Below are 57379 nucleotides of genomic sequence, written 5' to 3'. Positions count from 1 at the left end.
GTTACAATGCCTTGCATTCGGCCCGACTTCTTCATTTCATTTACTTTCACCAAAACGGTATCGCCATGCAATGCATTGTTAAAATCGTTTGGGCGAACCATAATATCGGTTGCTTGATTTTCAACAATTACATAACCGATTCCCGAACGAGTAATATCGAGCACTCCCTTAAAGGACGATGCTCCCGGAATTGATTTGCGACCTTTGGATTTTCCTTTATGTTTTTTTCTAGACATTGTTTATTTCTTTTCTTAAATGCTTTTGAATGTATTCATGAATACTATTCATTAAATTTTCTTCCTGATTGAACAATACCTCCATGGTTATGGGAAGAACATAAATGGGGGCTTCTTTTAATTCTTCTGCAAACTTTATCAAGCGAACTGCATCTTTCTCAGTAGTGATGATCAATTTCTTCTCCGATTGAATAAAATCGAAACGTTTGAGAATTTCTCTCCAATCGTCGATAGTAAAAATATGATGATCACTGTATAACATTTCATAGTAGGTTTTGGTATGCTCGTGCAAATAGGCCTTCAGCGGAAGTGGATTGGCTATTCCACTTACCAATAACACTTCTGTTTCGGCATCCAATTCCTTTATGTGGTGTAGGTTAATATGGTAAGGCTGGCCATACTTCAATGTTGAAAAATACACCGATTGACCGGGAGCGGGTCTTAGTTCCTTTCGAATGGCAGTTGCTTGATCATGTGAAAGTTGCGACGGGCACTTTGTAACGATAATCGACTGTGCTCTTGAAGCGCTTGACTTTTCATCGCGCAAATCACCTGTTGGTAAGAACCAGTCTCTAGAATACAAATTACTATAGTCTGTTAAAATAATATTGAATCCGGCTTGAACGGTTCGATGTTGAAAGGCATCATCTAGTACTACCAATTCTGTTTCAGGTTTATCATGTAACAATTGCGGAATCGCTTCAATTCGCGCTTCTCCAACAGCAATCGCAACTTCGGGAAACTTTAGATGAAATTGCATGGGTTCATCACCAATTTCCAGTGCGGTGGTTTTACTGTTTGCGAGGGCATATCCTTTCGTCTTTCTTTTGTATCCTCTACTCAATATGGCTGCTCGGTAAGAAGTGTGAAGGCGTTGAATAAGAAATTCTACCATCGTTGATTTTCCGGTACCTCCAACTGATAGATTTCCTACACAAATCATTGGCAAATTGAAGGTAGTACTCCCCAGAATATTGCGATCAAATGCACGGTTTCGCACCCATATGATTGCACCATACACTAATGAAATCGGAAACAGTAATATGCGGATTGGTCTAAGTAGCGGCGCATTAAAATTCATAAATACGAGATGGTGTAATACAATAGGATAAAGGTACATCAAATTGGTCGATGTCCTCAATTGCATCCACCGGATCAAAAAAGGAAAATCCAAGTTTTATTACATCCGGCTTGCAGCGTACCAAGAAACGGTCATAATAGCCCTTTCCATACCCTACGCGAAAGCCTTTGGTAGTGAAACAAAGCAATGGAATCAAAACAAGGTCAATGGTTTCCGGATCCATCCAGATACCATTTATAGGTTCAAGAATATTGTATTTGTTCTTCGAGTAAAGCCCATCAGGACTTACTGTAAAGCCTTCCATGGTGTTTTTGTCAGCGTCAATTCGAGGCCAACCAATTTGAACTAAAGGATTTTTTCGAACAAGAATCTCGGTACAATGGCTAACATCAAACTCATTCCGAGAAAGTATGGGATAATAAGAAAGCACTTTTTTTACATTCTGAAGCTGAAGCGACTCAAAATGATTCACTATCACCGAAGTTGCTTCGGCAAAAGCTTGTGGGTTTAGTTCCAGTCTTTTCTTTAAATAAGTGTCCCTTAGTGCTTTTTTCAGCATAGTGTCTCTTTTATTGACTCGCTCAACGAATCAGCTAAAGCCTTAACAAAGAGATTACCAGGATCGTCTACATCGGGTACTGAAGCTAACTTGGGGTAACCGGTCCAACGAACCAAATCATTTTCGTAAGTTGAATCATACCCTACGAAAACCCAACCAGCTACAGAGATTTGTCTGTTTTTGCAAAAGTCCGCAGTTAACAATGAATGATTTAAACTTCCAAGATAATTACGGCTCACTAAAATTACTTTTGCGTGAAGTACAGCAATGAGATCAGTGATAAAAATATCTTCATTTATCGGTACCTGTATACCTCCTGCACCTTCAACTATTAAGGTACGAGAAATTTGTGGAACCTGTGCAACAATTTTTTCAAGGGCAATATCAACTTTTTCAATCCTAGCGGCTTGATGTGGAGATGCTGGGGTTTCAAGTTCATAAACAGAGGGATGGATAACTGAATTCTTGTTTGAAATCAATTTTTTTACCGTAGCAGCGTCGGTATCGGGGTCTCTTCCCGCTTGAATGGGCTTCCAATAATCGGCTTTCAAGGCTTCCACTAAAATTGCTGATACAATTGTCTTTCCTACTCCGGTTCCAATTCCGGTTACAAAAAACACATTTTCCTGTGTCATAAACACCTTTACTTTACTCGGTTCAGAAAAATTGAGAAAATAGTAGTGCCGTAGTTGCGAGCTGTGGCAAATTGTTCTAAATGTTCGTAGTTATTTCGTGGAGTATGCTCCAATACAAACCATCCTCCGGGTTTCAGTAAATTTTTCTCAAAAATTTTTAGTGGCAACTCATCAATTGTGGTAAGCGCATACGGAGGTCCGGCAAATATAAAATCGAATTGCCCATTGCATTGCTCAATGAATTTGAATACTTCCATTCGCACTACCTTGAGTTGCGCTAATTTCAATGCGGCGGCAGTTTTGCAAATAAACTCGTACATCTCCGGATCTTTTTCTACAATGGTGAGCTCCTTTGCCCCTCTTGATGCCAGTTCATAGCTAATGCTCCCCGTTCCGCCAAACAAGTCTAAAGTTTGAATTCCTTCAATTTCAATATTGCTTTGAATGATATTGAAAAGCCCTTCTTTTGCTATATCGGTTGTTGGTCGGGTGTGCGGCATTTTAGCCGGCGGATTAATTCTACGCCCACCTAAAGATCCACTTATGATACGCATGTACTCATCGATAAAATGGGTGAAAAATAATGCGAGGGATAATCTTGAGACCCGTCTTCCGAATCAAAGTATTGGCCGGTTTCTGTATAAAGTTCGATCCTAAAGTACTTATTGAGTTCTGAATACAAAACAGAATCTTGTTGAATCATTCCGGATACTTTTATCGACACTTGATCCAACGAAACTTGATGAAAATGACACACACTCAGCAAGTACCAACTAATGTCTTCCGGTTGTTGATATTCATACATTTGAATAATCATTGGTTGCCCGTTATTATACAACCGAATTAGGACCCTGCCATGATAAAAAACCAGATACAGCTGCTTCCCCTGATTCATATGCAACAAATCTGATTGCATAAACAAACTTTGAATATGCCAATACTTTCCGGGCTTTACCAAAGTTTGAAAGAAGCTGTGTATTTCGCGAGGAATTTTATATAGTACTGAGGTTTGAAATGAGTCGTTCTTATCCACTAGTACGAGCCCACGATTGGCCGATCCTAATAAAGCGTCGGTTACTGCTTTATTCCCGTCTCCCTGCAACAGATGATCCGGTAACAGGTGAACATCCATAAAATTATAGGCAATTATTACGTCCAATCTTGTGTGGTCTAAATCCGACTGTTCTTTCCAGAACTGCTTCAACTGATCGGCAACAGTAATTCCTTCAAGCGTATCAATTTCGCAATGCAACCAGCGCTGCACTTTCTGATTACCCGTATTTAACCATACGGCCGTAAAATGATGCTCTCCCAATTCCGTCCACAATCGGTCGGAATCCATCACTTCGCCAATTTTAATATCGATAACCGGTTTAATCATACAGATTCGCAATGATACTATAAATTACTGGATACTACTGTACCCTAACAGATTTTTTACCTTTCGGCTTTGCAAAAATACGCTTAGGTTTGCAAACGGATATGAGTGAGCCAATAATTGATTCTTCTTTACAAGTGACCACCAGTAGGTCACAAATCATTAAAATTGCGCTGCCGATCAGTTTCGCGATTCTGATTCCCCAATTGAACTTTATTACCAACAATGTTTTCTTGGGGCATTACAGTGATCAAGCGTTGGCTGTAGCAGGCGTTACGGGTGTTTTTTACCTAATTTTTGCAGCTATTGGATTTGGATTGAACAATGGAATGCAAGCACTCATTTCCCGTAGGGCTGGAGAAAACAGGCCCGAAGAAATTGGTAAAATTTTCAATCAAGGTGTCTTTATTTCATTGGTGATAGCCCTCATGGGGATTATTCTCACCTATACTTTGGTACCACACGTTTTCAAACTCTTTATTTCGGATTCAACCAGATACAACAAAGCAGTTCACTTTCTTTACATTCGAATTTGGGGCCTCCCCTTCTTGTATATTTATCAGATGCGCAATGCATTGTTGGTAGGAACCAACCAAAGCAAATATTTGGTTGCCGGAACCATTGCAGAAGCACTGAGCAATGTGTTACTCGATTACCTATTAATTTTTGGAAAATATGGCTTCCCCCAGTTGGGCTTCAATGGTGCCGCTTACGCCTCCATATTTGCAGAAATGATTGGTCTTTTTGTGGTGTATTGGGTGATTCATGCCAAGGGTATTGGAAAACGTTTCAAACTGTTCAGTGATTGGTCGTGGGATACTGAAAATATGAAGCGTATCTTGAAAATGTCCGCTCCACTGATATTTCAACACGCCATCAGCATCATGAGTTGGGAGTACTTTTTCCTTTTGATAGATGGTCATGGTGCGCAAGCATTGGCAATTTCAAATACCATGCGGAATGTATTCGGTTTCTTTGGATCCGTTACCTGGGCTTTTGCCGCTACCAGCAATACCATGGTAAGTAATTTGATCGGACAAAAAAAACAAGAAGAAGTATGGACTTTGCTTTATAGAATTATTCAATTAAGTACAGGCTTCTCAATATTGATGGCTATTTTATTGAATTTGTTTCCGGAAACCTTCCTTTCAATTTATGGTCAGGATGCAAGCTTTGTAAATGCAGCCATTCCCGTAATAAGAGTTGTTTCAAGTGCCATGATTCTTATGTCGTTCTCAACAGTTTTAATGAATGCTGTTACAGGAAGTGGCAATACTAAAATAACGCTGCTTATTGAAGCATACACCATTGTTCTCTATTGCACTTATGTGTACTTGGTATTGGATTATTACTTTTTGCCGATTGAAATAGGCTGGATGAGTGAATGGATCTATTGGATTGGAATCTGTATTCCATCGTGGTGGTATATGAGGGGAGAAAAATGGAAAAATAAAGAGATCTAATCTTGAAGTTCCTTCAATAGTTTACTTCCTTCTTGTTTAACCCACTGTTCCTCTGTATTATTTGCAGGCATTTTTTGAAGCAATTGCAAGAAAGTAAGGGCTTTCGTTTCTTCTTCTTTTTTTTGAAAGCATCGGGCTAAATCCAAATAATTTTGAAGTAGTTGAGGGTTCAGTTGTTTGCTTTTTTCATAGTATTTGATTGCATCATCCAAACTGGCTGCAGGCAAAGCTCCAAAAGTTACTTTTACCAACCACTTTTCAAAACTCGACAAACTACTCACTTCTAAATGCCAGCGGGCCAGAACGTGGTATGCTCGGGCATTTCCGGGATCTAATTGAATGGCCTTTTCGGCATAACGCTTGATGTCTTTTACTGCATTAATTTTAGCCTGACCCGATTCCGATAATGCAGCTCTCCCCATAGCCACCGACATCACAAAATTGGCATCGCTACTATTAGGATTCATTCTCAATGCTTGTTCAGCATACTGCTTAGCTGCTTTGTTGTAGGCCTTCTCTTGTTCTTTTGATTTCTGACGCTTTCCGAGAACACTGTATAGCTCGCTTATTTTACAAATTGTAGTAATTTGACCCGGCTGGGCTTTTGATGCTTCGAGGTATTTGTTCAACGCTGCTTGATCATTGAACTGTCGTTCCAATTGCTGCGCTTCCTTTACAAATGGATGTATTTCTTGAGATAAAGTATCAACAGTGAAAAAAGCAAAAAGTGTTATCCAAAATAGTCTCATACATTTAGTTTGAATAAGTCTTGTGCAAACGAATGCCCAATTTTCCTTCAAACTGACGAACCGGCGGATTTAACTTGTAGATGCTCACAACCGATTCTAAGATTTGCGGATAGGTTTCTTTTAATTTAATTGAGATCCTAAGAGCCACTTGCTCTAATAAAGGCGATGGAATATCCATTTGAGCTTTCACAATTTCAAAAACGGCGGCGTAGTCGATGGTTTCGCTCAATTGAAAAAACACGGATTCAGGATCTTCTTGGTAGTTCAGGATCACAGAAACTTCAAAGGGGGCGGCTAATACCGGTTCCCCTTCGAAAATTCCATGTTTGCTATACAGCAATAAATCTTTTAATTCAATTGTAACCATCCTTTTAAATGTTTAAACGAGGCCTTTAGCAGAAAGGTAACGTTCTGCATCAAGCGCCGCCATACACCCGCTACCGGCTGCTGTTACTGCCTGACGATAGATTTTATCTTGTACATCTCCTGCAGCGAATACGCCTTCAACATTGGTTTTTGATGACCCTGGAATGGTTTTGATATAACCCGCCTCATCCATATCTATATATTCACTAAAAATATCTGAATTGGGCTTGTGGCCAATGGCTACGAAGAAACCTTGAACAGGGATGGTTTCTGTGGCACCAGATTTCACATTTTTGATACGAACCGCCTCAACTTTGTTTTCTCCAATAATTTCATCTGTTTCGCTATTCCAATACACTTTGATGTTTGGCGCATTCAGCACTCGGTCTTGCATAACCTTCGAAGCACGCATTGCTTCTTTACGTACCAACATATGAACAGTTGTACAAAGCTTTGACAAGTACAAGGCTTCTTCAGCTGCTGTATCGCCTGCACCAACAATAGCTACTTCTTTGCCACGGAAAAAGAAACCGTCACAAACGGCACATGCACTTACTCCAAAACCATTCAATCGCTCTTCGCTCGGCAACCCAAGCCATTTTGCAGAAGCACCTGTTGCAATGATGACTGCATCGGCTTCAATTAATTTTTCTTCATCAATCCACACTTTAAAAGGCTGAGCCGAAAAATCAACTTTGGTTGCCAATCCATATCTGATATCAGCACCCATTCTAACAGCTTGTTTTTCGAAATCAATCATCATTTCCGGACCTTGGATACCTTCCGGATATCCGGGATAGTTTTCAACCTCAGTAGTAATGGTCAACTGACCTCCGGGTTGAATTCCTTGGTACAAAACAGGTTTCATGTTGGCACGGGCTGCATAAATTGCCGCAGTATAACCTGCTGGTCCTGAGCCTATTATTAAACAATGTACTTTTTCACTACTCATAGTATCTTTTCTTTAATTGGGAGCAAATTTAGGATATAATGAATTGCATATTTGTGCGTAAGCGCACATGTGAATAACCTCTATTTAGGTATAACAATGGTTTTTACCATAACGGCATAACCGCCAAAATAACCCAGAGCGCCGTTACTGATATTCCCTAATACTTTGGTGGGAGACGAAAATGGATTACCGATGGAAGCATAACTATATTCGATGGTGCGCCAAAAGTCGTAGGTTGCTTTGTCAATATTGCAATGCTTAAAACTAGCGGTATCTCCACGTTTAAAGTAAGAAGCATTTTTATCTTCTGTAGTATCGTTTCTGTTGATTCCACGGTCGATCTGCACATTATAGGTTTGCCCATCTACAATTTGATCATCAAAAACCGAGTTCCGGCCCGGGTAAAAAGGTTCACTGTTTTTTTTGGTAAAATAGCGGATGTAATTTCCAAAGCCGGGTGGGTCAGTAATACGAGCCATTAATTTTACATAAGGGGTATCAACGGAAGGTGGAGCCGGTTCCCACCATAAAGAATCCACCGTTTTTGTTAATGCCGGAATGGTTGTTGAAGAGGTATACACAATACCGTCGACCTCAATCTTTAAGTCGTATTTGGTATTAAAAGTACCAATAAAGGCAGTTTGTAGCTGTGAAGAATCAATGGAATAATAATACAAGGTGTATCCATTCACATTGGGTATCGCATACTCTTTCAAAGTATGAGTTAAAGCGCCATTCGACATCGTCACTTTGGCATTTCTCACAAAACTTCCTGCTAAAATATCGGGGCTAATTTTAGAAAAGTAATTGACAGACTTTGATAGAATAACAGTTGGTGCTTGACCACTTTCAATGCTCGCCTCCACCACTAGCAGTGGATCGCTATTTTCGGGAGTAAAACTGATCGACTTTTCACAAGAAGAGAACAATACAGTTGCTAAACACATTCCTAGGATTTGGTTCCATTTCATATCAGGGGCAAAGTTACCATTCTAAACTAAACATCAAAAGGATGATAATTGTTAAAATAGAGGCAAAAAAAATCCCGTCGGAAACTCCGACGGGACGGTACTATAACCCATTAAAATTTAACCCAAATAAGCTTTCAGAGCATTGCTATAGCGTGCTTTTTGCAGACGCTTAATAGCTCTTTCTTTGATCTGACGAATACGTTCTTTGGTAAGATCGTATTTCTGACCAATTTGCTCAATTGTAACGCCATTTTCGCCATCCAAACCAAAATAAGCATTTACAATTTCAGCTTCACGTGGACTTAAAGATTTCAACACACGGCGAATTTCGTTTCGGAGTGAATCTTTCATCACATCGTCATCGGTATCGTCGGCGCCTTCTAATAAATCACCCATGGCTACGTCTTCTGCTTCGTGAACAGGAGCATCCAAACTGGTGTGACGTGTATTACTTTGGAAAATATTATTGATTTCTGTTTCACTCATTTCCAACAATTCAGCTAACTCTTCAGTAGATGGCTCGCGTTCGTGTTCTTGTTCGAAAGCCATATAAGCTTTGTTTGCTTTATTGTAAGTTCCGATCTTGTTTTGTGGAAGACGAACCAGACGTCCTTGCTCGGCCAAAGCCTGAAGAATCGACTGACGAATCCACCAAACAGCGTAAGAGATGAATTTGAAACCTTTTGTTTCATCAAAACGTTGTGCCGCTTTAATCAAACCTAAATTTCCTTCATTAATCAAATCGCTCAATGATAAACCTTGGTGTTGATACTGTTTTGCTACAGATACAACGAAACGAAGGTTCGCCTGTACTAACTTGTCTAATGCTCTCTGATCTCCCATTTTAATGCGCTGGGCAAGTACTGTCTCCTCTTCGGGAGTGATCATCGAAATCTTAGAGATTTCCTGAAGATACTTTTCTACTGCCTGCGAGTCGCGATTGGTGATCTGGGTAGCAATTTTGAGCTGTCTCATATTCGTAATAAAAGTTATGACTGTGACCGAATGGTGGGTACAGGATCAACAATCTAAAGACTAAGTATGTTCAAGGTAGGTTGCAAAGCCCTTGCTAACAGGCTGTTAAAAGCGTCCAATCCATTAAACCGTATGGACAAATGTAAACATCAAATTTGAGAATTCATAGCCTTTCAACTCCTTTAACTCCCCACTTACCCCAGTTTTTCCTTTAAACCGGTAGTGTTAATACCTATTCAAATCGAATGTAACCCAATACGGGCGTCATTTTCAGTTTTTTTAACATTATTGTGCGAAAACTGATTTTTTTTTAAAAAAAGTTGCGGAAATTTTTTCACTGTTGTGAATAGTCGTCTTATCAATTCTCGTCAATCTTTATAAAAGATTGATTATCAATAGAGATATTCAATTGTTCCAGAAGGGCTATGAAGTTCCAATTTTTTGTTTTCTGAAGCTTCTACCCTTCCTACTATTTGCGCCTCAATACCAAGTGATTGCGCCATTTGAATCATTCCAACAGCGGCTTTTTCGGTGGTGAATACTTCCAAGCGATGTCCCATATTGAATACTTGATACATTTCCCGATCATCACTTCCCGATGCATCCTGAAGCATGGGAAATATAACCGGTGCTTTCATTAAATTGTCTTTTACGATTCTGAAGTTACCGGGTAGGTATTTCATACACTTGGTTTGTCCCCCACCGGAGCAATGTATCATGCCCTTCACATCGGAAAACATTTCGGAGAGCAGTCCCTTTACCAAAGGTGCGAAGGTTCTTGTAGGACTAAGAAGTAAGTCTCCAACGGTCAAATCTTTTACAAGTTCTTTTTCGGTGGCTGTAGCCTGCTCGATGTAGTTTGTGGGAATTTTATCCGTGAATCGATAAGGGCCGATATATACAACGTTTTGGTCTAATCCATTATCAAAAGATTCCGGAAATTCGGATGCATACCATTTAGACAAAGCGTCGTGACGAGCGCTTGTTAACCCATTGCTAGCAATTCCACTGTTATAAGCAGACTCATACTTTGTTTTACCGGAGCTAGCAAATCCTACGATAACTTGTCCAGGAGCAATATCATTGTTTGTTACCAATTTTTCTTTGGGCCATCTGGCGGTCATTGTGCCATTCACAGCTATCGTACGAACAACGTCGCCCACATCAGCTGTTTCGCCTCCCAAATAATGAATATTTACTCCATAAGTTTTGAGTTCGTCGAATAATTCTTGCGTACCATTGATGATTTCTTCCAGCACTTCACCGGGTATTAGTCGTTTGTTGCGATCGATGGTGGAACTGAAGAGTAAATTATCGTTAATTCCTACACAAAGAAGGTCGTCAAGATTCATCACCACTGCGTCTTGTGCAATTCCTTTCCAAACCGATTTATCGCCCGTTTCTTTCCAATACAAATAAGCTAAGATGCTTTTGGTGCCGGCCCCGTCGGCATGCATTAAATTCACCCAATTGGCATCACCGGTGAGAAAATCGGGGTAAATCTTGCAAAATGCGTGTGCAAATAGCCCCTGGTCTAGTTTTTCAACCGCCTTATGTACCTCTTCTTTTTGGGCTGAAACCCCTCTTTTGGAATACAAGCTCATATTGGTGAATTAGGTGGCAAATGTCCGCCATTTTTCCTTGTCTCCGAAAATAAATTCAAGTCAGTTTTTCACTATTCTTTCACGTTAATGCAGGTTTAAGTAATTTTGCAACCCCAATATGCAAGTTCATTACGGAATAAACGATTTACCACAGTTTCAAAAGGCAGTAATTACCATTGGAACCTTCGATGGCGTTCATCTGGGTCATGAATACATTTTAAATCAACTGAAAAAAGAGGCCGCCGCTATCGGAGGCACTTCAGTTTTAATAAGTTTTCACCCTCATCCGAGGCATATTGTTTCTCATTCCGGCCAACCGCTCAGTTTATTAACCACTTTAGAAGAACGTATTCTTTTATTGAGAAAAGCAGGTATTGATCATTTGGTAATCATCCCCTTCACTGAAACGTTTGCCAAAATGGACGCTACCTCCTATGTTCGTGATTTTTTAGTGCGGTATTTTTCTCCCCAAGCAATTATAATAGGTTACGACCACCGATTTGGTGCAAACAGATCCGGCAACTTTGCCTTGCTTGAACAACTTCAATCGATCTATCGATATCAATTGAAAGAAATTCCTGCCCAAGTTCTGGAAGCAAATGCCATTAGCTCAACCCGTATTAGAGAAGCCTTGGGCAAAGGTTTGGTACGTGAAGCCAGAACCCTTCTCGGGTATCCTTATTTTTTTGAAGGATTAGTGGTAAAAGGAAACCAACTTGGACGAACCATTGGATTTCCAACTGCCAACTTAAACATTGTTTCTCCCGATAAACTCATTCCAAGTAACGGCGTATACGCAGTGAAAGCAACTGTTCAAACTAAAGCGTATACCACACAAGAAAATCCCGTAAAATTGAAAGGAATGATGAATATTGGAATACGCCCAACTGTAGGAGGAATGAACAAAGTGATAGAAGTTAATCTCTTTCAATTCAATCAAGATATTTACGATCAATTTATTAGAGTAGAATTGATCGATTTTATTCGAAATGAGCAAAAATTTGCCGGTTTAGATGCCTTAAAAGCACAACTAAATCAGGATCAATCAACTGCAGAATCTATCTTGATTTAAAAAACAACACTCGCTCTAACTAGTTGATTTACAATCAATTTACGATAAGTCAAAAATAATTGTAAAATACCCGAAGAAAGTCTTGGGGAATCAGATTTTGAACTAAATTTGACTTCCATCAGTTACTACTACTCCCCATTAATTCTTACAACTTACTAACCCACTCTGTGCTGTATTTCTATTTAACCATTTAAACTGGAGTGTGTATGTATTCGTATTCATTATTGGAGCCCCGTTGCTTTTACTTAATACAAGAAAAGCCGGATTCAGCTGTTACCGTTATTGAAGTAACAGTTGAAACAGATCATTGTGTATATATCAAAAAATATGGTCAGGTACTGGAATACGACTGGAAAAAAAAGTCGGATAACATGCACGATATCATAGAATGTATGACCGATGAAAAAGTGAAGGAATTCATGACGGTATTTTATGAAGGATGGGATGCATACGAAGAAGAGGATGAATAGGTCTCCCCTTCTTAGTCCCAACTAAATTTTCCTAAGTATTATTCCTTAGTATGTCAATTTTAAGTTCAAGTTCACATCGAAGCATTTAACTTAGTACGTATCTGATGAAAAGTGAAAACAATGTCTGTAATAAATTATAGCAATAGTATTGTTGAGATTGTAAACAATCCTTTTTCAGCTTTGTGTAAGCTGAAAATAAAACCCGTTCAAGTAGAATTGGGGTGGTTGTTTTTATACAACATACATGGTGAAATGGTGTTGGAGCAGCAAATACAACTGAACAAAGACGAACAAGAATTCATTCTTCCTACATCGTACCTTAAAAATGGTGCGTACTCTTTACATTTCAAAACGCAACACTCTAAATTATTCATTGTGCTGCCACTTCAGAAAACATCTTTCTCTTAGATGTATTTTCTTTCTTTATGTTTCATGTATGCAAAGGAGGCAATTATTATTGCTATCAGAGAGGATATATAGTAGATCAGAAAATTATCAATATCTGTTCCGGCAACTTTTATTACGTAGTCGAAAATATAGATCACGATAAAGGTTCCATATGCGAATAACAAGGCGATGTAAATATAAATCATCGCATTTTCCGATGCTGAGTGTTCTAACTTCATCATGTATTGGGCGATTTCAGCCAACACAACAAAAAGTACGATCAAAAGCCCAATGGCCAGAGTATATTTAGCGGCCTCATACTGCCATCCTTGTACAATGAAAAACAACAACTGCATAGCCAACAAACCCGGAGCCGCGAATTTTGTAATGGTTTTTATGAAACTATACTGTGTAGCAATCCCTAGTATGAATAAAATGATGGGAATATCGAACATATTGTATACAAGTGTCACCATCTGTAGTGTTTCGCGGGGAATACCCGGAACTCGATCCATGATGTTGATTATTCCGGTAAGGAGCCAGTAACAGGAAAAAAGCAAGAGTGGAGTTTGCTTCCACATTTTTTTGATAGCCAGTAATAGAATAGGAATGAAATATGCAATGCTAGCGGCAATTGAAACGATATTGTAGATTTCGGCTTTCACAGTTCGGATATTTTATCTAACCTTTAATCGTATACGAAAGCTCTTATATTGTAATGATATTTTATATTCAGTATTAGTACTTTTTTAACCTTTTGCATAAAATACGATGTTTGCTAAGAAACTACGGTAACCCCCGCTGTTAGTAAAAACTACATTCCTCATGAAAAGCCAGACAGGTATTGAGTTACCGACTTTCTTTCATTTCTGAATTTTCTTCCATTCGGCAGTAACTAGGGAGATTGGGTAAAATAATAGGCTTAAAAAAACGCTTCCCCATTCCATAAATGGGAAACGTTCCGAAAAAACCTGTATAGGGGTATGTTTGCTTAGAATAAAAATGAAGAAAACTCTTAGGAATCGGTCAAATCACGTATTTATACGAACTAATACAACGTAGTATTTCGAGCAAAATTCGTGAAGAATACGAAATGGGAGGTAGAAATCTGAAGCCTGAAAAAGGAGCAGATTTGCTCTATGCGGGTAAGAAACTGTACACTACTTTTGTATCAGTTACAACGGTCCAAAACATCCTAAGAAATCCGATCCAAAATCCAAGTCCGAATCCAATATCAAGTTTAAAACCGGACAAGTCCAAGATCCAAGAAAAACGAAGATCCAATAGCTATCGAGAAATCGAAACCGTCCTAAAATCCTTGAAACCAAACGTCCAAGATCCAAAGAAATCCGAATCCACCAATCTTATGAACCAAACCCGGTCATCATCCTTGAAACCAAAATGGAATTGAATCTAATGCCGACGAAGACTTAATGGTAGATCGACTGAAAAAATTGTCCCGCCTCCAAAGAGGCGGGATTTTTGTTTTATATACATGCTACTTCGTAATTTTAGTTCATGAAACTGATTTCGTTCCTACTATTAACCATCGTAATGGTTTCGTGCGCATCTGCACAAGACCAGGTTCCCCCAACCGATTTTAATTCCGGTATTCAGCAAAAGAATATTCAGATTTTAGATGTTCGAACAGCTGAAGAGTTCAAATCGGGTCACATCAAAGGTGCATTGCAAGCCGATTGGAACAATAAAGCACAATTCAACGATCGCACGCAGTATTTGAATAAAGAGCAGAAAGTATACGTCTATTGTTTATCGGGTGGTAGAAGCGCTGCTGCTGCCGGCATGTTGCGAGGAAAAGGCTATTCAGTTGTTGAATTGAAAGGAGGAATGATGGCTTGGAAAGCCGCGGGAATGCCGGTAGAAGGAGCTAACACCGGTCCTCAAATGACTTCTACCGACTATCAAAAAGCAATAAACAGTAATTCGGTGGTATTGGTGGATTTTGGCGCGGAATGGTGTCCCCCTTGCAAAAAAATGGAGCCTGTTCTCGCTGATTTGATCAAAACCAACGGCAACCAATTCAAATTGGTGAAAGTTGATGGCGGCAAAGACAATGACATTATGAAACAAGAAAAAGTAGAAGCCCTTCCGGTATTTATAGTATATAAGAATGGAAAAGAGGTATGGCGCCATCAAGGAATTGTTTCGAAGGAAGACTTACTAAAAGCGATACAATAGTACCATGATTAAGTTAAGATTATTGGGGGCAGCGCTTTTACTCAGTAGCTGCCTTTTTTCACAAAAAATCACTGAGTTATCTTCAGGAACAACAGCCTCGTTTAGGGGGTTACATGCTGTTTCTAAATCCATTATTTGGGCAAGCGGTAGCGCCGGAACTATTGGTAAATCACTGGATGGAGGTGTTAGTTGGCAATGGCAGCAAATCAAAGGCTTTGAAAAAAGAGAATTCAGAGACATACATGCTTTTGATGAGAACAATGCATTGGTCATTGCCATTGCAGAACCCGCTCAAATTCTGAGAACCAACGATGGAGGCAAAAACTGGCAAATTGTTTTTACCGACTCTACCAAAGGAATGTTTTTGGATGCCGTTGACTTTTTTGACGCCAAAAACGGATTGGTGGTGGGTGACCCTATTAATGGTAAGGTTTATTTTGCGTCGACTACGGATGCCGGAAATACTTGGAAAAAGTTGGTGCAAGAAAATTCAATTCAAGTAACAGAAGGGGAAGCATTTTTTGCTTCGAGTGGCACTAATATTCGCATGACTTCACCCAAATCATTCTTATTGGTTTCGGGAGGGAAGGCGTCTAATTTCTATATCAATACAAGCAAAACAGTGCTGCCTTTAAAACAAGGAGCGGAAAGCACAGGGGCGAACTCCATTGATCAACACAAATCAACCTTGATTGTTGTTGGAGGCGATTTTTCTAATGATAAAGACACTGCAGCAGCTTGCGCTGTTAGTTTTGATAAAGGAAGTCATTGGAACTTGTTTTCGTTGGCCAGTGGATACAAAAGTTGTGTAAAGTATGTATTTGGGAAAACATGGATCAGTAGTGGAACTTCCGGGGTCGATATTTCAAACGACAATGGCAAAACTTGGAAGAATTTCAGCAAGTTGTCTTTTCATGTAATCAGTGTTGTTCCCAGAGCAAAGAAAGTGATTTTGGCCGGAGGCCGCGGAAAGTTTGCTACTATTGAATGGTGATCTTACTTTTTAAACATAAAAAATACGGCTCCTAAAATAAAGGCAAAGCTCACAAGGTATTTCCAGTGAAACGGTTCTTTTAGAGCCACTACAGCAAACACCGCAAAAACAATCAGCGTAATAACTTCTTGACTAATTTTCAGTTGGTATGCTGTCATTCCATTTGCATAGCCCATTCTATTTGCAGGCACCATCAAACAATACTCAAAAAAAGCAATAGCCCAGCTAATTAGAATTGCTTTCCAGATAGGAATTTCCTTTTCAGTAAGATGGCCATACCAAGCAAAAGTCATGAAGATATTGGAAGCTAAGAGAAGTAAAAAGGTCTTGATCATATCCAGAATTGAGCCTCAAAATTAGGCATCAAAAGCTAAATAACTCTAAATGGAAACCCTATTGTGAAAATTACGATTGTTAATTATTGAAAGAAGTAGTGCCCAATAAAAAAAATTCCGGTCAATAAAAATTGACCGGCTCAGACAATTGATGTAGCAACCTCGTAATCAGGCCTAAAGGTACACCCTTAGGTATTTGCCAACAATAGTAAATACACTAGTAAAGCAATGAATATTTACGTAGAAAAAAGCCGGAACATATGTTCCGGCTTTGATATATATCAATACTAATTGAGGGATCGAAAATCGACCGGAACAAGTTTGCTGACGCCCGGCTCTTGCATGGTTACACCATAAATTACATCCACTGAACTCATGGTTTGCTTATTGTGCGTAACAATGATAAACTGGCTTTCTTCACTGAACTTGCGAATCATATTGGTGAATTTTCCAACGTTGGCATCATCTAGAGGAGCATCAACCTCATCCAAAATACAGAATGGTGCCGGTTTAATGAGATAGATCGCGAACAGCAATGCTGTTGCAGTTAAGGTCTTCTCTCCCCCACTTAATTGGGTGATTGAAGATGGGCGTTTACCTTTTGGCTTTGCTACAATATCAATACTGGTTTCGGCTAAGTTCTCCGGATTTTCCAACACCATGTCGGCTGTATCATCTTCCGTAAATAAAGCTTTGAACACTTTTTGGAAGTTCTCTCGAACTTTATTGAAAGTCTCCAAGAACTGTTGGTTGGCCGTAGCCTCTACCTCTTGGATGGTTTGCAACAAACTGTCTTTAGCTGTTACCAAGTCATTCTTTTGTTCCAAGATAAACTCGTAACGTTTCTTCATCTCTTGGAAGGCTTCGATGGCAGTAGGGTTCACTTCACCCAAATTTTCCAATCGCTTTTTCATGCGATCGCTTTTTTCTTGAAGCTCTTCCACCGGCGTTTCGGAGGTTCTTGGTTGATCCAAGATATCGTCGAGATTGATCCTGAACTCTACATGCAAACGCTCCTTCATACCGGCAAGCTGCAATTTCAGTTCATTCAGCTTATCCTTAATAGAAGCGAGAAGATGTTCGAGTTGGTCCTTCTCTTTTACTTTATGGCGAAGCTCACTTTCCTTCTCACCTAGCGCATTTCTTACATTATAATAAGCCTGATCCGCTTCATTCAACACTTTCTCGTCCTCTTCTTTTTTTCTGAGTAAATTTACCAGACCTTCTTCAGCCTGTTGAAGCGTTACTTCACTTTCAGATATCTGTTCGGTTGTTTGTTTTAACTGAGAGGCATTGCTTTCTATTTGACCCTTCAATTCAACCAATTGATTGCTTTTGAACTCGCGTTCTTGCTCTAAAGCGTTGATTTTACTGTGCTGACGGGCTACCAATAAATTGAATTCATTGTAGCTGGCTTGTGCCTGCCCATAGGCTTCTTCAATCGATTTATAATCGGCTTCCGTTGCCTGAAGTTTTTCCTTCAAGTCGTTCAACTGAGCTACCCACTGTGTCCATTCATTTCTAGTACCTTCAACTGCCGCAATGGTTTCTTCTAATACAATTTGAGTTTCAGACAAACGGTGTTCTGCCACATGTTGAGAACCATGAAGGTTTTCAATTTTATTCTGAAGAGAGAATACCAGATTGGTGAGACGGTTAATGTCTTCTTGAGCTTGGCGAATGGCTTGTTCTTTCAGTTGTTCGTTGAAACTAATAACTTCGTTGTGTTTTTCTTGAATCGACTGTTTCAGTGAATTTACAACGGCTTCTTGAGCATGAATATCTTCTGCTAATTTCTCAAGGTTTTTAGCACGTCCGATCTTTTTACCTTCAAATAATCCAACGCTTCCCCCTGTTAACGAGTACTTTCCTTTCACATATTTTCCGGTTTTCTCGATAACAATGGAGCCATTGCTATTTTCAAGTGCCGACTCTTGCTCCGCAATAAATACATTACCAAGAAGGTGGTTGGCCAATGAGCGGTATTGTGCATCAACTTCGATCACTTCCAAGGCAGGAATGGTATTCTCAGGGCGATGGCCTGTTGCCGATTGATCAGCCAGTTTATCGAGTAAGAAAAAGTTGGCTTTCCCTTTCTTATTGTTATCGAGTAAGTGAACTGCTTGCATCCCTTCACTCAAATTGTTCACTACATAGTAGTTCAAATAGGGTTCGAGTACATTTTCTAAAGCAGCACGGTATTCTTCTTTTACATATATTATATCCGATAAAATTGGAGCAGTGTGGTTCCAATTCGGATTCTTGTGCAAGAATTTAACGCTCTCCGGATACCCTTCCATCGAATCAATCAAACTCTTTAAAAGATCGAATTCGTTCTTCTTAGCGTCCAGTTTACGGCTTTCATCAGCTAGTTCCTGACGAAGACGCTCTAATTCACTTTGCGTTTGAAGAATTGACTCACGCGTTCTCTCATTGTGCTCTTGTAGCTGAACCAAATCGGTTTTACGACGCTCCAGTTCTTCTTCCTTTACAGAACGTTCTTCCTCCAATTGCTTCAGCTGGCTGTTTCGAGCTGCTTGCTCTTCTTCCAATTGGTGAATGGTACGTTGAAGATTTTGGATGGAAGTGTCTGCTACGGCTACTTTCTTCTCTGCTTCAAATTGATTGCGTTGGATATGAAGGTTTTCACTTCTTAAGGTGTCAACATGAGATCTTTTCTCATCAAAAACTCGTCTTTTCTCATCAACAGTTTGACGAACGTCTTCCAATTGACTTTCTAAAGACTCTAATTTGGCTTTTTCTTCGTCTATCTGAAGTTTGGTAAACTCAATGCTTTCTTCTAATCCGGTAAGTTGTCCTTCACTTTTAGTCAAAAAGTCTTGAAGGTTTGTTGCCCTCTCATTAAGGAAATTCAATCGTTGGCTTGCAAGGTTCTTTTCATTTTCACGGGTTCTGAGGGTTTGAAGCAATTCATTGAACTCCGTTTGCATGCTTTGTAGGGCTCTCTCCTTTTCAATGAAACCGGTTTTTTCCGATTCCAGCGCTGCCTCTTCCAATGCGATCACTGCTTCCAATTGAATCTTTCGGTCTGTTTCTGCTTCGGTTTGTTGATTCAACTCACGATAAGTTAAGTTGAAGCCTTCCAGTGCAGCTTTAGCCAGTTCAATACTCAGCTCTCTGTACTCTTTTTTAATCTCGTAGTATTTCTCGGCCTTTTTCGCTTGGTTTTCCAAGCTTTTCAGTTGGTTGTTGATTTCAAACAACAGATCCTCAATACGTGCAAGATCTTGTTCTGTGGCATCGAGCTTGTTCTTCGCTTCTTTCTTTCTCGTTTTGTAGATCGAAATTCCTGCCGCTTGCTCCAGCATGCGTCGGCGGCTGTTTTCTTTATCCTTGATGATTTCGTCCACCATTCCCAATTCAATAATCGCGTAGCTATCGGTACTAACACCCGTATCGAGGAAGAGGTTTTGGATGTCTTTTAAACGACATTGAACATCATTCAATCGATATTCGCTCTCACCGCTTTTATAGAATTTACGAGTAACAGTAACCGTATTGAATTCAGTAGGAAGGAGGTTCTTTGTATTTTCAAAAGTCAGGCTTACTTCGGCCAAACCGGAAGCAGAACGTGTTTTGGAACCATTGAAAACCAAGCTTTCCAAATTTTCACTTCTAAGGTGGCTAATCTTCTGTTCTCCAATAACCCAACGGATGCTATCTACGATATTACTTTTACCGCATCCATTAGGACCAATTACACCAGTAACTCCTTCGTCAAAGTTTAATACTGTTTTATCAGCAAAACTTTTAAACCCTTTGATTTCTAAACTCTTTAATCGCACAATTGATAATTTTTAGCAGGTCGCAAATATAAACTAAGGAACATGTAAAATACCACCCTCAAGGCATCCTGCTTTCATATCTTATTCACGACTTATACACACAGAAATACCCATTCTTTGCCCATGGCGGGTTTGTGGACAAAAAGCGTTGATTTGCAGCAATAATGACCTTGAATATTAAACTTAGCCTTCGTAAATAACACCCGAAGTAGGGGTTTCATGGAGTTCGATTCGGATCATTTTGGGAAGGGAAGGTTTCAATTGATTCCAGATCCAAACAGCAATCAGTTCACAAGTTGGATTGTCAAGTCCGGGAACATCGTTCATACATTTGTGGTCTAGTTGAGCAACCACCGGTTTCACGATAGCTTTTAGCACCGCGAAGTCCATTACCCAGCCTAAAACGGGGTCGGGTTGGTCTTCAATCCACACTCGCAAACGATAGGTATGCCCATGCATATTTTTGCATTTATGCCCTTCAGGAACATTGGGAAGAAAATGCGCAGAATCAAAAGTAAACTCTTTAAAAATCAGCATACCGAATAATTGAGGCGCGAAGTTACGATTGTTTTCGAATCTTTAAACAGAAGAGCTCATTTTTGAAACCTATGATAATCAAACACTTAGCAACTAGTTTAGCTAAATTGTTAATTATCAATTAATAATTAGCAAATCCGGTTTTCCTTCGTATCTTCGTATCGTTAATTTGAGTGTTATCGCATTTGTTAAGTGAATGATTTTCTGCTAGTTTTTTTCCGCTAATAGGTTAGTCTTCTTTACAAGCTTTCTCTCAAGTATTTATTTATTTATTATTTGATTCAAGAATGAACATTTATGTTTCAAACTTAAGCTTCAACGTACAAGATGAAGACTTAAGAAGTTATTTCGCTGATTATGGCGATGTTACATCTGCTAAAGTGATTACAGACAAATTCACAAGACGCAGTAAAGGTTTCGGATTCGTAGAAATGAGCGATGATGAAGCTGGTCAAAAAGCAATCCAGGAGTTGGATGGTGCAGTTGTAGACGGAAGAACCATTAAAGTAATGGTTGCTCGTCCAAAAGAAGAAAGACCTTCTAATGGTAACAACAACAACAACCGCCGCTCATTCAGCAATAGCAATAGCCGCTGGTAAGAATTAAAAAATCCCGCTCAAATTGAGCGGGATTTTTCTTTTAGCATCGCACCGAACTCAAGTCCTCGCGACAAAGCCGATACAGCCATTGCAATTCTTTTCACACGGGTGGCATCCGTTTTCGCAGCCTGCACCCATTTACTATAATAATTTTGTGTTCCTTTTGTAAATTTTGAGAACATCTCAAAAGCAGCAGGATCGTCTTTGATACAATCAACCAACTCAGTATCAAGTTTATAATCCTCTTTATCTTCACTTAAAGTAACGGTTACCATTGCGCCTTCTTTCTTCCGAATTTGCTTTCGCATATCTCCGTTCAAGGGCATAATAAAGGAACCATTCCCCATAGGTAGTAAACTGACTTGCTTGATCTTATATTGATCTATCTTTCCTTTTACTTTAAATGAAACTTTTGTTTTGGGCTTAATTTGCGCTGCAATATCTGCCGGAACTTCAATATAGGTCCACCCTGATTTCTCTCCTTTCTTATCGAACTTATAAATATTGGTTGTATAAGTAACCATAACAATTATTGATTCAAATAAACAATAAGAGCTGTTACTTGATCTTCATTCTTTAATTTGTATTTCTTCTCCGCCATAAACGCGTCAATAGCGGCAGCTTTTTCGGGCAGCGCTTCTTTTAAACTTGAGGCCGATAGTCGGATACGTATGATTTTATTGGTAGCCGGTAAATATAAAAAGTAGTTCTCTCCTTCTTTATAAACCATTCTTTTAGCTTCCCCTATCGCATTCTTTTCAAACATCGTTTTGTATTTGTGCTTCAACAAATGAACTTGTTGGCCTTCCGCAAGAATTTCATAGAATGTTTCTGCGTTCTTTTTTTCAATGGCGGGATAGCCGCTTTTATAATGTCCGGTGGCAGTATTTTCAGCATCCACATTGAACGATATTACGAACTCGCTAACAGTATCGGTAAAAAGGAATACATTGTTATTCTTTCGAAAATAGAGCTGGTTTTCGTATAAATTAAACTGCAGATCAATTGATTTGATCCAATAACCGTTTCTAAGACGTACCAATCCTTTTCCCCAGTTCTCATTTAAAAAGGGGTGGCCTTCTGCATTTTGGGGGATACTTGTTAAAGGCTTTCCACTAACATCATAAGCTTCCAGTTGAAGACTATTATGATTATTCACAGTTTGAGCATTGCTGAATTGTATGCTCAATATGAATCCAATTAGGATACTCCATTTTTTCATAGCTATACTTTTAATTTGCTTTTGATTTGACTTAATATTATTGAAGACTGATTTTATTTTCAAATAACCAATCTTTTAACCGATCGGGCCAAGCCTTTATCGAACGTAAACTTGTTCTTTTTCCCATATTAAAAGCGTGGTCTCCCTGCTGGTACAAATGCATTTCCACCGGCAACTTAGCTTCTCTGTATTTATTGAGAAGCGCTACAATGGTTGCTGAACAGCACTCGTCATTATCGGCTGCTACTAAAAAGGCCGGAATTGGGTTCAGTCTGGGAGAAGCCTCAGCAATCCCCAGGGGACCCGGGTATACCAAAATTTGAAAAGCAGGCAACGAACTAACTTTGTTAAGAGCTTCGTTCGTTTTGATCGATTGATAAGCAACCCAATTCACCATTTCACCTCCTGCAGAAAAGCCCATCACTCCTACTTTTGCGGAGTCCAAATCCCAAGCTTTGCACATCCTTTTTACAAGCTTTATAGCTTGAGCCGCATCTTGTTTGGCATCAGCGTCTGTGAATAGGTCGGGATGTTCTCGAAACAAGCGATATTTCACGACTACTGCTGTGAGGCCCTGTTCGTTCAAGAAAACTGCGGCGTCTCGCCCTTCAGAATTGTAGACCAGTATTCGATGGCCTCCTCCCGGAAATATGACAACAACCGCCTTCGATCTGTTGCCTCCTTTGGGAAAATAAACATCAATTGAAGGGTGATGTATATTGGTCAGCAGACCGTTTTCATATTTCGGAACTTGATCCAATTTAATTTGTGGGCGATCACTCCATAAATAAATGCTTGTATCGGGCATTTGCGCAAACAAATTGGCGCTAATGAAAACACATACAATTAGCGAGATAAGTGGCTTCATGATTACTGATGAAAACTTTGACCAATAAATTGAAGTGCGTCAACAATCCCTGTTCTCCAATAGGTCCATGTATGGGCACCTTCTCTTACTCTAAATTCGTGCGGCACCCGTTTTTCAGTGAGGGCGATGTGGAGCAAGCAGTTTCCTTTTGTCAAGAAATCGTCGTCACCACAATCGATCCAATAGCGAACTTTACTGAGATCGCCGGCCGATTTTTGTTCTACAATTTTCAGCACCGAATTGTCATACCAAGCTTTAGTGAGCCTGTCTTTGCCCTTAAGATTTCTTCCGTATAATGGACCAAAAGGGAAATTCCAAGACTCATCTCCCAAAGTTTCGATGGCATTATCATCGAGTACCGCAGCGCTTAATGGCGCAGCTGCTGCAAACAGTTCCGGATACTTTAAAGAATAAATCATAGTACCGTAGCCACCCATTGAAAGGCCGGCTATTCCGCGGAAACGTTTTTCTTTTTTGATACGGAATGTCTTTTCAACGGTTGGAATAAACTCTTTGATAAAGAAATCTTCGTACTTATCTTTTCCGTCATACGAATTGATATACCATGTTGAATCCGCATCTGGCATTACTATGATCATTGGAGGAATGGTGCCTTCCGCAATTGCTTTATCGGCGTATCGATTTACTTCTCCGAATTGCAGCCAACCGGTATTATCATCGGTATACCCATGCAGCAGATAAACAACCGGGTAGGTACGTTCAGAGCTTGCATAATCGGCGGGCAGATAAATGGTATAGCGAACTGAATGATTTAGGATCGTACTCTTTACAGAAAGTTCTTCAATTACTTTACCGGTAGTTTGAGAAATAGTTGGAGCGGCTATTAGGAAAAGGCCGAGTAGAAACACAAGTTTTCGCATCGTTATAATTTTCCAGAAAGTTACATAAAAAAAAAGACCCGGTATTTACCGGGCCTGTAATTATGCTCGTTGCTTTGACGCAGGTTTCTTTTTTGTTTTTTTCAACGCTTCATCAATAGCTTTTGAGAGGTTCTCGTAAGTAGGTTTACCTGAAAAAGGTACATCGTTGATGAAGAACGCCGGAACTTCCTTTACACCTCTATTGATTCCCTCTTTAAGATCTCCTTGCACTTGCCAACCGAATGTTGCATTCACCAAGTCATCCAAAAACTTCTTACTGGTCACTCCTGCTTCTTTCGAATGCAGTTTAAGTGAGGTAGTTCCCAAGTTTCTACGATTTGCAAACAATACATTGTGCATTTCCCAGAATTTGCCTTCCTGGGCTGCTGCAACCGCTGCCTCAGATGCTTTTAAGCTTTTTTGATGCACTTTGGTCATAGGAAAATGTCGGAAATTCAACCGAATTTTACCTTCGTAATTATCTAGTAATTGTTGTACAACTTGGTTCACTTTCGCACAACCTTCATCTTCATAATCACCGAATTCCATTAAGGTTACAGGCGCGTCTTTACTTCCTACAAATATGTCTTTCGGTTCAATTATATCTAGCTCTTCTTTCTTAAATGCCATAACTTTTGAGTTTATTGTTTAACAAAACCCTGTACTCTATAACATCAGTTCCACAGTTTTGTTGACGGGTAACGGATCAAATTTGAGGGCGAAAGGTAGGGGAATTTGATTCCCGTGGCAATATCTCTGGGTAAAAAAACCGTTAAATCATGTAAGTAATTAATAATTAATATTTAATAATTATATATTTAAATATATATATTGTTAATTACTCAATTTTAGCTGTTCGGGGCTTTCGTTTCTAAAAACGACGGTTCCATCGAAAACATCGACTAAAACAGGCTTCTGTTTATCGACACTGCCACTCAGTATCTTTTTACTCAGTTCATTCACAATCAGTTTTTGAATCAATCGCTTTAAAGGTCGTGCTCCGAACTGAGGATCGTAACCTTGCTCTGCCAAATACGCTAAAGCATATTCACTGAAATCGAGTTGAATTCCATTCTCGGCTACCAACTTCTTCAAGTGGTTCAATTGAATATTTACAATGCCGGCAATCTGTTTTTTTAGTAGCGGATGAAACAGAATGATCTCATCCACACGATTCAAGAACTCAGGTCGGATGGTATCTTTGAGAAGGTTCATCACTTCTACTTTTGCTTTTTCCGTTGCTACATCCACGTTCTTCTCATTAACATTTTCAAATGCCTCCATAATGAGATGACTGCCGAGATTGCTAGTCATAATGATGATTGTATTTTTGAAATTCACCACACGTCCTTTGTTATCCGTCAATCGGCCGTCATCAAGAACTTGCAGGAGTACATTCCAAACATCGGGGTGAGCTTTTTCAATTTCGTCGAGCAATACTACACTATATGGTTTTCTTCTTACTGCTTCAGTTAGCTGTCCGCCTTCATCATATCCAACATAACCCGGAGGTGCACCAACCAAACGCGATACCGTATGCTTTTCTTGATATTCACTCATATCAATTCGTGTCATCATCGATTCATCGTCGAATAGAAACTCTGCCAGCGCTTTTGCCAATTCAGTTTTACCAACGCCTGTTGTTCCAAGAAATATAAAGGAACCGATAGGTTTTTTGGGATCTTGCAAACCGGCACGGCTTCTACGAATGGCATCCGCAACGGCTTCAATTGCTTCCTCTTGACCTACCACTCGCTTTTGCAAATGCTCTTCCAAATGAAGTAATTTTTCACGATCGCTTTGCATCATTTTAGAAACAGGTATACCTGTAGCTTTTGCAATACTTTCGGCGATATCTTCTGCATCAACTTCTTCTTTCAATAGTCTTTTTTCGGTAGACTGTGCCAATTGCTGATTCAGGTTTTCAATAATGGCTTCTTGTTCTTTTATTTTGCCATAGCGGATTTCAGCCACCTTTCCATATTCCCCGTTTCTTTCTGCTTGCTCAGCCGCGGTTTTAAATTGTTCAATAGAAGCTTTGGCCTGTTGTATTTTTTCAACCAATTCCTTCTCCCCTTTCCATTTTGCTTTCAATGTATCACGTAATACAGAAAGGTTGGCGATTTCGGTATTCAGTTCTTTTAGCTTAGCCTCATCGTTTTCACGTTTAATTGCTTCGCGTTCAATTTCGAGTTGACGAATTTGACGCTCTAAAGAATCCAGTTCTTCCGGCATACTATTCATTTCTAAGCGTAGCTTAGCCGCACTTTCATCAATTAGATCAATGGCCTTGTCAGGCAAAAAACGATCGGTAATATATCGTTGCGACAATTCAACCGCTGCAATAATGGCCTCGTCTTTAATACGTACATGGTGATGAGTTTCATAGCGATCTTTTAAACCACGCAAAATTGAAATAGCGTCTTCTACAGTTGGTTCATCGATCATTACTTTTTGAAAACGACGTTCCAAGGCCTTGTCTTTTTCAAAATATTTTTGGTATTCATTCAAAGTAGTAGCACCTACCGCACGGAGTTCACCTCTCGCCAACGCCGGCTTCAAGATGTTTGCAGCGTCCATGGCTCCTTCACCGCCTCCTGCACCTACGAGCGTATGAATTTCATCAATAAATAAGATGATACTACCATCGCTATTACTAACTTCTTTCACTACCGCTTTCAATCGCTCTTCAAATTCTCCTTTGTATTTGGCACCGGCAATTAATTGCCCCATGTCAAGCGCATAAATGGTCTTATTTTTTAATGTATCGGGCACGTCGCCATTAACAATTCGATGTGCAATGCCTTCTGCGATGGCAGTTTTACCAACGCCGGGCTCACCCACTAAAATTGGGTTGTTTTTTGAACGACGAGAAAGGATATGTAAAGTCCTTCTGATTTCTTCATCGCGACCAATTACCGGATCCAATTTTCCTTGCCTTGCCAAATCATTCAGGTTTTTAGCGTACTTGTTCAAAGCATTGAATTCTTGTGACTGCGTTTGAGAAGTTACATTTTCACCTTTTCTTAAATCTTTGATAGCGGCAATCAATCCTTTTTCAGTGAGTCCGGCATCTTTTAAAAGTTTACTGGAGGCATCAGAGCCCTGAAGTACTGCCAAAAGCAAGAGCTCAGGTGTTACAAACTCGTCGCCGAACGACTTAAGCGCCGCACCTGCCCTGAGCACCACGCTGTTTCCTTCTCTTGAAATTTGCTGCGCAGGTTCTGCTGATGTAGTGGGAAGCTTCTTGATGGCTTCTTCTAACCTACTCTCTAATAAGTTTATCGTTACATTATTCTTCTTCAACAGGTAGCTTACCGGTGATTCTTCTTGTTCCAGAAGGGCTTGCAATATGTGTTCCACTTCAATGGTTGGATTTTTGCCATTGAAAGCCAGTTGCTGGGCTTGTTGAATTGCCTCTGCTGCTTTGATGGTAAAGTTTCCTAGATTCATATAAATAAGATTTTAATTGTTGTTTGAGACCCTGAGCCAACTGTAATTAGTAAAATTTCATCTTTTTTTAAGAGGTACTACTTACGTTCTTGCTCTTTTGATCGTATGTTTATAGAAAGCAACAAATTGCAATCCAAGCTAAAAATCAAGAATTTATGTCACTAAAATCGAGAAAACACTGCATTTCCGTCATACTAATTGGGTTTTTCCTGCTGATATTACAGAAATCGGAGGCGCAGCAAGATTTCAGTTCATTGGATGCATTTTTTAAAAAATACCAGAAAGATCTTGGTGGCGATGCGGTGAGTATTATCATGAAAAATGGGAAAGTGCTGTATCAAAAAGAAGTTGGGGAGTTTAATGTAAAAACACAGGCACCCATTGCCAGTTGCAGCAAATGGTTGACAGCAGCAATGGTGATGACGTTAGTAGATGAAGGGAAAATACACCTTGATGACCCCGTGGCGAACTATATTCCCATCTTTAACAAGTATATGAAAAGCTATGTCACCATCCGACATTGCCTTACACACACAACCGGAATTGAAAGGGAAAGCAAATTAATTAAGAAGATCGTAGAGCGATCGAATTATCAAAATTTGGAAGAAGAGGTAAACGCAATAGCAGCAAAAGAAATTTCGAACAACCCGGGAGTAGAATTTTTTTATGGCGGCGTTGGATTGAATATTGCAGCGCGTGTTTGTGAAATAGTTACAAAGAAATCATTTGATCGGTTGGTTCAGGAAAAAATATTGAGACCGCTGAAAATGCGTTCAACGAATTTCACCAATGACAATGGTGGTGCTCCCAACCCAAGTGGAGGGGCTAAATCTACTGCACTTGATTATATGAATTTCTTACAAATGCTGTTGAATAAAGGAACATTTGAAGGGAAGAAAGTATTGAGTCCGGAGTCTGTTGAAATGATGCTGAAAGTACAGACGGCCGGTTTCCCCGTAAAATATGCGCCACCCGCAGCAGGAAACGCCCTTTATGGGTTTGGTGCTTGGATTCTCGATCAGGATGAAAATGGCAACGGTATTGTAGTTGCTTGTCCCGGTTTATTTGGAACTTGGCCTTATATCGATAGAAAAAGAAATTACGCCGCAATTGTTTTTGTAAAAAATCTTCAAGCCAGCCAAAGACGACAAATAATGGATGACTTTCAATCGAGGGTTGAAGGCATTTTGGACAGTCAATAAACAAAAAAGGGCCTAAGCACAGCTTTGGCCCTTTTTTATTGTAGTTTGTTCTTATTGATTAGAATAAAGCGTTTTACCCCCCACAATTGTTTTGATCACTTTGGTTGATTTGATTGCTTCTTCATCACAGGTCAATAGGTTTTTATCTAATATAACTATGTCGGCATACTTTCCAACTGAGAGACTGCCTTTCTCTTTATCTTGAAAAGAAGAATAGGCATTGGCCATGGTGTATGAATACAACGCTTCTTCTCTCGTCATTTTTTGTTCAGGATAAAAAGCTTCTCCATTTTTCTGTTTTCTTGTAACTGCGGCATAGATACAAGCGAATGGGTCAATTTTTTCAACCGGCACATCGGTTCCATTGGTTACCACTACGCCTGCATTCAGGAAGGCCTTCCACATATATGCACCATTGGCAGCACGTTCTTTTCCGAGTCTTTTTTCAACGAAGGGTGCATCACTGGTGCAATGGATGCTTTGCATTGAAGCGATCACATTCCATTGTTTGAATCTAGGAATTTCAGATGGGTTTACGTGCTGCGCATGTTCAACTCTCCAGCGATGATCAGAAGAGGGTTGCTTTTGAATTTGCTCTGCAAAAATATTAATGGTTTCACGGTTGGCTTTGTCACCAATTGCATGAACGCATAATTGAAGTTTATTTTCCCAGCAGAAAGCGGCAATTGCCTTTAATGAATCGATATTGAAGGTATTCAAGCCTACCCAGCCTTTTCTATCAGAATAAGGTTCTAACAACCAAGCACCATAAGAACCGAGGGCACCATCTAGAGACACTTTCACTGCTTGTACCGTTAGTTTGCCATTTCCGGCATCTTTGATTTTAAAAGCCTCTTTGTTTGTTTTTAAATTGGTATACCCTTCGCGAACCATCACCCAATGTCTTACTTTCAATTTACCAGAATCGGCCAATGCTTTCATCCAAGCAACTTGCTGAAAATTAGATCCGGCATCGTGAAAACTCGTGATCCCGTTTTTCAAACATTCACCCTCGGCCAAATCGAACATCTTGGCCCAAGAAGCATTTCTTTCTGCTTCAGAGCGTTGGTTTTCCCAAGTTTCGTAAGCTTGGTAAATGAGTCGTTGTGCTGTTTCTTCCAACACACCCACAATCTTCTTTTTACCATCTTTTACAATATCGCCACCGGAAGGATTGGCGGTAGCATCAGTAATACCTGAAAGTTCTAGTGCTTTAGCATTCACATAGCAACTGTGGCCACTAGCATGACTCAAAAAAACCGGATTATTGGGCGAAACAGCATCCAAGCTTTCATGATAGGGATAGCCCATATGGTTAGGTTGTGGCGCCGTATTCCATTTTTCTTGGTGCCAACCGCGTCCAATGATCCAGTCACCCGGCTTTGCCTTTTTTGCAGCTTCGGCCACCATTGCTACAATTTCGTCCCAAGATTTTGCTTCCATTAAATTGAGAGAAACCAAAGAACTGCCAAGTCCATGGATATGACCATGTCCTTCTATAATTCCCGGCATAACGAAATTACCTTTGGCATCTATTTTCTCGGTTTTTTCTGTTGCCATCTTTTGGATGTCTTCAGTTGAGCCTAGGGCCACAATTTTGCCATCTTTGATGGCTACAGCTGTAACATTTTTCTGAATTGAATCAGCGGTATAGAATGCTCCGTTGAAAATGATGGTATCAACGGATTCAGTTGTTTGAGGCTCTTTGCAAGCCTGAGTAGTTAGAAGTGTAAGTATTGACAGGGTCAATAGAATCTTTCTCATGCGCAATAGTTTGTTCGAAGATACGATGGATGGGCAAACAAAAAGGCCCGGATAAATAATTTATCCCAGGCCTTTTTTAAATTCAAATCAATTTCTAAATATATTGATTGATGATGTTTTCCAACCATTCTTGTTTACCGCTGCGCGCTTTGGGTTCTCCCAAATCAATGGCGAGTTTGCGGAGGTCTTCAAGTTTTAATTTTCCTTCTTCGAAATCCTTTCCGGCGCCTGAATCAAATGAAGCATATCGCTCCGTTCTGAACTTTTTGTAAGGCGAATGATTCAAGATATTTTCTGCAATGATAGCTGCACGGGCAAATGCATCCATTCCTCCAATGTGAGCGAGGAAAATGTCTTCGAGATCAGTTGAGTTTCTTCTGGTTTTAGCGTCAAAGTTTACACCGCCTCCGGCGAAACCACCTGCTTCGAGAATAATCAACATGGTTTCAGTTAACTCGTTCAAGTTCATGGGGAATTGATCGGTATCCCATCCATTTTGAGCATCGCCGCGATTGGCATCGATACTTCCCAACATACCCGCGTCTGCAGCCACTTGAAGTTCGTGTTGGAAGGTATGCCCTGCAAGCGTAGCGTGGTTTACTTCGATGTTTAACTTGAAGTCTTTATCTAACCCATATTGACGCAAAAATCCTACTACGGTAGCTGCATCGTAATCGTACTGATGTTTGGTAGGTTCGCAAGGCTTGGGCTCAATAAAGAATACACCTTTAAACCCTTGACTTCTTGCGTAATCACGAGCCATGGTTAAAAATTGACCTAGGTGATCAATTTCTCTTTTCATATTTGTATTTAGCAGCGTCATGTATCCTTCTCTTCCACCCCAAAAAACATAATTCTCACCATTCAATGCGATGGTTGCATCGATGGAATTTTTCACTTGAGTACCTGCGTAAGCAACCACGTTAAAGTCTGGATTGGTAGAAGCCCCATTCATGTAGCGAGGATTAGAGAATACATTGGCGGTACCCCACAAAAGTTTCACACCACTAGCGGCTTGCTTTTCTTTTGCATAGGCAACAATTTGTTGCATACGCGATTCATATTGAGCAATCGTATTTCCTTCGTCCACCAAGTCAACATCATGAAAGCAGTAATACGGCACACCCAGTTTTGTAAAGAATTCAAATGCTGCATCCATTTTATCAAATGCTCTTTGCATAGGATCCGAAGACGCATCCCATGCAAAATGTTTAGTACCGGGTCCGAATGGATCACCACCTGTATTGCAGAAGGTATGCCAGTAGCAAACAGCGTAACGTAAGTATTCTTTCATTGATTTGCCGGCAATGGTGCGATTTTCATCGTACCATTTAAAGGCCATTGGATTGTCACTTTTAGGTCCTTCATAGTTGATTTTTCCGATACCGGAAAAAAACTCTTTGTTGCCAAGTGTAATACTCATATACTTTAGGTTTATAAATTAATGAAGTTGTTTAATTAATGCTGATTTCCAGTTTTGATAGATTTCTTGGTATTGCTGATTTAGTGATTTGCTCGGTGTAATTTCTTCCAGTAGTTCCATTCCTTTGAAACATTCTTTTTCATTGGCGAATAATTTCAAGCCCAAACCCGCTGCCCGTGCTGCTCCCACAGAGCCATCGGTATTGTACAATTCTATAACCGCACCCGATGTATTGGCAAAAATTTCTTTAAACACCGGGCTAAGAAACATGTTAGCTTTGCCGGCTTTAACCTTGTTTACGGCTATGCCCATATCTTTCATAATTTCCATCCCATATTGCAAAGCGAAAACGATTCCCTCTTGAGCGGCTCGTGCAAAATGAGCTTGTTTGTGTCGGTTGAAATCCCAATTTGCAACTGACGCCCCTACAGCCCTATTCTCTAAAATTCGCTCGGCACCATTTCCAAATGGAAACAACTGTAATCCTTCTGAGCCGGGTTGAATGTTTTGGGCTAGCGCATTGATATCATTGTATGCTAAATTTCCGAACATTTGAGATCGAAGCCAGCTGTTTAATATTCCTGTTCCATTCACACAAAGAAGCACTCCAATTCTTTGTAAAGCATTGGTATGATTTACATGTGCAAAGCAGTTCACTCTGCTTTTGGGATCATATGATATTTGATCACTTACACCGTACACTACCCCGCTTGTTCCTGCGGTGGTGGCTAATTCGCCGGGATTCAACACTTGTAGAGAAAAGGCATTATTGGGTTGATCGCCTGCTTTGTAAGTAACCGGTATTCCTGCTCTTAACTTTAATTCAGCTGCTATTGCATTTGTAACAAATCCGTGTTCTGTAAATACATCTTTTATTTGAGGGATGATAGACGCTTCAAAACCAAATGCATTTAAAACATCGTTAGACAGTGTATTCGTTTTGAAATCCCAAAAGATACCTTCGCTCAAGGCAGACGCTGTGGTGGTAATCTCGCCGGTGAGTCGATAAGCGATGAAATCACCGGGGAGCATCACCTTTGCAACCTTTTTGAAATTCTCAGGTTCATTGGCTTTTACCCAAGCTAACTTCGCAGCAGTGAAATTACCCGGAGTGTTGAGTAAATTCTCAAGTGAATGTTGTATACCTATTTTTTGGGCGGCACTTTCACCAAAAGGAACCGCTCTACTGTCGCACCAAATGATGCTATCCCTAATAACCGTTCCTTCTTCATCCACAATTACCAATCCATGCATTTGATATGAGATTCCGATGGCATTTATGTCGAGTGGATTGTATCCACCAATATGATGTGCTTTTTGAATTGCTTCTTTAACATGTTGCCACCAAGTATTCGGCGACTGTTCAGCCCAACCGGCTTGAAGTGATGTGATGCCCGTTTCTTGTTCAGGATGTGTAACTGAGCAAATTGTTTTGCTGGTAGAAGAATCAAATACGGACACTTTTATAGACGAAGTGCCCAAGTCTATTCCTAGAAGAAGCATGGCAGCAATGTTATTAGTTCAGTATCGAAATTAACTAAGCTGCCTGCAATGCAGTGCTACTTTTTTAGCTATTTATTAAACTATTTTAATTATTTTGTAGCCATTTGAGGTGCATTTGAATTAAAATAGTTGCAATGAAGCCATTTGTTGAGAAACTTAAATTGTCGGATGATCAATCATTTTTGGCCAGTTTCTTTAGAACGCCGCAGTTCGAAGTTCCGCTGCATCAGCATCCGGAAATCGAGTTGATACTTCTTACGGAAGGCTCGGGAATTGCGTATATAGGAGATTATATCGGCCCTTATAAAGTAGGAGAATTGTATTTAATTGGAGCGAATTTACCTCATTGTTTTCAACGATCGGAATTAGAAAAAATTGGCAGTGCCATTGTTGTTCAGTTCTTACCAAACCTGTGGGGAGAAGATTTTTTAAAACTTCCGGAAACGCAACCCATGTTGGAGTTATTCGAAAGTGCTCAAAAAGGAATAAAGTTGAGCTCGGATTTGAATGCAATCGTTGTTCCCTTGATGCATCAACTAAAAGATGCAAAAGACCTCCTGAGATTTGCATTGCTGCAACAGTGCTTGCATGAAATAATTGAACAACCGAATCATACGTTTCTGTGCACCACTAGCCAAAACCCTGTTTCTTTGAAGCACCAAGCGCGAATCGATCAAGTTTTCAAATACACGCAATCGAAATTTCAAGAGCCCATCGGTATTGACGAGGTAGCCGCACATGTTGGTATGACGGCTCCAGCCTTTTGTAGCTATTTTAAAAAAAGCACCAAGAAAACGTATACAAATTTTTTAAATGAACTTCGCATAGGATATGCTTGCAAATTGCTGATTGAAAGTAGAATGCCTATACATGAAATTTGTTATGAAAGTGGTTACAATACAATTGCGCACTTTAATAAGCAGTTTCTAAAGATTAAACACGCAACGCCCCTTCAATTCAGAAAGCAATTTCAGGAGCAACAAAAGGGAAGAATCAATTCAGATTCAGAAAATAGAGTCTTAAGTTTTTCAAATTAACAGTATGTACGAACACAAGTCGCAACCCCTTGCCACAAAAAAAACCTATTACAACCGAATTAAGGCAAACGTAATTTGGGCCATTTTGGTTTTGGGACTTTGTTTGTTGCTAGGAGTACTGGGTTACCACTTTTTGGCAGCTTTACCTTGGCTCGATTCCTTTCACAATGCCTCAATGATTTTGAGTGGCATGGGGCCTATACTGCCAAACAATTATACCATGCCGTCGGGTGGAGTTGTTTTTTCTTCCTTGTATGCAATTTTTAGTGGTGTAGTGTTTATTACCAATATAGGATTCATTTTGAGTCCGGCTATCCATCGCTTTTTTCACAAACTACACCTGGAAGAAAAAGAATGAGTTACGCAGAAGTACATACGCAACAAATAAAGCATTTCGCTCGCGGATTGGGCTTCGACTATTGTGGAATTGCCAAAGCTGAAAAACTAGATGAGGAAGCACGTAAATTAGAGAACTGGCTTAACAAAGGATATCATGGAACCATGAAATACATGGAAGGGCATTTTGATTTAAGAACCGATCCTCGACTTTTGGTGCCAGGAGCCAAATCTGTACTCACGCTGCTTTTCAATTATTATCCTTCAGAACAACAACCTGAAAACCTTCCCAAAGTTTCTAAATATGCTTATGGCAAAGATTATCATGATGTAATCCGGGCAAAACTTCATGCCTTACTACAACTTGTAAGAGAACATGTAGGTGAAGTGGGTGGCCGTGGATTTGTAGATTCTGCGCCGGTATTGGAGCGTGCCTGGGCCGTAAAGAGTGGTTTGGGTTGGATTGGAAAAAATGGAAATTTGATCACCAAACAACAGGGTTCTTTTTTCTTCATTGCAACGCTGATCTTAGATTTGGAACTGATACCCGATGCTCCTTATGCTAAAGATTTTTGTGGTTCCTGCACAAGATGCATCGATCAATGTCCTACAGAAGCCATTCTTCCTAACAAAGAAATTGACGGAAGCAAATGTATTTCCTACTATACAATTGAGCTAAAAGCAGGCATAGAGGCGGAACTACCTAATGGATCTTTTCAAAATTGGATGTTTGGATGCGATGTATGTCAAGACGTTTGCCCTTGGAATCGCTTTTCTGCTCCTCACCAGGAACCCGCTTTTAAACCATTGAAAGAACTGTTTCAATTTGAGATTAAAGACTGGGAAGCGCTTACTGAAGAAACATTCAAAGAGCTGTTCCGGAACTCCCCTATTAAACGCACGAAATTTGAAGGCATTCGACGAAACTTAAAATGGATCAAAGACTGATATTTTATAGTCGTCGTATATTTGCATCCTAAATTTAATTACATGTCAGCCTCAGATCGTTTACGTCAATTGAAAGAAGAAAAAGCTGCCGCCAATTTAAAGGCGGGCCAAGAATTTTTAGCTCAAAATGGTACTCGCTCAGAAGTTGTTTCTCTACCGAGCGGATTGCAATACGAAATTTTAGAGAAAGGTGTGGGTGAGCGCCCTAAGCTTCACAATACAGTGACCTGTCATTATCACGGCACCTTGATTACCGGAGAAGTATTCGACAGTTCTGTAAAAAGAGGCCAACCGGCAAGTTTCCCATTGAATGCAGTGATTAAAGGATGGATTGAAGGGCTTCAATTAATGCCAACCGGCAGCAAATGGAGATTCTTTATTCCACCGCATTTAGCCTATGGCGACCGTCAGGTTAGTGCTGTAATTGGGCCCAATGCAACGCTGATTTTCGATGTAGAATTGATCAGTTTTAGATAAAAGGAGCTTCGGCTCCTTTTTTTATAAATTTAACCAGTACGTGAATTTCAGTACCAAAGCTCTGTTTCTAATTGAAAATGGTACAGTATAATAATTGTCTGTATAAACAATGAACAAATCTGAAGCGGGTTTATAACGCCATTGAAACCTCGTATTCAGATTCATATTCTTTAGTTGCTCATTGTATTGGAAAAAGGTTGTAAAGAACAGAGTATTCGTAAAGGTTATATCTACTCTTGGCCCTATCAACCAAAGCTGCGTTCGATTCCATGGTGCCGGCAGATCTATCAAGTTATAACTAGAACTGAGCGCTATGTTTACATAAGGTTGAAATCGATAGCCTAGGTCGGTTGTAATGTTCAATCGAGTTCCGTTGGCAAAATACCCTCCATAACGTGTAGAGAATCCGTATGTAAATCGGCTTTGTGGTTTTGAGATAAACTCTGTTCCGAATGCGCGCCACCCATGTCTCGTTCCGCGAGCCAAGGTATCTTTCCCAGAATTGGTAGGATCGAAGCCTTGTAATAGCTCTACAAAATCTGTTGCAACCCAAGTTGTGAAACTTGTTTGATTGCGGTAACTCATGGTGTAGGCTAAGAAGGTTTCATTGTCCGTTTGTTGCCATTTCGAGTTGAAGATGTAAAAGGAGCTAAGTTTAAAACCATGGCTCACAACAGGGCCTTTTTTTGGAAAAAAGAGTCGAGTAATGCTGGCAGTTGTTTTCCAATAATCTTTTCTAGGAACATACCCTACTTCAGCATTGAAGTTCTTCCCAACAAATTCATATTGCCCTGAAACAGTCCATTTCCTACTTGCATATTGCAAATTGGCAGCATGCGCCCAACTGGCTGTGGGATTTCCCGGGCTAAATGTTTTTAGCATGAATGCCTTTCCGGTCCAAGCATTCGATTTGGAAGCAAGGTTGTATTCCCAACCGAAAGTTCGATTGAATTTATTGTAGATGGTTTTGGTGGTATCGGGGTGCTCATAATTCAAACTCTCTTTATTGATAGCCATAATACCCAGATTCGAGCGCGCGAACAAACGTCGTTGCAATGCCAGTACAGTGAAGTTTTGCGCCGGCAGTGCGTCTTTTGAAACTTTGCCGGTTTGCATATTCATAAACCCTAAACGCCAATCTTTGTTGAGTTTTCCGCTCAACCGAACACCGGCGTTGATGGGAACATTCAATCCTATTCGTCGAGAAAAAAATGGTCGAATATTGGTGTACCCAAAGTTTGAAAAATGATCTCCGTTTTCTAAGAAAAATTGACGTCGCTCGGGGAAAAACAATTCAAAGCGATCGAGGTTTGTAACCTGCCTATCTACTTCTACCTGAGAAAAATCAGGATTCACCGTAATATCCAAATTCATGGAAGAAGAAACGGCAATTTTTGCATCGAGGCCAATTTGCTTTTTTACGTCCGGCTTGGTTTGTGCCTCGTAATTTTTTGAAACGCCTCCGAGGAAATAGGGAATAAAGCTGAGGTTTGATTTTGAAACCGGAGGTGCTTGATCCCAATTAAGGGATCCGGTATAAGCCAAAGACGCTGTAGGAAATTGTCTTGGAATTGGGGTCCAGCTCGATTTTTCGGCCTTCTGGATGTCTAATCGACTGAAATTGATCCCCCACTTGGTAATTCCTTGTTTGTATCGAATCGATTTAAAAGGGATTCTGGCTTCAAAAATCCATCGGTCATGATAGTTCTTTACAACAGATTCCCATTTGTTGTCCCAACTTAAATCTACCTTACCGCCTTCATACATGGTTCCATCCCACTGGGCTCCTGCCGCGTTTGCTCCAAATGAGTAGCCATTGGTGAGATCGTCGAACGGATCCATGAAAAAAATGAAATTATCGTTCTTCCCGAATACAAAATCTCTCTTCAAACTTTCGACCATAAATGATTGAGCAGGCTGATGAAAGCAAATAGCAAGAATATAAATAAACTGGTCGTCGTAAGCCATCCGAACTTCTGTTTTGACCTTGGCCTTACTTGTGTCCATTGGAAGCACCATAAAAAAATCCGTGGCGATATCCGCTTGAAGCCAAGACTGTTCAGTCATTTGACCATCCACCTCAATTTTATCTGATGATCTTTTTATAGAAAGCTGGTATTGTTCGTTCTTCTTTTGAGCTAATGTGAAAAGGCTCAAGAGTAAGAGACAAGCAGTTAGATTTATTTTTTTCACGGATGTAAAAATACTGATTCAAATAGAAGTCGTTTTTGAATCTTTATGAATGTAGTGAATCAAGGATGAATAGATTAGATGAAAAAAAGGGAGTTTTCTTATTTTTACCAAAACTCCCCCATGACCAAAGAGGCCCTACTATCGGAATTGAGAAATAGCACTTTTATTACGTTGAAACCATCTCCCATTCACGGAATAGGCGTTTTTGCTCTGTGCCCCATTCCCAAAGGAACCAAAAACATATTTTCAAGCGGTGTTGGAGAATGGATTCAATTGGAAATTTCTGAAGTAGAAGCGCTTCCTGAACATTCAAAAAACTTGATTGAAACCTATTGTTTATTCGATAATGACCATTATTATGTACCCGATTATGGATTCAAAGTAATGGATATGGTGAACTATCTCAATCATTCCCGGACTCCCAATGTAATTTCGATTGAAGACGGAAACAATTTTGAAGCACTTCGCGACATTGAAGCGGGAGAAGAATTGCTGGTAGATTATAGCAGCTTGGTAGAGGGTATGGAATCTTACGACTAGCGAATTCGAACTTTTATATTTCTGTTTTGTTGTAGAGGGAACATCAGAAATATGGAAAAGATCAAAGACAAAAAAGTTCTCATTATAGGCGCTACTGGCACTATTGGTGCTGCTGTTACAAAATTACTAGTAAGTAGTGGCGCTCAGGTATTTGTTACCAGCCGACATTCAGATCGTTTGCAAAGTATACTCAATGAACATCAGATACCTACTTCTAGAGGATTCTTGTTGGATCTAGAAAATGAACACCAAGTTCAATCCATTTCTAGCGAAGTTTTAGCTACAATAGGTGGAGCCCCCGATATTTTGATCAATGCTGCCGGTATAGGGATCATTAAACCCATTGAAACCTTAAGTGTAGAGGATTTAAAAAGAAGCTTGCAGGTAAATCTAATTGGCCCTTTCCAACTCATCAAGTTTTTTATAGGCGCTATGAAGGAGCGCAAAACCGGTTTAATAATAAATATTCCAGGGGTGTTGGGTAAAACACCCATGGCCGGAGCTATGGCCTATAGTGCTTCAAAGTATGGGCTAAATGGAATGATGAAAAGTTTAAGAGAAGAATTGAAACGGACTGATATTCGAATCACGCAATTGTTTTTAGGTGGAGTTGATACTCATTTTTGGGATACAATTGATTTGCGCGTCCAAAAAGATAAAATGATTGTTGCAGAAGAAGCTGCAAAGGCGATTTGGTTTTTATGTCAGCAGCCCATTAGTGGCGTGGTAAGTGAAATGGTCATTCAGCCATTCAATCATCAGGCGATATAAGCAGCGTTTTGTAATTTTGTAACATGACAATTAGACTGCTGGAAGAAAAGGACAATAAGGCCATCGCTGCAATCATTAGAGCAACCTTGCTTGAATTTGGAGCAGCGCACCCCGGCACTGTTTATTATGACCCAACCACCGACGATCTATTCAACCTTTTCAAAAAAGAGGGAAGCATCTATTTTGTTGTGGAAGAAGAAGGGACTCTGTTCGGAGGATGCGGAATTTTTCCTAGTGATGGACTTCCAGCTGACACTTGTGAACTTGTAAAATTCTATCTGAATGGTGCTGCAAGAGGAAAGGGTGTCGGAAAGGCTTTGATGCAAAAGAGCATGGACTGGGCTAAAGAGTTTGGCTATAAACAAATTTATCTCGAAACAATGCCGGAGCTATCAACCGCAATTGGTATGTATGTTAAAATGGGGTACCAACATTTGCCTGCAGCATTAGGTAATACCGGACATGATGGATGTACCATCTGGATGTTAAAGCAATTATGAATTTAGTTCCAGCAACTTCACTTCATAGATTGGATTGAAAAGGTACCATTTCTTGGTATGAATATCTTGGCATTGAATTCGTTTTCGCAATTGATGACCTTTTCTAAATACTGAACCATTATCCAGTTTAAAGATTCCACCAAGCGGTACTTCTTCTACCAAAACCATCCCTGGTTCTTTTTCATCGTAATTGCGTAAAATGCGCATTAGATCTTCATTTGAACAACTGCTAGCGGGCAAATTATGCAGTGAGTCTTTGAGAGATTGTTCTATATCCGTTGGGAAGATGTCTTTGTTCAGAAAATCACTCAACAATTGAGCGTATACTTGCTTCCATTCTTTTCCGTGCGCTGCCACTCGGTGGCCAAATTGAGCAAACGTAACCAAATGAGCGAGTTCGTGAACAAGTGTAATTAGAAACGCAAATTGATTCAAGGTGCTGTTTACGCTAATGCGATGGGCTTCGCCGCGACCTGCATGCCTGTAATCGCCCAATACCGATTTTCGGTCTCTCGTAATTGTAAGGTGTACTTTATAAAAATTCAAGTATTCCAGAATCCGAGGAACGGCTGGCCGAGGAATATATCTGCTTAAATATTCTAAGGGAGCTTCTTGTTTAGGCATGTTGAGACTTCTTATTGGCACGCATCACACTCATCAATTCTACTACTGTATATACCAAATAGAAAATCATACAAGCGATGATACCTGCTTTATCTGCATTTTTTTTACCGGCTGCATAAATATAAATAAAGGAACTAAATAAGCAGATCAACATTTTGATCAGCATCCCGAGATAGACTTTTGTGATAAACTGAAAAGGCTTCTGACTTTGAACCGACTGAAAGTAAAAAATAAAGGCAAGGGCAGTTGCAATGAACAAGATCAAATTACCAATATAGAGTACCATTTGATTCATATGAAATCGTTCCTGAAACGCAGGAGTAAATCGAATTAAAAGGTTAATGATCGAAAAAATGAACACTATTGGGAGGAAAAACTTTGTTGCTTTGGGCTTGGAACTAACCGGTTGAGTCATATCTAAATAATAAAGCCCAAAGGTACTACCTTCGGGCGAAACTGTTGATAATTGTATCATTTTAGGCTGCTGCCTGACTTTCGATCTTCTTGTTGCTGATGGCCTCTGTTTTTGAGGTCGAGCTCTCATTCATGTGACACTGACCATTGAATTGGGCTGTTGGCTCAATTTGCAGTTTTCCGGCGTAAATATTTCCGGTCACCATGCAATTTCCTTTTAGTTGGAGAAGGTCTTTAACAGAAATGGTACCTTTTACTTTACCCATGATATCAGACTGATTGCCTTTGATATCGCCTTCTACCACTCCGTTGGCGCCAATTACAACCTTGGCATTACAAACGATGTTTCCTTGAAGGGTTCCATCAATTCTGATGTCTCCGGCGCTGGTGATATCACCTTTAAGTGTAGTGCCGCTGGCAATGATGGTGGCACTGGTAGAACCGGAAGTAGGTTCTGAACTTGAATCGGATTTGGACTTTTGGTTAAACATAGTATGGCGTTTTATTAGTCATCTACATTCTCAGGAACGGGAATATCTAGTAACGTAGTATCTAATTTTTCCGTTCCTTCGCCCTGAAGCACTTTTTTTAGCTGCACTAAGTATTGATCCTTATACTTCATTGCTGTTTCCAATGAGTCGGTCCGGATCTTCAATTCCCTCAATTCTTTGGTAGCGTTCACGTCTCCATACCCCGGAATATACATTTTCAGGGGGGTAAACATGATCAGGGCTACGGTCAACCCCGTTAACAGTACAAAAATGGTGCTAAGACCCACATAAACGCTTAATCTGGATAACTTAAATGTAACTACTTCCTCATACGTATCATCGTTCATAACCACCAACCGGTATCGGTTTCGCAGGCGCTTGAGGGTGGTATTGCCGTCTAAAAAGGCCATAATGGAATCAGATTTTAATAAAGATAGCCAAATTGGCCCGATTTTTTGGGTAAATTTATTAAGGGTATTTTATAATATTTTTCTTGAAAATCAGTTAATAACCAATTAGTTTGCGTCCCATAAATTGTTGATTTGTTGACCCGTATTGTTTTATTACTAGGCGTTCTACTGCTTGGTTGGTTCAGTTCTGCTACTGCCCAACTTGCCCCTGCATTGGCGGTAGAGGTAAAGAAACCCAAGCAACTGGAAAACAAGAAACTAGGGTATGAAAAATCGGAAGAAAAGAAATTCAAGGCAACTCGCAGGGCTATCCAAAATACCGTAACTCGTTTTAACTGGCATTTCAACGCAAACGAAAAATTAAAGGAAATCATCGCAAGAGCCAAACAAGCTCATAAAGACGACTATACTCAACTCCTCTCCTTTTACAATTATAGCTTAGAACAAACCCAGAGAGACAGTTTAGAACTAGACTCTGTGATTTACAAAGCCAATGCTGCCATCCTGATCCATGACTTAAGAAATGATTGGATCGACAATATGTATTTCCTGATGGGTCGAGCTCAGTTTTATAAAAATCAAATCGATACTGCCTCCATTACTTTTCGCTACATCAATTATGCGTTTGCTCCAAAAGAAAAAGATGGGTATGACAAATACATTGCCAGTAACGCCAATGAGGACGATGGGCCACCTAGTATTTCAACAAAAGAGAAAAAACGCTACATAAAAAACATACCTCCCAGCAGAAACGATGCTATTTTATGGTTGATTAAAACCTACATTTATTCTGAGCAATATGGAGAAGCTGCCGCTTTACTAGAATCCTTGAAAAATGATCGTCTTTTCCCGGAACGCCTAAAGCCGGAACTGGCCGAGATGCAGGCTTTGTGGCACTACCAACAGGCTCAATACGGGCAGGCAGCAGATGAACTTGTAAAAGCAATTGCAGCCACCGATAGTAAGGAAGAACAGGCAAGAAGAGAATATTTAATTGGTCAACTTTACGAACGTTCTAACCAATTGGCCAAAGCAAGTGAATACTTTGGTTTAGCAGTTAAACACACGCTCAATCCGGTACTGGAAGTATATGCGCGTTTGAATTCCATTCGATCAAATAAACTAGATGAAGCTGCTATAGACAAAAACATTGCAGATCTGGTATCGATGGCTAGAAAAGATCGTAATGAAAGTTACCGCGACATTCTCTACTATTCAGCTGCACAAATGGAGTTGGAAAAAGGCAACGATAGCATGGCCATTGTGTACCTGAATAAGTCGGTGAACGCGGCAGGCGAGTTAAGTGTTGATCCCTTACAAAAATCAAGATCCTTCTATCTTTACGGAAAACTAGCCTTTAACAAAGGGAATTATAGAGAAGCCAAGCGACTTTACGATAGCGTTCAACAAACTGAAGTGGTTCCCAATCTTAGTCAATTCGAAGAAACCAAACAAGTTCTGGCACTTGTTGCTCAAGAATCGAACGTTGTCGACAGACAGGATAGTTTGCAAAAAATTGCTGCACTCACTGTTCAAGAAAGAGAGCAATATGTAAAGAAGTTATTAAGAAAACTTAGAAAGGCTCAAGGACTTCAAGAAGAAGAACCGTTGACAACCGGTACCAATAATCCGGCTGCTCAAAATACGGCTCCTGTTGATTTATTCGATAATTCAAAGGGCGAATGGTACTTCTATAATAATAATCTTAAAACGAGGGGCTACACTGACTTTAGAAGCAAATGGGGCAACCGACCAAATGTTGACAATTGGAGAAGAGCAGAAGCGGTTGCTCAAGCAAGAGCACAACAGCAGGCCGACGATGCCAATCGAAACAAAGGAGTGGCTGCAGACGACAATGGCCTAAGTGTATTGACATTTGAGGGCTTGATGAGCAATCTTCCTTTAACTCCGGAAAAGCTTGCTATTTCGAACGACAGCATTATGAATGCCCAAGTTAACATTGGAAAAACTTGTTTAGAGCAACTCAATGATGCCGATGCAGCCATTCGGGAATTGGAAACGCATTTGGGACGATACCCTAACAGTTCAAGACGTGAGGAAGCCATCTATTATCTGTATTTGGCTTATAGAAAAGCAGGCAAAGGAGATCGTGCTGAACTGATCAGAAAGATTTTAGAAACTGACTATAAAGACTCTTTCTTCGGACAGAAGGTAATTGCAATGAAAAAGGCCCCACAGCCAAAAACAGGCGATCCGGCTGTTACAAAGAAATATGAAGAAATTTATAATTTGTTTATATCCGGAAAATTCAATGAGGCTGTTCAAGAGAAAAAGGCTGCAGATTCAAAGTTTGCGAACAGTTATTGGACTCCTCAACTTCTCTATATTGAAGCCCTGTATTACATCAGGGAAAGAAAAGATGATTCTGCGAAACAAGTATTGAATAATATCGCCAACTTATTTCCGGGCACAGTACTCGCTGAAAAAGCGGCTAACATGATTGATGTCTTAGGTAGAAGAAAGGAAATTGAAGCCTATTTGACCAATTTGAAAATTGAATCGCCTTCAGATACTGTTGTAACGAAGGTGGAAACAACTGCACCGGCAGCATCGAAAGAAAAACCACAAAAGCCTTCGGTTCAGAAAAATGATTCTGTAACCACTTCATTCACCAAACCTGTAATAGTTAAGACCAATCCGCCCAAAAAGGATACTGTAACTACTGTTGTGAAACCAAGTCCAAGCGCACCGGCAGCCCCACCTGCTCCTTTATATTTGGCTGATCTTACGGCAACACATCAAGCCATTTTGATCATGAATCAAGTGGATATTTCCTTTATAAACGAAGCGAAGAATGCCTATAACCGCTTCAACAAGCAGCAATTTGCCTCAAAGCCATTGGAAACTACCGTAGTTCCTATAACCGACGACCTTAAATTGGTGAGTATTTCAGGATTTGCCAACAGCACAGAGGCGTTGGATTATATAGAACAAATAAAGAAGCTTTCTTCCACTCAAATCATTCCCTGGCTCGCAGCAAATAAGTACCAATTTGGGATTATCAATGCCGCCCAACAAGAAACGCTTCAGAAGACCAAGGACTTAAATGCATTCCTTTCTTTCTTAAAAACTACCTATCCGGGTAAGTTTTAGTGGTAATCAGGCTGTTAAAATGACTTAAAATGCTTTTTCAAGCATGATTTTTGTGGTACCTTACCACCGTTTTAATTACTAAGGACGATTACACTTTTACTATGTCGAAAGCTGTCAAAATATTTTGGAAAATCTTCTTTTACGGATTAGGAGCATTCATTTTGCTTCTTATTCTCATCAACTTTGGATTGTTTGGTAAAATGCCCTCTCTAGCAGAATTGGAAAATCCATCAATTGTGTTGGCTTCCGAAGTATTAGGCGATGATGGCACACCATTAGGTAAATATTATAGAGAAAGAGGCAATCGGAGCAATGTTGGTTACCGAGACATTTCAAAGTATGTAGTGGATGCATTGGTTGCAACAGAAGATGAACGTTTTTATGATCACTCAGGAATTGATGGAAAGAGTTTGATAAGGGCTGTGGTTCGATTGGGAAGAGATGGAGGCGCCAGTACCATTTCTCAGCAATTGGCCAAGAACATGTTAGATCAGGGTTCAAAAAACTTTGTACTTCGTGTTATTGAAAAGTTCAAAGAATGGATCATTGCCGTAAAACTTGAAAGGAACTTCACGAAGCAAGAGATCCTTGCTCTGTATTTAAATACGGTACCGTTCGGAGAAAACACCTATGGTATCCGAAACGCTGCAAGAACTTTCTTCCAAAAAGAACCGGATCGATTGACTGTAGAAGAAGCAGCTGTATTAGTAGGAATGCTAAAAGGAAATACACTTTACAATCCTAATAAAAATTATAAGGCAGCTTTCGACAGAAGAAATGTGGTGCTCAATCAAATGGTCAAAAACAACTATCTGAGCGAAGCGTCCTACGCTAGCTTGAAAGTAAAACCCATTAAGCTCAACTTCAAAAAGCTGGATGAGAACAATGGTATTGCTCCTTATTTTCTTGACGTGATTAGAGATGAGCTTAAGAAATGGTGCAAAGAACACAAAAAATCGGATGGAGACAATTACGACCTCTATTCTGATGGCTTAAGAATCTACACAAGCATCAATCCGAGAATGCAGTTGTATGCGGAGGAAGCAGTTGCTAAACACATGCCGGTACTACAGAGAGTATTAAGTCAACAACAGAGTGTAAAAACCGATGCGGTTTGGAAGGATCATGAGAATATATTACTCAATGAAATGAAGCAGAGCGAGCGTTGGAAGAACTTAAAAGAAGATGAGATGCCGGAGGAGGAAATTAAAAAAACCTTCTATGAAAAGACAAAAATGAAAGTGTTTGCCTGGAATCCACAAAGGCAGAAAGATACTGTAATGACTCCCTATGATTCTATTAAGTATCATAGAGAAATGCTTCAAACCGGTTTTATGGTAATGGATCCAATGACCGGACAAGTGAAAGCATGGGTTGGCGGTATTGACTTCAAAAACTATAAATACGATCACGTAAATCTAAAGACCAAACGTCAAGTGGGTTCTTCGATCAAACCATTCTTGTATGCTTTGGCTATGGAGGAATACGGTTTTACTCCTGAAACAGAATGTGAAGCTACACAACAGTACTTCCCCGGATCAGGTTATGTGCCTGCAAGAAATACCGGAAGAACGGGAACTCGCACTATGGCATCAGGTTTGGCTTTTTCTGTAAATGAAGTTGCCGCCTATTTAATTAAACAAACCTCTCCAAAACGTTTTGCTGATTTCTTGGGAGAGATCAATATACCTACCAAAGTTCCACCCTACCCTTCCATTAGTTTGGGCTCATGTGACTTATCGCTTTTTGAGATGCTCTGGGGATATACCATGTTTCCAACAGGAGGCTACAGTACCAAGCCAATGTATATAACAAGAATTGAAGATAAGGATGGCAATGTACTCGCTCGTTTCGAACCGGAACGCAAAGAAGTGTTGAGTCAGAATACTGCCTATACCATGAGCAGAATGATGCAAGGCGTAGTTGATTATGGTACAGCAGGAGGTTTGCGTTCTCGCTTGGGCGTAGCCGAAATGGGCGGTAAAACCGGTACTACCAACGACAACTCCGATGGTTGGTTTATTGGATTTACACCACAGTTATTAGGAGGCGTTTGGATCGGTTGCGACAATCGTTTTATTCGTTTGGAAAGTGGATTAGGATATGGTGGTAAAGCGGCTATGCCAATTTGGGAATACTTCTTCCAAAAAGTATTTGCTGATAATACACTTGCCTTCGATAGAAATGCTAAGTTCTTGGTACCTGAAGGTTTGAGAGATCGTAGTTTTGAATTCCGTGATGAACCGATCCCGACCGATAGCATCGACAATGGCACGGCAGATCCTTATTTAGGTACACCTGATGCACAAGACATCCCGGTGGATTCAAAGCAGTCACTAGATGAACAAAAGATTTTACAAGAAGCCACCAATCCTAAGAATCAGCTAACTCCACCTGCAAAGCCTGCAACACCTCCACCACCGCCTGGTAAAAAAGGTGGCGGTAATCAACCGAAGTAAAACGGAAACAATAAAAGAGAAAAGGATCGGATAATACCGATCCTTTTTTTTATAACGATTTTAGAATGGATATAATCTTGGCAACTTCTTCTGCATCGGTTTCTACCACCGTACCAATATCCAAAATATTTGGATTCTGATGAGCCACATTGTTAGGAATCACCTTCCTTGCAGATGTGTGGAATTCGGTTGCACCTGTTGATGCCAGTGCTGCAATATTCGAGGAACGTACACCGGCTCCGGGCATGATACTGATGCGCCCGTCGGCTTGCTTTACTAGATCACTTAGAATTGAAATGGCATCGGGGGCAGCGCTCATTTGGCCACTGGTTAAAACCCGTTCGCATCCACAATTGATTATGGACTCCAACGCTTCCTGCATGTTGGGGGCAGCATCAAAAACACGATTACAAGTAACACCCATGGGGTAAGCCCACTCTACAATTCGTTTCATACGCTCGGAATCTATAGCACCCGACTGTGTTTGCACACCCACTGAAATACCATCACAGCCAAGATCTTTGCACATTAAAATATCGGCCTTCATCATTTCAAATTCTATTTCAGAATAGAAATAATTTCCCCCACGAGGTCGAATAATCGGGAACAATTGGATGGAAACCAATTCGCGAGCCTTCTTAATAGCGCCATAGGAAGGCGTAGTGCCACCGTCTACAGGATTATCGCATAATTCGGCACGAACAGCGCCTTGCTCTTGCGCAATAACGCAGGAGGATACACTAAAGGCACAAATCTCAAGTCCTAACATATTAAATCAAACTTTTTGCTTGTACTAATTTCTCTACATTTCCAGTTTTAACCGCAAAAGAAAAACCCTTTTGCAAAGCATAACCGCCGTACTCTCCGTTCTTTTTGATAGCGATGAATCCAATTTGGATTTCTTTTGCTTTATCCTTCTTGATTCGGAGAATACGTTCCACTGCCTTTTTACAAGCTTGTTCGGGCGACAATCCCTGACGCATCAATTCAACAACCGTATGTGATCCCGCAATTCGAATAACATCTTCACCTTGACCGGTAGCTGTTGCAGCACCTACTTCATTGTCTACAAACAAACCGGCACCAATAATGGGTGAATCGCCCAAACGACCTCTCATTTTGAAGCCCATTCCACTGGTAGTGCAGCTGCCGCTTAAATTGCCTTTCGCGTCCATGGCAATCATACCGATTGTGTCGTGGTTCAATTCTCCGTTTTCTAAGTATTGAGGTGCAAAAGGTCCGTGTGATTTTGTATTCTCAATGTTTACAACGGGTTTGTATTCCGATTTTTTGAGCCAGTTTTCGTATGCTTGTTTGGCTTCCGGGCTCAGTTCTTGCTTTTCAAGTGGAAAACCTTCCGCTACTGCAAATTGTTGCGCACCCGAACCTACCAACATTACGTGGGGCGTTTTTTCCATCACTCTGCGGGCTACAGAAATTGGATGTTTGATTCGTTCAAGAAAGGCTACACTGCCACAATTTGAAAATTCATCCATAATACAAGCATCTAGGGTAACAAATCCATCCCTATCAGGATTCGCTCCCAATCCTACACAACAGTTTTGAGAAGACTCTGTAACCATCACACCTGCTTCTACGGCATCGAGCGCTCTCCCACCTTTGCCCAATACTTCCCATGCACCTTTGTTGGCTGCAATTCCTGTATCCCAAGTAGACAATACCACCGGCTTTCCAAGAACAGGTGGAATAAACTCCTCTTCTGAAGAAGTTTTGAACGGATTGATAAAAGTTCCTAAAGAACTTAAAAATGAGGCTTCTACAAATTTTCTCCTGTTGAACATAAGTGAAATTTTATCGCAGTCGAAGTTAACTTATTCATTGATCATTTGTTCAGTAAAAATGACAAAGAAGAAAAGATTATTCGTTTATTCTTTAACGTTATCAACTCCCCTCCGAAGTAAGATTGGCGCTTTCTTAACATAAGATAATGGGAAAAACCAAGTGAATCGTTTAATTTTGATGTTTAAACATTAATATATGAACATAACCATTATATCAGGCAGCCCAAGAGAAAAAAGCATCACAAAAAGGGTGGCCATTTATTTGCAAAATCTTTTACAAAACACTACTAATCATACAGTTAATATGATTGAAGTAAGAGATTATCCGCTGCCACCGGTAGAAACCGTTTTTTCGAGCGTTGAAAAGACCCCCGCTTCTTTTCGAACTTTAGCAAGCATCATGTTTGCAACCGACGCCTTTATTTTGGTAACTCCGGAATACAATGGAAGTTATTCTCCAGCGATGAAGAACTTGTTGGATCATTTCCCAAAACAACATCATAAGGCCTTTGGAATTGTTACCGCTTCACCCGGCGCCATGGGAGGCATACGAGCTTCTCAACAATTGCTTCAATTGGTACCCGCATTGTTTGGAATAGCATCACCCTACATGTTGATTGTTCCGCAGGTTGATAAAAAGTTCAATGAAAGCGGAGAATTGACAGAACCTAGTTTTGAAAACGCAATTCATAATTTTACACAGGAATTTTTGTGGTTGGCAGAAAGCCTGCATCCCGAATTGATTCCAACATTCAAAAATTAATACCATGAGATCTATTCAATTTATATTGACCCCTCCCCCTCCACATATGGTGGGCGACGGTTTTAGAGTACACAACTTTTTTCCGAACAACTACATCGATAAAAAGCGGATGAGTCCATTTTTATTGATGGACTATAATTCCAAAATCGACTTTAGTGCCTCCGAAACACCACGCGGTGTAGGAGTACATCCTCATCGTGGTTTCGAAACAGTGACCATTGCCTATCATGGACGAATTGCACACCACGATAGTGCAGGCAACAGCGGCGTAATTGGCGAAGGCGATGTTCAGTGGATGACAGCTGCCAGTGGTTTGCTACACAAAGAATATCATGAGAAAACCTATTCACAACAAGGTGGTCCTTTTCAAATGGTACAGCTTTGGGTAAATCTTCCTGCAAAAGACAAAATGAGCGCTCCTAAATATCAAGAACTTACCAAAGCATCGATTCCTTCAGTAAAATTAGACGATCAAGGCAGCGTTATGGAGTTGATTGCAGGTGAATTCAAAGGAACTAAGGGGGCTGCATTTACCTTCACACCAATGAATGTATTCAATGCAAGATTAAAAGAACAAACAACCGTAAACTTTGAGCTACCTCAACATTTCAATACCGGCTTTTTAGTAGTGGAAGGTGAAATAGAAGTTCAAGGAACTAAAGTTTCAACGGATCATTTTGTACTGTTTGACAACGATGGAACCAACATTGAATTAAAAGCTTTGTCAAATGCAGTGGTGCTCATTCTCTCCGGAGAACCCATCAATGAACCTATTGCTCAATATGGTCCTTTTGTAATGAATACCTGGGATGAATTGGAACAAGCATTCAAGGATGTAAATGCCGGGAAATTCGGGGTCTTAGAAGACTAAAGAAAAGCCGCCTCATAATGAGGCGGCCTTTTCTTATAAATTATTTTTCTCCATGTATCGCTGTAACGATTGTCGGGCTTGCTTTTGAACCGAGCGTTTTAGGAAGTTTGTCCAGCCAAACAACCAACCTTTGAAACCGAGGGCTTGTGCGGCCCATGTGCTTAATCGGAACGCATCAGAATGTTCAATTATTTTTCCTTCATGAACTCGCATGAATGATTTGATATGATTTACAACCTTGTTACCTGTTTTAGAGAACGTATAGTAAGCAGTCCACTCACCTGTTACATATTCTTCATCTACGGCCTTAATATTTCGAAATTCTATTTTCAAATCTTTACCTGATTCCAATAACATCGCCCACATGGCTTTCACTTCATTTCCTTCGAGGAGTCCAAATGCTGGATCTGAAAACACAATGGAGTCACTGTACAAAGCTTGCATCGCTTTGATATCTTTCTTTTGAAATGCTTCGTAAAACGATTGCATGGTTTCCACACCTCGGTTCATAACTAGTTATTTTCTTGACTTAGTAATGCAGTAAATTTAAAGCTGAAATATTAGAAAAATGAAAAAAATACTCAGTCTATTGATTGGCCTTGCTTGTGGGCTTTCACTATTGGCTCAAAACTCACAAGATTCGGCATGGATAAGAGACAACTATATCAAGAAAGAACTCTATATCCCAATGAGAGATGGGGTGAAGTTGTTCACGTCGGTATATATACCTAAGGACGCAACTGAAAAGCACCCGATTTTGATGAGCAGAACACCTTATTCTTGCGCTCCTTATGGCGAAAACAATTGGCGGCCGTTCTGGAACAATCATTGGCGGTATTACATGAGAGAGGGTTACATAATTGTATTACAAGACGTAAGGGGGCGATGGATGAGTGAAGGAAACTTTGTGGATGTTCGTCCTTTCAATCCTGCCAAAAATGGAACCAATGAAACGGATGAAGCCAGTGATACCTATGATGCCATTGATTGGTTGATCAAAAATATTCCTAATAACAATGAGCGCGTTGGAATATTTGGCATTTCTTATCCCGGGTTTTATTCAACGATGGCTGCACTTAGTAAACATCCTGCATTGAAAGCGGTAAGTCCGCAAGCTCCGGTAACCGATTGGTTTATTGGTGATGATTTTCACCACAATGGTGCATTCTTTCCAATGGACGGATTTGCTTTCTATTCAGGATTCGGCAAGCCTCGCCCTAAACCAACCACTGTTGGCCCCTCAAGCTTTCAATTTCCTACAAAAGATGCATATCAATTTTATCTGAACGTTGGTACTTTGAAAAACTTAGCAACACTTATGGGTGATAGTATTGCATTTTGGAAAGATCTGTATACTCATCCTACCTATGATGCTTTCTGGAAAGCTCGAAACCCAAGGAACTTTGCAGATCAGGTTTCCAATTCAACAGCTACCATGGTAGTAGGTGGTTTGTTCGATGCTGAAGACTGTTTCGGTGCTTGGCGCATGTATGAGGCTTTTGAGAAAAAAGCAAAGAATGATAATAAGTTGGTGATGGGTCCTTGGTACCATGGGCAATGGGCTTCTAGGGATGGTAGTTCTCTAGGAAATGTAGAATTTGGTTCAAATACTGCTGAATGGTATCAAAACCATATTGAAATTCCATATTTCAACTACCATTTAAAAGGAAAAGGAGACATCTCGAAACAGGCTGAAGCAACGATTTTTTTTACGGGTACTAATCAATGGAAAGAATTCAACCAGTGGCCTCCTGCTGAAAAACAAGAACAGGCTTTTTATCTTCAAGCAAATGGCGGATTGAGTTCAGAAAAACCAAGTGGAACGAATTCATTCACTGAGTACGTAAGTGACCCAAACAGACCCGTACCTTATACAGAAGATGTTCACTTAGATAGAACCCGACAATACATGACCGATGATCAACGATTTGCCTATAGAAGAACCGATGTGCTCAGCTTTCAAACTCCCGTTTTAACTGAGGACATGACCGTTGCAGGAACGGTAATTGCTGATCTATTGACCAGTATTTCAACCACCGATGCCGATTTTGTAGTAAAAGTGATCGATGTATTTCCCGATGATTTTAGCTACGAGGGAAAAAAAGTGGTATCCGGAAGAAATGCTGAAGGTGATTACCCCATGACGGGCTATCAAATGTTAGTAAGAGGAGAAATCATGCGCGGGAAATTTCGCAATAGTTTTGAAACACCGGTTCCATTCAAACCCGGAAAAGTAGAGAGAGTGAAATTTGAATTGCCCGATATTGCTCATACTTTCAAAAAAGGTCATCGCTTCATGATTCAAATTCAAAGCAGTTGGTTTCCTTTGGCCGATCGTAATCCGCAGAAATTTGTAAATATTTACGAAGCTCAGCCAAGCGACTTTCAAAAAGCAACCATCCGAATACATCATGATGCAGCCAATAGCAGCTCCATTGTACTTCCCTTAATAAAATAATTATTAATTCATATCCAGAAAGTTTTAAAAGGAGTTCAAGTATTTTTGAACTCCTTTTATTTAAATACAAACTCTATGCGTATCATTTTTGCAAGCTTATTGAGTTTATTTACACTCACAATTTCTGTACAAGCGCAACACGCTTATGTGGCGCCAACCGATACAGCCGTATTAAGAAAGTTATCTCAGTGGCAGGATTTAAAATTTGGTCTCTTTATGCACTGGGGTACCTATAGTCAGTGGGGCATTGTTGAAAGTTGGAGTTTATGCCCGGAAGATGAGGGTTGGACAGTACGCCGAGGCCCTTATGCTCCTAATTGGTTTGATTATAAAAACGCCTACGAAGGCTTGCAAAAAACATTCAATCCTAAAAATTTCAATCCTGAAAAATGGGCGGATGCGGCCAAAGCTGCAGGCATGAAATACGTGGTGTTCACAACAAAACATCATGATGGCTTTTGTATGTTCGATACTAAACAAACCAATTATAAAATAACTGATAAAAGCAGTCCATTTTCGTCTAACCCACGAAGTAATGTTGCCAAAGAAGTTTTCAATGCATTTAGAGAACGAGGTTTCTTTACAGGAACTTATTTTTCTAAACCTGACTGGCACAATGAAAATTATTGGTGGCCTTATTTTCCACCTAAAGACAGAAATGTAAACTACGATCCCAAAAAATACCCTGAACGCTGGAAGGCATTTCAAGACTTCACTTACAATCAAATTGAAGAATTGATGAGCGATTACGGTAAAATGGACATTCTTTGGTTAGATGGTGGTTGGGTAAGACCTTTAAGCACTGTTGATAGAAACATTGAATGGCAGAAAGGCATCAAAGACGATCAAGACTTGAACATGCCAAGAATTGCCACTATGGCAAGATCGCACCAACCGGGTTTGATTATTGTTGATAGAACCGTAACGGGTCCTTATGAGAACTACACCACTCCTGAACAAGAAGTACCTAACAAACCACTCGACTATCCTTGGGAAACTTGTATGACCATGGGTAATTCTTGGAGCTTTGTGCCGAATGATGAATACAAAAGTTCTCGTCAATTGGTACATCTTTTGGTAAAAATTGTTTCAAGAGGTGGTAACTTTTTGTTGAATATTGGCCCCGGCCCCGACGGCGATTTTGATCCTATTGCGTATAAACGTTTAGAAGATATCGGAAAATGGATGAAAGTAAATAGTGAGGGAATTTACAATTCGAAACCGATGGCCCCCTATTCGATCGAAAATGTATTCTTTACACAAAGCAAAGACGGTTCCACAACCTATGCTTACTATTTAGCGGATGAGAAAACGAACCAATTACCTACGTCTGTCATATTAAAGAATTTTTCCATCAAAAAAGGCTCAAAAATAGCTATCTTCGGGACTCCCAAAAATTTGAAATGGGAACAAAAAGGAACAGATTTAGTAATTACAGTTCCTGCTGCTATTCAACAAGCCACAAGTGGCCAGCCTGCTTGGGGATTCACCATTAAGTAAACGTCAACGATATGCCCAAAACAACCTTCGACATTGATTTAACTGACTCATTTGAACGGATACCTGTAAAAATTTACGGGTCTATTAAAGAAGGATCGGCTTTTATTGCTCAAGAAATTGCAAAGCTGATCAAAGAGAAACAAGCAGCCGGCAAAACTTGTGTGTTAGGCCTAGCAACCGGTTCTTCTCCGAAATACTTGTATGCAGAATTAGTTCGACTCCACAAAGAAGAAGGTCTAAGTTTTAAGAACGTTGTCACTTTTAACTTGGATGAGTATTATCCGTTGGACAATGACGCGCTTCAAAGCTACAACCGATTTATGAAGGTGAACCTCTTCAATCATGTAGACATTGATCCGGCTAACATTCATATTCCAAACGGAGAAATAAAGAAAGAAGACGTTAAGGAATACTGTGTAAAATACGAGGCAGAGATTGAAGCAGCAGGGGGAATTGATCTTCAAATTCTTGGAATTGGCAATAATGGACATATCGGTTTCAATGAACCAGGTTCCAGTATTAATTCTAGAACTCGATTGGTAACACTCGATAATTCTACTCGATTAGCCAATTCTTATGAGTTCGCGAATATTTCTCAAGTACCTCGATTGGCCATTACCATGGGCATTCGAACCATCATGCAAGCGAAAAAAATTATGCTGATGGCATGGGGTCAAGGTAAAGCCCCTGTAGTACAGCATGCTGTTGAAGGGCATGTAACTGAACACATCCCGGCATCTTTATTACAACAGCACGATAATACAGTGTTTGTTTTAGAAGAAATGGCGGCTTCTGAACTCACCCGTTTTAAATCGCCTTGGTTAACCGGAGAATGCGAATGGACACCGAAAATGATTCGCAAAGCGGTTGTTCATTTGAGTTTGAAAACCGGTAAACCATTATTAAACCTCACTAACAACGATTATCGTGACCATGGCTTGGGAGATTTATTGGTTGAAAAAGGTGATGCCTACGAAATCAATTTGCAGGTGTACTATATGATGCGTGACAGCATCACAGGATGGCCCGGTGGTAAACCCAATGTTCATTTACCAAAGCATCCTGAACGCAGCACACCCTATCCAAAAACTTGCGTTATTTTCTCTCCTCACCCCGATGATGATATCATTTCGATGGGAGGAACATTCCAAAGATTGCACGACCAAGGACATGACGTACATGTTGCTTATCAAACCAGCGGAAATATTGCCGTTACTGATGAATTCGTAACCCGCTTTATGGATTTTGCCGTTGGTTTTGAAGAAATGTTCAAAATGGATACGAGCAAGTCGAAAGAGATATTGGATGAAGCCAGAAGTTATTTAAGACAGAAAAAATCGAATGAAGTAGATACCAAGGAAATAAGAGCAGTAAAAGGATTGATAAGACGATGCGAGGCGAAAGCCACTTGTCGTTATGTTGGCATCAAAGATGAGAACATCCACTATCAAAATCTTCCTTTCTACGAAACCGGCACTATCGAAAAGAACCCGATGGGAGAAGAAGATGTGGTGATTACAGTAGCCTTGCTCCGCAAGCTGAAACCACATCAGGTTTATTGCGCCGGCGACTTTGCAGACCCCCACGGAACGCACATCGTTTGTTTCAACGTGGTGCTTGAAGCATTGAGACGAATAAAAGAAGCCGGTGATGAGTGGATCAAAGACTGCTGGTTATGGCTTTACAAAGGTGCTTGGCAAGAATGGGACATCAGCGAAATTGAAATGGCCATTCCTATGAGTCCGGAACAAGTGATGAAAAAACGTTTTGGAATCTTTATCCATCAATCTCAGAAAGACATGGTTCCCTTCCAAGGAAGTGACTCTAGAGAATTCTGGCAACGTGCTGAGGAAAGAAACGCCGGAACCGCTGATTTATATGGAAAGCTAGGATTGACGCAATATGCTGCTATGGAAGCATTTGTGAGATGGCACTACTAGGAACTTTTTTATGAATATTTTTTTCTTTTCGGGGGATTAGTCCTATA

The 57379-nt window shown here is 40.2% G+C and carries 55 protein-coding genes (1 of these 55 running past the window's edge); 22 read left to right on the top strand and 33 right to left on the bottom strand.

Annotation, left to right across the window (positions count from 1 at the left end):
- The 6 genes in view from rnr to ACQ2HE_RS06135 are tightly spaced (at most 8 nt apart) and all read right to left on the bottom strand, a layout consistent with a single transcriptional unit that may run on beyond the window.
- Nucleotides 1–236, bottom strand: partial view of a ribonuclease R gene (gene rnr, locus ACQ2HE_RS06160; protein ID WP_430897370.1) — the beginning only. 1786 nt of this gene lie to the left of the window's left edge; 236 of the gene's 2022 nt are visible here — the first part of the coding sequence; it begins with the start codon at nucleotides 234–236; the stop codon falls past the left edge of the window.
- The gene (gene lpxK / locus ACQ2HE_RS06155) at nucleotides 229–1317 is read right to left on the bottom strand and encodes a tetraacyldisaccharide 4'-kinase (protein WP_430897372.1); all 1089 of its coding nucleotides are present in this window, start codon (nucleotides 1315–1317) and stop codon (nucleotides 229–231) included. Before lpxK ends, rnr begins: the two co-directional genes overlap by 8 nt.
- On the bottom strand, nucleotides 1307–1876 hold the full coding sequence (locus ACQ2HE_RS06150; protein WP_430897374.1) for a 5-formyltetrahydrofolate cyclo-ligase: 570 nt from the start codon (nucleotides 1874–1876) through the stop codon (nucleotides 1307–1309). The genes lpxK and ACQ2HE_RS06150 overlap by 11 nt, the downstream gene beginning before the upstream one ends.
- A complete protein-coding gene (bioD, locus tag ACQ2HE_RS06145; protein WP_430897376.1) occupies nucleotides 1870–2511 on the bottom strand; it encodes a dethiobiotin synthase in 642 nt (213 codons plus the stop codon). Before bioD ends, ACQ2HE_RS06150 begins: the two co-directional genes overlap by 7 nt.
- 8 nt (nucleotides 2512–2519) lie before the next feature.
- Nucleotides 2520–3065 carry an RsmD family RNA methyltransferase gene (locus ACQ2HE_RS06140; RefSeq protein WP_430897378.1) on the bottom strand — a complete coding sequence of 182 codons (546 nt, stop codon included), beginning with the start codon at nucleotides 3063–3065 and terminating at the stop codon, nucleotides 2520–2522.
- The gene (locus tag ACQ2HE_RS06135) at nucleotides 3053–3892 is read right to left on the bottom strand and encodes a DUF3822 family protein (protein WP_430897380.1); all 840 of its coding nucleotides are present in this window, start codon (nucleotides 3890–3892) and stop codon (nucleotides 3053–3055) included. The genes ACQ2HE_RS06140 and ACQ2HE_RS06135 overlap by 13 nt, the downstream gene beginning before the upstream one ends.
- A 101-nt stretch (nucleotides 3893–3993) precedes the next feature.
- Between ACQ2HE_RS06135 and ACQ2HE_RS06130 the strand changes: the two genes are divergently transcribed.
- Nucleotides 3994–5352 carry an MATE family efflux transporter gene (locus ACQ2HE_RS06130; RefSeq protein ID WP_430897382.1) on the top strand — a complete coding sequence of 453 codons (1359 nt, stop codon included), beginning with the start codon at nucleotides 3994–3996 and terminating at the stop codon, nucleotides 5350–5352.
- Here the strand turns inward: ACQ2HE_RS06130 and ACQ2HE_RS06125 are convergent.
- The 6 genes from ACQ2HE_RS06125 to ACQ2HE_RS06100 all read right to left on the bottom strand — a co-directional run bounded on the left by ACQ2HE_RS06125 (nucleotide 5349) and on the right by ACQ2HE_RS06100 (nucleotide 10969).
- Nucleotides 5349–6101, bottom strand: a complete 753-nt coding sequence (locus ACQ2HE_RS06125) for a tetratricopeptide repeat protein (protein WP_430897383.1) — start codon at nucleotides 6099–6101, stop codon at nucleotides 5349–5351. The two genes, ACQ2HE_RS06130 and ACQ2HE_RS06125, sit on opposite strands and share 4 nt — an antisense overlap.
- Before the next feature lie 4 nt (nucleotides 6102–6105).
- The gene (locus ACQ2HE_RS06120; RefSeq protein WP_430897384.1) at nucleotides 6106–6468 is read right to left on the bottom strand and encodes a dihydroneopterin aldolase; all 363 of its coding nucleotides are present in this window, start codon (nucleotides 6466–6468) and stop codon (nucleotides 6106–6108) included.
- Between the two features lie 12 nt (nucleotides 6469–6480).
- Nucleotides 6481–7419 carry a thioredoxin-disulfide reductase gene (trxB, locus tag ACQ2HE_RS06115; protein ID WP_430897385.1) on the bottom strand — a complete coding sequence of 313 codons (939 nt, stop codon included), beginning with the start codon at nucleotides 7417–7419 and terminating at the stop codon, nucleotides 6481–6483.
- An 80-nt stretch (nucleotides 7420–7499) separates the two neighbouring features.
- The gene (locus ACQ2HE_RS06110) at nucleotides 7500–8390 is read right to left on the bottom strand and encodes a DUF4249 domain-containing protein (protein WP_430897386.1); all 891 of its coding nucleotides are present in this window, start codon (nucleotides 8388–8390) and stop codon (nucleotides 7500–7502) included.
- A gap of 117 nt (nucleotides 8391–8507) precedes the next feature.
- Entirely contained in the window at nucleotides 8508–9365 is an 858-nt protein-coding gene (locus ACQ2HE_RS06105; RefSeq protein ID WP_430897387.1) for a sigma-70 family RNA polymerase sigma factor, read from the bottom strand.
- A gap of 392 nt (nucleotides 9366–9757) precedes the next feature.
- The gene (locus ACQ2HE_RS06100; protein WP_430897388.1) at nucleotides 9758–10969 is read right to left on the bottom strand and encodes an AIR synthase related protein; all 1212 of its coding nucleotides are present in this window, start codon (nucleotides 10967–10969) and stop codon (nucleotides 9758–9760) included.
- Nucleotides 10970–11087: 118 nt separating this feature from the next.
- Here ACQ2HE_RS06100 and ACQ2HE_RS06095 point away from each other — a divergent pair, with 118 nt between their 5' ends.
- The 3 genes from ACQ2HE_RS06095 to ACQ2HE_RS06085 all read left to right on the top strand — a co-directional run bounded on the left by ACQ2HE_RS06095 (nucleotide 11088) and on the right by ACQ2HE_RS06085 (nucleotide 12919).
- A complete protein-coding gene (locus ACQ2HE_RS06095) occupies nucleotides 11088–12041 on the top strand; it encodes a bifunctional riboflavin kinase/FAD synthetase (protein WP_430897389.1) in 954 nt (317 codons plus the stop codon).
- Nucleotides 12042–12247: 206 nt separating this feature from the next.
- Entirely contained in the window at nucleotides 12248–12511 is a 264-nt protein-coding gene (locus ACQ2HE_RS06090; RefSeq protein ID WP_430897390.1) for a hypothetical protein, read from the top strand.
- Nucleotides 12512–12631: 120 nt separating this feature from the next.
- Nucleotides 12632–12919 (top strand): hypothetical protein, encoded by a 288-nt coding sequence (locus ACQ2HE_RS06085; RefSeq protein ID WP_430897391.1) that lies wholly within the window; start codon nucleotides 12632–12634, stop codon nucleotides 12917–12919.
- Here the strand turns inward: ACQ2HE_RS06085 and ACQ2HE_RS06080 are convergent.
- A complete protein-coding gene (locus ACQ2HE_RS06080) occupies nucleotides 12916–13563 on the bottom strand; it encodes a hypothetical protein (protein ID WP_430897392.1) in 648 nt (215 codons plus the stop codon). The two genes, ACQ2HE_RS06085 and ACQ2HE_RS06080, sit on opposite strands and share 4 nt — an antisense overlap.
- Before the next feature lie 853 nt (nucleotides 13564–14416).
- On the opposite strand from ACQ2HE_RS06080, the gene ACQ2HE_RS06075 reads away from it, so the two are divergent.
- Both ACQ2HE_RS06075 and ACQ2HE_RS06070 read left to right on the top strand, forming a co-directional pair.
- On the top strand, nucleotides 14417–15097 hold the full coding sequence (locus tag ACQ2HE_RS06075) for a thioredoxin domain-containing protein (protein WP_430897393.1): 681 nt from the start codon (nucleotides 14417–14419) through the stop codon (nucleotides 15095–15097).
- A 4-nt stretch (nucleotides 15098–15101) separates the two neighbouring features.
- On the top strand, nucleotides 15102–16091 hold the full coding sequence (locus ACQ2HE_RS06070; RefSeq protein WP_430897394.1) for a WD40/YVTN/BNR-like repeat-containing protein: 990 nt from the start codon (nucleotides 15102–15104) through the stop codon (nucleotides 16089–16091).
- 2 nt (nucleotides 16092–16093) lie between these two features.
- On the opposite strand, the gene ACQ2HE_RS06065 is transcribed toward ACQ2HE_RS06070, so the two are convergent.
- From ACQ2HE_RS06065 to queD, 3 genes are all read right to left on the bottom strand, one after another.
- Nucleotides 16094–16426, bottom strand: coding sequence for a DMT family protein (locus ACQ2HE_RS06065; RefSeq protein ID WP_430897395.1), 333 nt, complete (start codon nucleotides 16424–16426; stop codon nucleotides 16094–16096).
- 287 nt (nucleotides 16427–16713) lie between these two features.
- The gene (gene smc, locus ACQ2HE_RS06060; RefSeq protein ID WP_430897396.1) at nucleotides 16714–20232 is read right to left on the bottom strand and encodes a chromosome segregation protein SMC; all 3519 of its coding nucleotides are present in this window, start codon (nucleotides 20230–20232) and stop codon (nucleotides 16714–16716) included.
- Nucleotides 20233–20415: 183 nt separating this feature from the next.
- Complete coding sequence (gene queD / locus ACQ2HE_RS06055) at nucleotides 20416–20769, bottom strand: 6-carboxytetrahydropterin synthase QueD (RefSeq protein WP_430897398.1); 354 nt, start codon at nucleotides 20767–20769, stop codon at nucleotides 20416–20418.
- A gap of 287 nt (nucleotides 20770–21056) precedes the next feature.
- On the opposite strand from queD, the gene ACQ2HE_RS06050 reads away from it, so the two are divergent.
- On the top strand, nucleotides 21057–21368 hold the full coding sequence (locus ACQ2HE_RS06050; protein WP_430897400.1) for an RNA recognition motif domain-containing protein: 312 nt from the start codon (nucleotides 21057–21059) through the stop codon (nucleotides 21366–21368).
- Nucleotides 21369–21385: 17 nt separating this feature from the next.
- Here the strand turns inward: ACQ2HE_RS06050 and ACQ2HE_RS06045 are convergent, their stop codons facing one another.
- From ACQ2HE_RS06045 to clpB, 6 genes are all read right to left on the bottom strand, one after another.
- Nucleotides 21386–21892, bottom strand: coding sequence for a DUF1905 domain-containing protein (locus ACQ2HE_RS06045; RefSeq protein WP_430897402.1), 507 nt, complete (start codon nucleotides 21890–21892; stop codon nucleotides 21386–21388).
- A 5-nt stretch (nucleotides 21893–21897) separates the two neighbouring features.
- A complete protein-coding gene (locus ACQ2HE_RS06040; RefSeq protein WP_430897404.1) occupies nucleotides 21898–22590 on the bottom strand; it encodes a hypothetical protein in 693 nt (230 codons plus the stop codon).
- A gap of 37 nt (nucleotides 22591–22627) precedes the next feature.
- The gene (locus ACQ2HE_RS06035; protein ID WP_430897406.1) at nucleotides 22628–23458 is read right to left on the bottom strand and encodes an alpha/beta hydrolase; all 831 of its coding nucleotides are present in this window, start codon (nucleotides 23456–23458) and stop codon (nucleotides 22628–22630) included.
- A 2-nt stretch (nucleotides 23459–23460) separates the two neighbouring features.
- Nucleotides 23461–24339, bottom strand: a complete 879-nt coding sequence (locus ACQ2HE_RS06030; RefSeq protein ID WP_430897408.1) for an alpha/beta hydrolase — start codon at nucleotides 24337–24339, stop codon at nucleotides 23461–23463.
- 60 nt (nucleotides 24340–24399) lie between these two features.
- Complete coding sequence (locus tag ACQ2HE_RS06025) at nucleotides 24400–24969, bottom strand: DsbA family protein (RefSeq protein ID WP_430897410.1); 570 nt, start codon at nucleotides 24967–24969, stop codon at nucleotides 24400–24402.
- A 204-nt stretch (nucleotides 24970–25173) separates the two neighbouring features.
- Nucleotides 25174–27792, bottom strand: coding sequence for an ATP-dependent chaperone ClpB (clpB, locus tag ACQ2HE_RS06020; RefSeq protein WP_430897411.1), 2619 nt, complete (start codon nucleotides 27790–27792; stop codon nucleotides 25174–25176).
- A gap of 155 nt (nucleotides 27793–27947) precedes the next feature.
- Here clpB and ACQ2HE_RS06015 point away from each other — a divergent pair, with 155 nt between their 5' ends.
- Nucleotides 27948–28994, top strand: coding sequence for a serine hydrolase domain-containing protein (locus ACQ2HE_RS06015; RefSeq protein WP_430897413.1), 1047 nt, complete (start codon nucleotides 27948–27950; stop codon nucleotides 28992–28994).
- Nucleotides 28995–29045: 51 nt separating this feature from the next.
- On the opposite strand, the gene ACQ2HE_RS06010 is transcribed toward ACQ2HE_RS06015, so the two are convergent.
- The 3 genes from ACQ2HE_RS06010 to ACQ2HE_RS06000 form a co-directional block, all read right to left on the bottom strand.
- Nucleotides 29046–30758 (bottom strand): amidohydrolase, encoded by a 1713-nt coding sequence (locus ACQ2HE_RS06010; RefSeq protein ID WP_430897415.1) that lies wholly within the window; start codon nucleotides 30756–30758, stop codon nucleotides 29046–29048.
- Between the two features lie 94 nt (nucleotides 30759–30852).
- Nucleotides 30853–32181 (bottom strand): xylose isomerase, encoded by a 1329-nt coding sequence (gene xylA, locus ACQ2HE_RS06005; protein WP_430897417.1) that lies wholly within the window; start codon nucleotides 32179–32181, stop codon nucleotides 30853–30855.
- 18 nt (nucleotides 32182–32199) lie between these two features.
- Entirely contained in the window at nucleotides 32200–33684 is a 1485-nt protein-coding gene (locus ACQ2HE_RS06000) for a xylulokinase (protein WP_430897419.1), read from the bottom strand.
- 134 nt (nucleotides 33685–33818) lie between these two features.
- Here ACQ2HE_RS06000 and ACQ2HE_RS05995 point away from each other — a divergent pair, with 134 nt between their 5' ends.
- Genes ACQ2HE_RS05995 through ACQ2HE_RS05980 form a run of 4 tightly spaced genes read left to right on the top strand, consistent with a single transcriptional unit; the run spans nucleotide 33819 to nucleotide 36482 of the window.
- Nucleotides 33819–34721, top strand: coding sequence for an AraC family transcriptional regulator (locus ACQ2HE_RS05995; RefSeq protein ID WP_430897421.1), 903 nt, complete (start codon nucleotides 33819–33821; stop codon nucleotides 34719–34721).
- A gap of 4 nt (nucleotides 34722–34725) precedes the next feature.
- On the top strand, nucleotides 34726–35079 hold the full coding sequence (locus tag ACQ2HE_RS05990; RefSeq protein WP_430897422.1) for a hypothetical protein: 354 nt from the start codon (nucleotides 34726–34728) through the stop codon (nucleotides 35077–35079).
- Complete coding sequence (queG, locus tag ACQ2HE_RS05985; RefSeq protein WP_430897424.1) at nucleotides 35076–36005, top strand: tRNA epoxyqueuosine(34) reductase QueG; 930 nt, start codon at nucleotides 35076–35078, stop codon at nucleotides 36003–36005. The genes ACQ2HE_RS05990 and queG overlap by 4 nt, the downstream gene beginning before the upstream one ends.
- A 42-nt stretch (nucleotides 36006–36047) precedes the next feature.
- Nucleotides 36048–36482, top strand: a complete 435-nt coding sequence (locus ACQ2HE_RS05980) for an FKBP-type peptidyl-prolyl cis-trans isomerase (RefSeq protein ID WP_430897426.1) — start codon at nucleotides 36048–36050, stop codon at nucleotides 36480–36482.
- 21 nt (nucleotides 36483–36503) lie between these two features.
- Here ACQ2HE_RS05980 and ACQ2HE_RS05975 read toward each other — a convergent pair whose 3' ends face one another.
- Nucleotides 36504–38675: a DUF5916 domain-containing protein gene (locus ACQ2HE_RS05975; protein ID WP_430897428.1), complete on the bottom strand. Its 2172-nt coding sequence runs from the start codon at nucleotides 38673–38675 to the stop codon at nucleotides 36504–36506.
- 120 nt (nucleotides 38676–38795) lie between these two features.
- Between ACQ2HE_RS05975 and ACQ2HE_RS05970 the strand changes: the two genes are divergently transcribed.
- The 3 genes from ACQ2HE_RS05970 to ACQ2HE_RS05960 are packed head-to-tail and all read left to right on the top strand — an operon-like array spanning nucleotide 38796 to nucleotide 40486.
- Nucleotides 38796–39215, top strand: coding sequence for an SET domain-containing protein (locus ACQ2HE_RS05970; RefSeq protein ID WP_430897430.1), 420 nt, complete (start codon nucleotides 38796–38798; stop codon nucleotides 39213–39215).
- Between the two features lie 51 nt (nucleotides 39216–39266).
- Nucleotides 39267–39986, top strand: a complete 720-nt coding sequence (locus ACQ2HE_RS05965; protein WP_430897432.1) for an SDR family oxidoreductase — start codon at nucleotides 39267–39269, stop codon at nucleotides 39984–39986.
- A 23-nt stretch (nucleotides 39987–40009) separates the two neighbouring features.
- Entirely contained in the window at nucleotides 40010–40486 is a 477-nt protein-coding gene (locus tag ACQ2HE_RS05960) for a GNAT family N-acetyltransferase (protein ID WP_430897434.1), read from the top strand.
- Here ACQ2HE_RS05960 and ACQ2HE_RS05955 read toward each other — a convergent pair.
- Genes ACQ2HE_RS05955 through ACQ2HE_RS05940 form a run of 4 tightly spaced genes read right to left on the bottom strand, consistent with a single transcriptional unit; the run spans nucleotide 40481 to nucleotide 42425 of the window.
- Complete coding sequence (locus tag ACQ2HE_RS05955; RefSeq protein ID WP_430897436.1) at nucleotides 40481–41110, bottom strand: SprT-like domain-containing protein; 630 nt, start codon at nucleotides 41108–41110, stop codon at nucleotides 40481–40483. The two genes, ACQ2HE_RS05960 and ACQ2HE_RS05955, sit on opposite strands and share 6 nt — an antisense overlap.
- Complete coding sequence (locus tag ACQ2HE_RS05950) at nucleotides 41103–41585, bottom strand: hypothetical protein (protein ID WP_430897438.1); 483 nt, start codon at nucleotides 41583–41585, stop codon at nucleotides 41103–41105. The genes ACQ2HE_RS05955 and ACQ2HE_RS05950 overlap by 8 nt, the downstream gene beginning before the upstream one ends.
- Before the next feature lies 1 nt (nucleotide 41586).
- A complete protein-coding gene (locus tag ACQ2HE_RS05945) occupies nucleotides 41587–42015 on the bottom strand; it encodes a bactofilin family protein (RefSeq protein WP_430897440.1) in 429 nt (142 codons plus the stop codon).
- Nucleotides 42016–42029: 14 nt separating this feature from the next.
- The gene (locus tag ACQ2HE_RS05940; RefSeq protein ID WP_430897442.1) at nucleotides 42030–42425 is read right to left on the bottom strand and encodes a hypothetical protein; all 396 of its coding nucleotides are present in this window, start codon (nucleotides 42423–42425) and stop codon (nucleotides 42030–42032) included.
- 132 nt (nucleotides 42426–42557) lie between these two features.
- Here ACQ2HE_RS05940 and porW point away from each other — a divergent pair, with 132 nt between their 5' ends.
- Entirely contained in the window at nucleotides 42558–45539 is a 2982-nt protein-coding gene (porW, locus tag ACQ2HE_RS05935) for a type IX secretion system periplasmic lipoprotein PorW/SprE (RefSeq protein ID WP_430897444.1), read from the top strand.
- A gap of 101 nt (nucleotides 45540–45640) precedes the next feature.
- Nucleotides 45641–47998, top strand: a complete 2358-nt coding sequence (locus tag ACQ2HE_RS05930; RefSeq protein ID WP_430897446.1) for a transglycosylase domain-containing protein — start codon at nucleotides 45641–45643, stop codon at nucleotides 47996–47998.
- A 49-nt stretch (nucleotides 47999–48047) separates the two neighbouring features.
- On the opposite strand, the gene ACQ2HE_RS05925 is transcribed toward ACQ2HE_RS05930, so the two are convergent.
- Together ACQ2HE_RS05925 and ACQ2HE_RS05920 are read right to left on the bottom strand one after the other, a co-directional pair.
- Complete coding sequence (locus tag ACQ2HE_RS05925; RefSeq protein WP_430897448.1) at nucleotides 48048–48767, bottom strand: copper homeostasis protein CutC; 720 nt, start codon at nucleotides 48765–48767, stop codon at nucleotides 48048–48050.
- Between the two features lies 1 nt (nucleotide 48768).
- Nucleotides 48769–49800: an isoaspartyl peptidase/L-asparaginase family protein gene (locus tag ACQ2HE_RS05920; protein ID WP_430897450.1), complete on the bottom strand. Its 1032-nt coding sequence runs from the start codon at nucleotides 49798–49800 to the stop codon at nucleotides 48769–48771.
- Nucleotides 49801–49996: 196 nt separating this feature from the next.
- Here ACQ2HE_RS05920 and ACQ2HE_RS05915 point away from each other — a divergent pair, with 196 nt between their 5' ends.
- Together ACQ2HE_RS05915 and ACQ2HE_RS05910 are read left to right on the top strand one after the other, a co-directional pair.
- Nucleotides 49997–50563, top strand: coding sequence for an NADPH-dependent FMN reductase (locus ACQ2HE_RS05915; RefSeq protein ID WP_430897452.1), 567 nt, complete (start codon nucleotides 49997–49999; stop codon nucleotides 50561–50563).
- A gap of 4 nt (nucleotides 50564–50567) precedes the next feature.
- Nucleotides 50568–51434, top strand: coding sequence for a pirin family protein (locus tag ACQ2HE_RS05910; protein ID WP_430897454.1), 867 nt, complete (start codon nucleotides 50568–50570; stop codon nucleotides 51432–51434).
- A 33-nt stretch (nucleotides 51435–51467) separates the two neighbouring features.
- On the opposite strand, the gene ACQ2HE_RS05905 is transcribed toward ACQ2HE_RS05910, so the two are convergent.
- Nucleotides 51468–51944 (bottom strand): nuclear transport factor 2 family protein, encoded by a 477-nt coding sequence (locus ACQ2HE_RS05905; protein WP_430897456.1) that lies wholly within the window; start codon nucleotides 51942–51944, stop codon nucleotides 51468–51470.
- Nucleotides 51945–52002: 58 nt separating this feature from the next.
- Between ACQ2HE_RS05905 and ACQ2HE_RS05900 the strand changes: the two genes are divergently transcribed.
- From ACQ2HE_RS05900 to nagB, 3 genes are all read left to right on the top strand, one after another.
- Nucleotides 52003–53892: a CocE/NonD family hydrolase gene (locus ACQ2HE_RS05900; RefSeq protein ID WP_430897458.1), complete on the top strand. Its 1890-nt coding sequence runs from the start codon at nucleotides 52003–52005 to the stop codon at nucleotides 53890–53892.
- Between the two features lie 75 nt (nucleotides 53893–53967).
- Nucleotides 53968–55392 carry an alpha-L-fucosidase gene (locus tag ACQ2HE_RS05895; RefSeq protein ID WP_430902426.1) on the top strand — a complete coding sequence of 475 codons (1425 nt, stop codon included), beginning with the start codon at nucleotides 53968–53970 and terminating at the stop codon, nucleotides 55390–55392.
- A gap of 11 nt (nucleotides 55393–55403) precedes the next feature.
- Nucleotides 55404–57332 (top strand): glucosamine-6-phosphate deaminase, encoded by a 1929-nt coding sequence (gene nagB / locus ACQ2HE_RS05890; RefSeq protein WP_430897462.1) that lies wholly within the window; start codon nucleotides 55404–55406, stop codon nucleotides 57330–57332.
- The last annotated feature ends 47 nt before the right edge of the window (nucleotides 57333–57379 follow it).

This window comes from Endoryza foliicola (assembly GCF_050589245.1).
Classification (GTDB): domain Bacteria; phylum Bacteroidota; class Bacteroidia; order Chitinophagales; family Chitinophagaceae; genus Endoryza; species Endoryza foliicola.
This window is presented reverse-complemented; position numbering and strand designations above follow the sequence as displayed.

What these genes read in the sequence shown, in the direction of transcription:
- lpxK (WP_430897372.1), bottom strand. Translation starts at nt 1,317, where the DNA reads ATGAATTTTAATGCGCCGCTACTTAGACCAATCCGCATATTACTGTTT.
- ACQ2HE_RS06150 (WP_430897374.1), bottom strand. Translation starts at nt 1,876, where the DNA reads ATGCTGAAAAAAGCACTAAGGGACACTTATTTAAAGAAAAGACTGGAA.
- bioD (WP_430897376.1), bottom strand. Translation starts at nt 2,511, where the DNA reads ATGACACAGGAAAATGTGTTTTTTGTAACCGGAATTGGAACCGGAGTA.
- ACQ2HE_RS06140 (WP_430897378.1), bottom strand. Translation starts at nt 3,065, where the DNA reads ATGCGTATCATAAGTGGATCTTTAGGTGGGCGTAGAATTAATCCGCCG.
- ACQ2HE_RS06135 (WP_430897380.1), bottom strand. Translation starts at nt 3,892, where the DNA reads ATGATTAAACCGGTTATCGATATTAAAATTGGCGAAGTGATGGATTCC.
- ACQ2HE_RS06130 (WP_430897382.1), top strand. Translation starts at nt 3,994, where the DNA reads ATGAGTGAGCCAATAATTGATTCTTCTTTACAAGTGACCACCAGTAGG.
- ACQ2HE_RS06125 (WP_430897383.1), bottom strand. Translation starts at nt 6,101, where the DNA reads ATGAGACTATTTTGGATAACACTTTTTGCTTTTTTCACTGTTGATACT.
- ACQ2HE_RS06120 (WP_430897384.1), bottom strand. Translation starts at nt 6,468, where the DNA reads ATGGTTACAATTGAATTAAAAGATTTATTGCTGTATAGCAAACATGGA.
- trxB (WP_430897385.1), bottom strand. Translation starts at nt 7,419, where the DNA reads ATGAGTAGTGAAAAAGTACATTGTTTAATAATAGGCTCAGGACCAGCA.
- ACQ2HE_RS06110 (WP_430897386.1), bottom strand. Translation starts at nt 8,390, where the DNA reads ATGAAATGGAACCAAATCCTAGGAATGTGTTTAGCAACTGTATTGTTC.
- ACQ2HE_RS06105 (WP_430897387.1), bottom strand. Translation starts at nt 9,365, where the DNA reads ATGAGACAGCTCAAAATTGCTACCCAGATCACCAATCGCGACTCGCAG.
- ACQ2HE_RS06100 (WP_430897388.1), bottom strand. Translation starts at nt 10,969, where the DNA reads ATGAGCTTGTATTCCAAAAGAGGGGTTTCAGCCCAAAAAGAAGAGGTA.
- ACQ2HE_RS06095 (WP_430897389.1), top strand. Translation starts at nt 11,088, where the DNA reads ATGCAAGTTCATTACGGAATAAACGATTTACCACAGTTTCAAAAGGCA.
- ACQ2HE_RS06090 (WP_430897390.1), top strand. Translation starts at nt 12,248, where the DNA reads ATGTATTCGTATTCATTATTGGAGCCCCGTTGCTTTTACTTAATACAA.
- ACQ2HE_RS06085 (WP_430897391.1), top strand. Translation starts at nt 12,632, where the DNA reads ATGTCTGTAATAAATTATAGCAATAGTATTGTTGAGATTGTAAACAAT.
- ACQ2HE_RS06075 (WP_430897393.1), top strand. Translation starts at nt 14,417, where the DNA reads ATGAAACTGATTTCGTTCCTACTATTAACCATCGTAATGGTTTCGTGC.
- ACQ2HE_RS06070 (WP_430897394.1), top strand. Translation starts at nt 15,102, where the DNA reads ATGATTAAGTTAAGATTATTGGGGGCAGCGCTTTTACTCAGTAGCTGC.
- ACQ2HE_RS06065 (WP_430897395.1), bottom strand. Translation starts at nt 16,426, where the DNA reads ATGATCAAGACCTTTTTACTTCTCTTAGCTTCCAATATCTTCATGACT.
- queD (WP_430897398.1), bottom strand. Translation starts at nt 20,769, where the DNA reads ATGCTGATTTTTAAAGAGTTTACTTTTGATTCTGCGCATTTTCTTCCC.
- ACQ2HE_RS06050 (WP_430897400.1), top strand. Translation starts at nt 21,057, where the DNA reads ATGAACATTTATGTTTCAAACTTAAGCTTCAACGTACAAGATGAAGAC.
- ACQ2HE_RS06045 (WP_430897402.1), bottom strand. Translation starts at nt 21,892, where the DNA reads ATGGTTACTTATACAACCAATATTTATAAGTTCGATAAGAAAGGAGAG.
- ACQ2HE_RS06040 (WP_430897404.1), bottom strand. Translation starts at nt 22,590, where the DNA reads ATGAAAAAATGGAGTATCCTAATTGGATTCATATTGAGCATACAATTC.
- ACQ2HE_RS06035 (WP_430897406.1), bottom strand. Translation starts at nt 23,458, where the DNA reads ATGAAGCCACTTATCTCGCTAATTGTATGTGTTTTCATTAGCGCCAAT.
- ACQ2HE_RS06030 (WP_430897408.1), bottom strand. Translation starts at nt 24,339, where the DNA reads ATGCGAAAACTTGTGTTTCTACTCGGCCTTTTCCTAATAGCCGCTCCA.
- ACQ2HE_RS06025 (WP_430897410.1), bottom strand. Translation starts at nt 24,969, where the DNA reads ATGGCATTTAAGAAAGAAGAGCTAGATATAATTGAACCGAAAGACATA.
- clpB (WP_430897411.1), bottom strand. Translation starts at nt 27,792, where the DNA reads ATGAATCTAGGAAACTTTACCATCAAAGCAGCAGAGGCAATTCAACAA.
- ACQ2HE_RS06015 (WP_430897413.1), top strand. Translation starts at nt 27,948, where the DNA reads ATGTCACTAAAATCGAGAAAACACTGCATTTCCGTCATACTAATTGGG.
- ACQ2HE_RS06010 (WP_430897415.1), bottom strand. Translation starts at nt 30,758, where the DNA reads ATGAGAAAGATTCTATTGACCCTGTCAATACTTACACTTCTAACTACT.
- xylA (WP_430897417.1), bottom strand. Translation starts at nt 32,181, where the DNA reads ATGAGTATTACACTTGGCAACAAAGAGTTTTTTTCCGGTATCGGAAAA.
- ACQ2HE_RS06000 (WP_430897419.1), bottom strand. Translation starts at nt 33,684, where the DNA reads ATGCTTCTTCTAGGAATAGACTTGGGCACTTCGTCTATAAAAGTGTCC.
- ACQ2HE_RS05995 (WP_430897421.1), top strand. Translation starts at nt 33,819, where the DNA reads ATGAAGCCATTTGTTGAGAAACTTAAATTGTCGGATGATCAATCATTT.
- ACQ2HE_RS05990 (WP_430897422.1), top strand. Translation starts at nt 34,726, where the DNA reads ATGTACGAACACAAGTCGCAACCCCTTGCCACAAAAAAAACCTATTAC.
- queG (WP_430897424.1), top strand. Translation starts at nt 35,076, where the DNA reads ATGAGTTACGCAGAAGTACATACGCAACAAATAAAGCATTTCGCTCGC.
- ACQ2HE_RS05980 (WP_430897426.1), top strand. Translation starts at nt 36,048, where the DNA reads ATGTCAGCCTCAGATCGTTTACGTCAATTGAAAGAAGAAAAAGCTGCC.
- ACQ2HE_RS05970 (WP_430897430.1), top strand. Translation starts at nt 38,796, where the DNA reads ATGACCAAAGAGGCCCTACTATCGGAATTGAGAAATAGCACTTTTATT.
- ACQ2HE_RS05965 (WP_430897432.1), top strand. Translation starts at nt 39,267, where the DNA reads ATGGAAAAGATCAAAGACAAAAAAGTTCTCATTATAGGCGCTACTGGC.
- ACQ2HE_RS05960 (WP_430897434.1), top strand. Translation starts at nt 40,010, where the DNA reads ATGACAATTAGACTGCTGGAAGAAAAGGACAATAAGGCCATCGCTGCA.
- ACQ2HE_RS05955 (WP_430897436.1), bottom strand. Translation starts at nt 41,110, where the DNA reads ATGCCTAAACAAGAAGCTCCCTTAGAATATTTAAGCAGATATATTCCT.
- ACQ2HE_RS05950 (WP_430897438.1), bottom strand. Translation starts at nt 41,585, where the DNA reads ATGATACAATTATCAACAGTTTCGCCCGAAGGTAGTACCTTTGGGCTT.
- ACQ2HE_RS05945 (WP_430897440.1), bottom strand. Translation starts at nt 42,015, where the DNA reads ATGTTTAACCAAAAGTCCAAATCCGATTCAAGTTCAGAACCTACTTCC.
- ACQ2HE_RS05940 (WP_430897442.1), bottom strand. Translation starts at nt 42,425, where the DNA reads ATGGCCTTTTTAGACGGCAATACCACCCTCAAGCGCCTGCGAAACCGA.
- ACQ2HE_RS05930 (WP_430897446.1), top strand. Translation starts at nt 45,641, where the DNA reads ATGTCGAAAGCTGTCAAAATATTTTGGAAAATCTTCTTTTACGGATTA.
- ACQ2HE_RS05925 (WP_430897448.1), bottom strand. Translation starts at nt 48,767, where the DNA reads ATGTTAGGACTTGAGATTTGTGCCTTTAGTGTATCCTCCTGCGTTATT.
- ACQ2HE_RS05920 (WP_430897450.1), bottom strand. Translation starts at nt 49,800, where the DNA reads ATGTTCAACAGGAGAAAATTTGTAGAAGCCTCATTTTTAAGTTCTTTA.
- ACQ2HE_RS05915 (WP_430897452.1), top strand. Translation starts at nt 49,997, where the DNA reads ATGAACATAACCATTATATCAGGCAGCCCAAGAGAAAAAAGCATCACA.
- ACQ2HE_RS05910 (WP_430897454.1), top strand. Translation starts at nt 50,568, where the DNA reads ATGAGATCTATTCAATTTATATTGACCCCTCCCCCTCCACATATGGTG.
- ACQ2HE_RS05905 (WP_430897456.1), bottom strand. Translation starts at nt 51,944, where the DNA reads ATGAACCGAGGTGTGGAAACCATGCAATCGTTTTACGAAGCATTTCAA.
- ACQ2HE_RS05900 (WP_430897458.1), top strand. Translation starts at nt 52,003, where the DNA reads ATGAAAAAAATACTCAGTCTATTGATTGGCCTTGCTTGTGGGCTTTCA.
- ACQ2HE_RS05895 (WP_430902426.1), top strand. Translation starts at nt 53,968, where the DNA reads ATGCGTATCATTTTTGCAAGCTTATTGAGTTTATTTACACTCACAATT.
- nagB (WP_430897462.1), top strand. Translation starts at nt 55,404, where the DNA reads ATGCCCAAAACAACCTTCGACATTGATTTAACTGACTCATTTGAACGG.